The organism is Pseudidiomarina indica (genome assembly GCF_900104245.1).
Lineage (GTDB): Bacteria > Pseudomonadota > Gammaproteobacteria > Enterobacterales > Alteromonadaceae > Pseudidiomarina > Pseudidiomarina indica.
In genome coordinates, this window is sequence record NZ_FMXN01000015.1 from 1 (window position 1) to 47272 (window position 47272).

General features: G+C 49.0%; 53 protein-coding genes, 3 tRNA genes and 3 rRNA genes. 13 read left to right on the forward strand and 46 right to left on the reverse strand.

The genetic code is table 11. From position 1 onward, the window contains the following. The 4 genes from BLP64_RS09810 to BLP64_RS09825 form a co-directional block, all read right to left on the reverse strand. Positions 1-1524, reverse strand: a 23S ribosomal RNA gene (locus BLP64_RS09810); the annotation flags it as partial. Between the two features lie 215 nt (positions 1525-1739). Further along, a tRNA-Ala gene (locus BLP64_RS09815) sits at positions 1740-1815 on the reverse strand. Positions 1816-1820: 5 nt separating this feature from the next. Beyond that, a tRNA-Ile gene (locus BLP64_RS09820) sits at positions 1821-1897 on the reverse strand. A 74-nt stretch (positions 1898-1971) separates the two neighbouring features. Further along, positions 1972-3515, reverse strand: a 16S ribosomal RNA gene (locus tag BLP64_RS09825). Positions 3516-3973: 458 nt separating this feature from the next. Between BLP64_RS09825 and BLP64_RS09830 the strand changes: the two genes are divergently transcribed. Next, complete coding sequence (locus BLP64_RS09830) at positions 3974-4774, forward strand: hypothetical protein (protein ID WP_092593882.1); 801 nt, start codon at positions 3974-3976, stop codon at positions 4772-4774. Positions 4775-4841: 67 nt separating this feature from the next. Here the strand turns inward: BLP64_RS09830 and rplQ are convergent, their stop codons facing one another. From rplQ to rplN, 17 genes are all read right to left on the reverse strand, one after another. Beyond that, a complete protein-coding gene (gene rplQ, locus BLP64_RS09835; protein ID WP_092593883.1) occupies positions 4842-5240 on the reverse strand; it encodes a 50S ribosomal protein L17 in 399 nt (132 codons plus the stop codon). A gap of 38 nt (positions 5241-5278) precedes the next feature. Then, on the reverse strand, positions 5279-6268 hold the full coding sequence (locus BLP64_RS09840; RefSeq protein ID WP_092593884.1) for a DNA-directed RNA polymerase subunit alpha: 990 nt from the start codon (positions 6266-6268) through the stop codon (positions 5279-5281). Positions 6269-6293: 25 nt separating this feature from the next. After that, a complete protein-coding gene (gene rpsD / locus BLP64_RS09845; RefSeq protein ID WP_092593885.1) occupies positions 6294-6914 on the reverse strand; it encodes a 30S ribosomal protein S4 in 621 nt (206 codons plus the stop codon). A 30-nt stretch (positions 6915-6944) separates the two neighbouring features. Beyond that, positions 6945-7334, reverse strand: coding sequence for a 30S ribosomal protein S11 (rpsK, locus tag BLP64_RS09850; protein ID WP_092593886.1), 390 nt, complete (start codon positions 7332-7334; stop codon positions 6945-6947). An 11-nt stretch (positions 7335-7345) separates the two neighbouring features. Further along, positions 7346-7702, reverse strand: coding sequence for a 30S ribosomal protein S13 (gene rpsM / locus BLP64_RS09855; RefSeq protein WP_092593887.1), 357 nt, complete (start codon positions 7700-7702; stop codon positions 7346-7348). Between the two features lie 131 nt (positions 7703-7833). After that, positions 7834-7947: a 50S ribosomal protein L36 gene (rpmJ, locus tag BLP64_RS09860; RefSeq protein ID WP_092593888.1), complete on the reverse strand. Its 114-nt coding sequence runs from the start codon at positions 7945-7947 to the stop codon at positions 7834-7836. A 25-nt stretch (positions 7948-7972) separates the two neighbouring features. Next, positions 7973-9301 carry a preprotein translocase subunit SecY gene (gene secY, locus BLP64_RS09865; protein ID WP_092593889.1) on the reverse strand — a complete coding sequence of 443 codons (1329 nt, stop codon included), beginning with the start codon at positions 9299-9301 and terminating at the stop codon, positions 7973-7975. A 5-nt stretch (positions 9302-9306) separates the two neighbouring features. Next, a complete protein-coding gene (gene rplO / locus BLP64_RS09870; protein WP_092593890.1) occupies positions 9307-9741 on the reverse strand; it encodes a 50S ribosomal protein L15 in 435 nt (144 codons plus the stop codon). A 3-nt stretch (positions 9742-9744) separates the two neighbouring features. Continuing rightward, positions 9745-9927, reverse strand: a complete 183-nt coding sequence (gene rpmD, locus BLP64_RS09875) for a 50S ribosomal protein L30 (RefSeq protein ID WP_092593891.1) — start codon at positions 9925-9927, stop codon at positions 9745-9747. A 6-nt stretch (positions 9928-9933) separates the two neighbouring features. Next, positions 9934-10440 (reverse strand): 30S ribosomal protein S5, encoded by a 507-nt coding sequence (gene rpsE / locus BLP64_RS09880; RefSeq protein ID WP_092593892.1) that lies wholly within the window; start codon positions 10438-10440, stop codon positions 9934-9936. A 9-nt stretch (positions 10441-10449) separates the two neighbouring features. Further along, positions 10450-10803, reverse strand: a complete 354-nt coding sequence (gene rplR / locus BLP64_RS09885) for a 50S ribosomal protein L18 (RefSeq protein ID WP_092593893.1) — start codon at positions 10801-10803, stop codon at positions 10450-10452. A gap of 9 nt (positions 10804-10812) precedes the next feature. After that, the gene (gene rplF / locus BLP64_RS09890) at positions 10813-11346 is read right to left on the reverse strand and encodes a 50S ribosomal protein L6 (protein WP_092593894.1); all 534 of its coding nucleotides are present in this window, start codon (positions 11344-11346) and stop codon (positions 10813-10815) included. 14 nt (positions 11347-11360) lie between these two features. Further along, positions 11361-11753 carry a 30S ribosomal protein S8 gene (rpsH, locus tag BLP64_RS09895; RefSeq protein ID WP_092593895.1) on the reverse strand — a complete coding sequence of 131 codons (393 nt, stop codon included), beginning with the start codon at positions 11751-11753 and terminating at the stop codon, positions 11361-11363. A 26-nt stretch (positions 11754-11779) separates the two neighbouring features. After that, the gene (gene rpsN / locus BLP64_RS09900) at positions 11780-12085 is read right to left on the reverse strand and encodes a 30S ribosomal protein S14 (RefSeq protein WP_092593896.1); all 306 of its coding nucleotides are present in this window, start codon (positions 12083-12085) and stop codon (positions 11780-11782) included. An 11-nt stretch (positions 12086-12096) separates the two neighbouring features. Next, positions 12097-12636 carry a 50S ribosomal protein L5 gene (gene rplE / locus BLP64_RS09905; RefSeq protein ID WP_092593897.1) on the reverse strand — a complete coding sequence of 180 codons (540 nt, stop codon included), beginning with the start codon at positions 12634-12636 and terminating at the stop codon, positions 12097-12099. A gap of 23 nt (positions 12637-12659) precedes the next feature. Beyond that, positions 12660-12974, reverse strand: a complete 315-nt coding sequence (rplX, locus tag BLP64_RS09910; RefSeq protein WP_092593898.1) for a 50S ribosomal protein L24 — start codon at positions 12972-12974, stop codon at positions 12660-12662. A gap of 11 nt (positions 12975-12985) precedes the next feature. Continuing rightward, the gene (gene rplN / locus BLP64_RS09915; protein WP_092593899.1) at positions 12986-13354 is read right to left on the reverse strand and encodes a 50S ribosomal protein L14; all 369 of its coding nucleotides are present in this window, start codon (positions 13352-13354) and stop codon (positions 12986-12988) included. A gap of 409 nt (positions 13355-13763) precedes the next feature. Here rplN and BLP64_RS09920 point away from each other — a divergent pair, with 409 nt between their 5' ends. Genes BLP64_RS09920 through BLP64_RS09945 form a run of 6 tightly spaced genes read left to right on the forward strand, consistent with a single transcriptional unit; the run spans position 13764 to position 19529 of the window. Then, positions 13764-16553, forward strand: coding sequence for a monovalent cation/H+ antiporter subunit A (locus tag BLP64_RS09920; protein WP_092593900.1), 2790 nt, complete (start codon positions 13764-13766; stop codon positions 16551-16553). Further along, positions 16553-16897 (forward strand): Na+/H+ antiporter subunit C, encoded by a 345-nt coding sequence (locus BLP64_RS09925; protein WP_092593901.1) that lies wholly within the window; start codon positions 16553-16555, stop codon positions 16895-16897. Before BLP64_RS09920 ends, BLP64_RS09925 begins: the two co-directional genes overlap by 1 nt. Further along, positions 16897-18414 carry a monovalent cation/H+ antiporter subunit D gene (locus BLP64_RS09930; protein ID WP_092593902.1) on the forward strand — a complete coding sequence of 506 codons (1518 nt, stop codon included), beginning with the start codon at positions 16897-16899 and terminating at the stop codon, positions 18412-18414. The genes BLP64_RS09925 and BLP64_RS09930 overlap by 1 nt, the downstream gene beginning before the upstream one ends. Further along, entirely contained in the window at positions 18407-18895 is a 489-nt protein-coding gene (locus BLP64_RS09935) for a Na+/H+ antiporter subunit E (protein WP_092593903.1), read from the forward strand. The genes BLP64_RS09930 and BLP64_RS09935 overlap by 8 nt, the downstream gene beginning before the upstream one ends. Continuing rightward, the gene (locus BLP64_RS09940) at positions 18889-19158 is read left to right on the forward strand and encodes a K+/H+ antiporter subunit F (RefSeq protein WP_092593904.1); all 270 of its coding nucleotides are present in this window, start codon (positions 18889-18891) and stop codon (positions 19156-19158) included. The genes BLP64_RS09935 and BLP64_RS09940 overlap by 7 nt, the downstream gene beginning before the upstream one ends. 8 nt (positions 19159-19166) lie before the next feature. Next, a complete protein-coding gene (locus tag BLP64_RS09945) occupies positions 19167-19529 on the forward strand; it encodes a Na+/H+ antiporter subunit G (protein WP_092593905.1) in 363 nt (120 codons plus the stop codon). Here the strand turns inward: BLP64_RS09945 and BLP64_RS09950 are convergent. From BLP64_RS09950 to queE, 13 genes are all read right to left on the reverse strand, one after another. Further along, positions 19502-20242, reverse strand: coding sequence for a hypothetical protein (locus BLP64_RS09950; protein ID WP_092593906.1), 741 nt, complete (start codon positions 20240-20242; stop codon positions 19502-19504). The two genes, BLP64_RS09945 and BLP64_RS09950, sit on opposite strands and share 28 nt — an antisense overlap. Further along, a complete protein-coding gene (locus tag BLP64_RS09955) occupies positions 20232-20726 on the reverse strand; it encodes a tetratricopeptide repeat protein (RefSeq protein ID WP_092593907.1) in 495 nt (164 codons plus the stop codon). Before BLP64_RS09955 ends, BLP64_RS09950 begins: the two co-directional genes overlap by 11 nt. Continuing rightward, complete coding sequence (locus BLP64_RS09960; protein ID WP_092593908.1) at positions 20719-21090, reverse strand: DUF192 domain-containing protein; 372 nt, start codon at positions 21088-21090, stop codon at positions 20719-20721. The genes BLP64_RS09955 and BLP64_RS09960 overlap by 8 nt, the downstream gene beginning before the upstream one ends. Next, positions 21084-21884, reverse strand: a complete 801-nt coding sequence (locus BLP64_RS09965; RefSeq protein WP_092593909.1) for a type II secretion system F family protein — start codon at positions 21882-21884, stop codon at positions 21084-21086. The genes BLP64_RS09960 and BLP64_RS09965 overlap by 7 nt, the downstream gene beginning before the upstream one ends. Beyond that, entirely contained in the window at positions 21874-22734 is an 861-nt protein-coding gene (locus tag BLP64_RS09970) for a type II secretion system F family protein (protein WP_092593910.1), read from the reverse strand. The genes BLP64_RS09965 and BLP64_RS09970 overlap by 11 nt, the downstream gene beginning before the upstream one ends. Further along, on the reverse strand, positions 22722-23900 hold the full coding sequence (locus BLP64_RS09975) for a TadA family conjugal transfer-associated ATPase (RefSeq protein WP_233340150.1): 1179 nt from the start codon (positions 23898-23900) through the stop codon (positions 22722-22724). The genes BLP64_RS09970 and BLP64_RS09975 overlap by 13 nt, the downstream gene beginning before the upstream one ends. Further along, positions 23887-25083, reverse strand: coding sequence for a type II and III secretion system protein family protein (locus tag BLP64_RS09980; protein ID WP_176754969.1), 1197 nt, complete (start codon positions 25081-25083; stop codon positions 23887-23889). Before BLP64_RS09980 ends, BLP64_RS09975 begins: the two co-directional genes overlap by 14 nt. Then, positions 25070-25819: a Flp pilus assembly protein CpaB gene (cpaB, locus tag BLP64_RS09985; protein ID WP_092593912.1), complete on the reverse strand. Its 750-nt coding sequence runs from the start codon at positions 25817-25819 to the stop codon at positions 25070-25072. Before cpaB ends, BLP64_RS09980 begins: the two co-directional genes overlap by 14 nt. A 166-nt stretch (positions 25820-25985) precedes the next feature. After that, complete coding sequence (locus BLP64_RS09990) at positions 25986-26498, reverse strand: hypothetical protein (protein ID WP_092593913.1); 513 nt, start codon at positions 26496-26498, stop codon at positions 25986-25988. Beyond that, positions 26486-27034, reverse strand: coding sequence for a hypothetical protein (locus tag BLP64_RS09995; protein ID WP_092593914.1), 549 nt, complete (start codon positions 27032-27034; stop codon positions 26486-26488). The genes BLP64_RS09990 and BLP64_RS09995 overlap by 13 nt, the downstream gene beginning before the upstream one ends. After that, entirely contained in the window at positions 27031-28230 is a 1200-nt protein-coding gene (locus tag BLP64_RS10000) for a hypothetical protein (RefSeq protein ID WP_092593915.1), read from the reverse strand. The genes BLP64_RS09995 and BLP64_RS10000 overlap by 4 nt, the downstream gene beginning before the upstream one ends. Then, complete coding sequence (locus BLP64_RS10005) at positions 28205-28501, reverse strand: Flp family type IVb pilin (protein ID WP_092593916.1); 297 nt, start codon at positions 28499-28501, stop codon at positions 28205-28207. The genes BLP64_RS10000 and BLP64_RS10005 overlap by 26 nt, the downstream gene beginning before the upstream one ends. Positions 28502-28584: 83 nt before the next feature. Further along, complete coding sequence (queE, locus tag BLP64_RS10010) at positions 28585-29277, reverse strand: 7-carboxy-7-deazaguanine synthase QueE (protein ID WP_092593917.1); 693 nt, start codon at positions 29275-29277, stop codon at positions 28585-28587. 66 nt (positions 29278-29343) lie between these two features. On the opposite strand from queE, the gene queC reads away from it, so the two are divergent. Continuing rightward, complete coding sequence (queC, locus tag BLP64_RS10015; protein WP_092593918.1) at positions 29344-30012, forward strand: 7-cyano-7-deazaguanine synthase QueC; 669 nt, start codon at positions 29344-29346, stop codon at positions 30010-30012. On the opposite strand, the gene nagZ is transcribed toward queC, so the two are convergent. Next, complete coding sequence (nagZ, locus tag BLP64_RS10020) at positions 29991-31031, reverse strand: beta-N-acetylhexosaminidase (RefSeq protein WP_092593919.1); 1041 nt, start codon at positions 31029-31031, stop codon at positions 29991-29993. The genes queC and nagZ overlap by 22 nt on opposite strands. Before the next feature lie 137 nt (positions 31032-31168). Between nagZ and BLP64_RS10025 the strand changes: the two genes are divergently transcribed. Further along, positions 31169-32494 (forward strand): S41 family peptidase, encoded by a 1326-nt coding sequence (locus BLP64_RS10025; RefSeq protein ID WP_176754970.1) that lies wholly within the window; start codon positions 31169-31171, stop codon positions 32492-32494. 48 nt (positions 32495-32542) lie between these two features. Here the strand turns inward: BLP64_RS10025 and radA are convergent, their stop codons facing one another. Further along, complete coding sequence (gene radA / locus BLP64_RS10030) at positions 32543-33910, reverse strand: DNA repair protein RadA (protein WP_092593921.1); 1368 nt, start codon at positions 33908-33910, stop codon at positions 32543-32545. A 108-nt stretch (positions 33911-34018) separates the two neighbouring features. On the opposite strand from radA, the gene BLP64_RS10035 reads away from it, so the two are divergent. Beyond that, on the forward strand, positions 34019-34600 hold the full coding sequence (locus tag BLP64_RS10035; protein ID WP_092593922.1) for a hypothetical protein: 582 nt from the start codon (positions 34019-34021) through the stop codon (positions 34598-34600). Here the strand turns inward: BLP64_RS10035 and BLP64_RS10040 are convergent. The 6 genes from BLP64_RS10040 to BLP64_RS10065 form a co-directional block, all read right to left on the reverse strand. Continuing rightward, complete coding sequence (locus BLP64_RS10040) at positions 34580-35356, reverse strand: TatD family hydrolase (protein WP_092593923.1); 777 nt, start codon at positions 35354-35356, stop codon at positions 34580-34582. The two genes, BLP64_RS10035 and BLP64_RS10040, sit on opposite strands and share 21 nt — an antisense overlap. 24 nt (positions 35357-35380) lie before the next feature. After that, positions 35381-36976, reverse strand: coding sequence for a peptide chain release factor 3 (gene prfC / locus BLP64_RS10045; protein ID WP_092593924.1), 1596 nt, complete (start codon positions 36974-36976; stop codon positions 35381-35383). A gap of 128 nt (positions 36977-37104) precedes the next feature. Further along, complete coding sequence (locus tag BLP64_RS10050; protein ID WP_233340151.1) at positions 37105-37746, reverse strand: SCO family protein; 642 nt, start codon at positions 37744-37746, stop codon at positions 37105-37107. A gap of 5 nt (positions 37747-37751) precedes the next feature. Beyond that, positions 37752-38492 (reverse strand): formylglycine-generating enzyme family protein, encoded by a 741-nt coding sequence (locus BLP64_RS10055; protein WP_092593926.1) that lies wholly within the window; start codon positions 38490-38492, stop codon positions 37752-37754. Positions 38493-38507: 15 nt separating this feature from the next. Beyond that, positions 38508-39656, reverse strand: a complete 1149-nt coding sequence (locus BLP64_RS10060; protein WP_092593927.1) for a multicopper oxidase domain-containing protein — start codon at positions 39654-39656, stop codon at positions 38508-38510. 33 nt (positions 39657-39689) lie between these two features. Continuing rightward, positions 39690-40082, reverse strand: a complete 393-nt coding sequence (locus BLP64_RS10065) for a c-type cytochrome (RefSeq protein ID WP_092593928.1) — start codon at positions 40080-40082, stop codon at positions 39690-39692. 195 nt (positions 40083-40277) lie between these two features. Here BLP64_RS10065 and BLP64_RS10070 point away from each other — a divergent pair, with 195 nt between their 5' ends. After that, complete coding sequence (locus BLP64_RS10070) at positions 40278-40601, forward strand: ArsR/SmtB family transcription factor (protein WP_092593929.1); 324 nt, start codon at positions 40278-40280, stop codon at positions 40599-40601. On the opposite strand, the gene rimI is transcribed toward BLP64_RS10070, so the two are convergent. The 3 genes from rimI to BLP64_RS10085 form a co-directional block, all read right to left on the reverse strand. Further along, positions 40593-41057: a ribosomal protein S18-alanine N-acetyltransferase gene (gene rimI / locus BLP64_RS10075; RefSeq protein WP_092593930.1), complete on the reverse strand. Its 465-nt coding sequence runs from the start codon at positions 41055-41057 to the stop codon at positions 40593-40595. The two genes, BLP64_RS10070 and rimI, sit on opposite strands and share 9 nt — an antisense overlap. After that, positions 41038-41427: a hypothetical protein gene (locus BLP64_RS10080; protein WP_092593931.1), complete on the reverse strand. Its 390-nt coding sequence runs from the start codon at positions 41425-41427 to the stop codon at positions 41038-41040. Before BLP64_RS10080 ends, rimI begins: the two co-directional genes overlap by 20 nt. A gap of 58 nt (positions 41428-41485) precedes the next feature. Continuing rightward, positions 41486-41562, reverse strand: a tRNA-Trp gene (locus tag BLP64_RS10085). Positions 41563-41724: 162 nt separating this feature from the next. On the opposite strand from BLP64_RS10085, the gene BLP64_RS10090 reads away from it, so the two are divergent. Beyond that, on the forward strand, positions 41725-43494 hold the full coding sequence (locus BLP64_RS10090) for an autotransporter assembly complex protein TamA (RefSeq protein ID WP_233340152.1): 1770 nt from the start codon (positions 41725-41727) through the stop codon (positions 43492-43494). Then, the gene (locus BLP64_RS10095; RefSeq protein WP_092593932.1) at positions 43491-46904 is read left to right on the forward strand and encodes a translocation/assembly module TamB domain-containing protein; all 3414 of its coding nucleotides are present in this window, start codon (positions 43491-43493) and stop codon (positions 46902-46904) included. Before BLP64_RS10090 ends, BLP64_RS10095 begins: the two co-directional genes overlap by 4 nt. Positions 46905-46989: 85 nt before the next feature. Here the strand turns inward: BLP64_RS10095 and rrf are convergent. Further along, a 5S ribosomal RNA gene (rrf, locus tag BLP64_RS10100) occupies positions 46990-47104 on the reverse strand. Positions 47105-47272: the final 168 nt, after the last annotated feature.

A 47272-nucleotide genomic window follows, 5' to 3' on the forward strand; every position in this document is an offset into this window, starting at 1 on the left:
TTCGCACCCGTGGGTACTCGTCTCGTATCTCAGCCTTAAGGACCCGGATTTGCCTAAGTCCTCAGCCTACTTACTTTCACCGGGATAACCAACACCCGGCTTGCCTAGCCTTCTCCGTCCCCCCATCGCAGTACATGTCGGTTCAGGAATATTAACCTGATTCCCATCGACTACGCCTCTCGGCCTCGCCTTAGGGGCCGACTTACCCTACCCTGATTAGCATGGGATAGGAAACCTTGGTCTTCCGGCGTGGGGGTTTTTCACCCCCATTATCGTTACTCATGTCAGCATTCGCACTTCTGATACCTCCAGCATGCTTCTCAACACACCTTCAACGGCTTACAGAACGCTCCCCTACCCAGCAAATAAATTCGCTGCCGCAGCTTCGGTGAATGGCTTAGCCCCGTTACATCTTCCGCGCAGGCCGACTCGACTAGTGAGCTATTACGCTTTCTTTAAAGGATGGCTGCTTCTAAGCCAACCTCCTAGCTGTCTAAGCCTTCCCACATCGTTTCCCACTTAGCCATTACTTGGGGACCTTAGCTGGCGGTCTGGGTTGTTTCCCTCTTCACGACGGACGTTAGCACCCGCCGTGTGTCTCCCGGATAGTACTCTCTGGTATTCGGAGTTTGCATGGGGTTGGTAAGTCGGGATGACCCCCTAGCCCAAACAGTGCTCTACCCCCAGAGGTATTCGTCCGAGGCTCTACCTAAATAGATTTCGGGGAGAACCAGCTATCTCCGAGCTTGATTAGCCTTTCACTCCGACCCACAAGTCATCTCCATCTTTTTCAACAGATGTGAGTTCGGTCCTCCAGTTGATGTTACTCAACCTTCAACCTGCTCATGGGTAGATCGCTCGGTTTCGGGTCTATACCTTGCAACTTAGCGCCCAGTTAAGACTCGGTTTCCCTACGGCTCCCCTATACGGTTAACCTTGCTACAAAATATAAGTCGCTGACCCATTATACAAAAGGTACGCAGTCACCCCAAAGGGCTCCTACTGCTTGTACGTAGACGGTTTCAGGTTCTATTTCACTCCCCTCGCCGGGGTTCTTTTCGCCTTTCCCTCACGGTACTGGTTCACTATCGGTCAGTTGGGAGTATTTAGCCTTGGAGGATGGTCCCCCCATATTCAGTCAAGATAACACGTGTCCCGACCTACTCGTTTTCACAAACATAGCCTCTTCGTGTACGGGACTATCACCCTCTATCGTTCTGCTTTCCAACAGATTCCACTAAAACTATGATTGCTTAAGGGCTGCTTCCCGTTCGCTCGCCGCTACTAGGGAAATCTCGGTTGATTTCTTTTCCTCCGGGTACTTAGATGTTTCAGTTCCCCGGGTTCGCCTCTTACACCTATGAATTCAGTGCAAGATAGTGTGCAAGCACACTGGGTTTCCCCATTCGGAAATCCATGACTCAAGCGGCTCTTACTGCCTCATCATGGCTTATCGCAAGTTAGTACGTCCTTCATCGCCTCCAACTGCCTAGGCATCCACCGTCTACGCTTAGTCACTTAACCATACAACCCGAAAATGTCTTCAAGTCGCATGGGCTGTGTCGTTTGCTGTACACAAGTTCGATGCGCCTCTACCAATTCGATTCAAGTAGAGTGGCATTTCTTTCTTTATTACAATCAGCTTGTTCATATTGTTAAAGAGCACGTAACACAAAGTTACTGGTAAACCTAAAGGCTTAACACTAACTTCGAAACGGATAGACAACACAACATTGAAGTGGTGGAGCCAAGCGGGATCGAACCGCTGACCTCCTGCGTGCAAGGCAGGCGCTCTCCCAGCTGAGCTATGGCCCCATTAGTGGTGGGTCTGAGTAGACTTGAACTACCGACCTCACCCTTATCAGGGGTGCGCTCTAACCAGCTGAGCTACAGACCCAGTTTCTATCCATTCGTTACTTCTACCAAACCAAACAATCTGTGTGAGCACTTGCCGATATCAGGCAATTTACATAAGGAGGTGATCCAGCCGCAGGTTCCCCTACGGCTACCTTGTTACGACTTCACCCCAGTCATGAACCACACCGTGGTAAACGCCCTCCCGAAGGTTAAGCTATCTACTTCTGGTGCAGCCCACTCCCATGGTGTGACGGGCGGTGTGTACAAGGCCCGGGAACGTATTCACCGCGGCATTCTGATCCGCGATTACTAGCGATTCCGACTTCATGGAGTCGAGTTGCAGACTCCAATCCGGACTACGACGTACTTTATGAGATCCGCATACCCTCGCAGGCTAGCTTCCCGTTGTATACGCCATTGTAGCACGTGTGTAGCCCATCCCGTAAGGGCCATGATGACTTGACGTCGTCCCCACCTTCCTCCGGTTTATCACCGGCAGTCTCCCCAGAGTTCCCACCATTACGTGCTGGCAACTAAGGATAAGGGTTGCGCTCGTTGCGGGACTTAACCCAACATCTCACAACACGAGCTGACGACAGCCATGCAGCACCTGTCTCACAGTTCCCGAAGGCACAGTCCTATCTCTAAGACCTTCTGTGGATGTCAAGGGATGGTAAGGTTCTTCGCGTTGCATCGAATTAAACCACATGCTCCACCGCTTGTGCGGGCCCCCGTCAATTCATTTGAGTTTTAACCTTGCGGCCGTACTCCCCAGGCGGTCAACTTAGTGCGTTAGCTGCGTTACTCACGTCGTTAATGACACGAACAACTAGTTGACATCGTTTACGGCGTGGACTACCAGGGTATCTAATCCTGTTTGCTCCCCACGCTTTCGTACCTCAGCGTCAGTCTCTGACCAGGTGGCCGCCTTCGCCACCGGTATTCCTTCCTATATCTACGCATTTCACCGCTACACAGGAAATTCTACCACCCTCTTCAGAACTCGAGCCTACCAGTTCAAAATGCCATTCCCAGGTTGAGCCCGGGGCTTTCACATCTTGCTTAATAAGCCGCCTACGTACGCTTTACGCCCAGTAATTCCGATTAACGCTCGCACCCTCCGTATTACCGCGGCTGCTGGCACGGAGTTAGCCGGTGCTTCTTCTGTGGCTAACGTCAATCTTGTTAGGTATTCGCTAACAAGCCTTCCTCACCACTGAAAGTGCTTTACAACCCTAGGGCCTTCTTCACACACGCGGCATGGCTGGATCAGGGTTCCCCCCATTGTCCAATATTCCCCACTGCTGCCTCCCGTAGGAGTCTGGGCCGTGTCTCAGTCCCAGTGTGGCTGATCATCCTCTCAGAACAGCTAGAGATCGTCGCCTTGGTGAGCCATTACCCCACCAACTAGCTAATCTCACTTGGGCCTATCTTTGGGCGCGAGGTCCGAAGAGCCCCCGCTTTGGTCCGTAGACATCATGCGGTATTAGCCACCGTTTCCAGCGGTTATCCCCCTCCCAAAGGCAAGTTCCCAAGCATTACTCACCCGTCCGCCGCTCGTCAGCGAAGTAGCAAGCTACTCCCTGTTACCGCTCGACTTGCATGTGTTAGGCCTGCCGCCAGCGTTCAATCTGAGCCATGATCAAACTCTTCAATTTAAAGTGTTTAATCGACCCATTGAATCAATGACTTAATAAAGCTTTGTTTGTTAAGCACCTCTTCAATCAGTCAGGTGGTGTCTAAGACACCTTTTCTCTGCACTGAATTCTCGGAAGTGCCCACACAGTTTGCTTGGCTTGGTAAATTGTTAAAGAACGTTCGCTTCAGGTCTGATGAAGCGGGATGCGTATTATACGCAACCGGTCGTTAAGGTCAAGATCCTTTTGGATCTTTTTTTGCAGCCCCGCTGCACTTAACGGCTGTCACGACTCGGTGACAACGGCGGCGAATTATAAGGATCCCCGCACCTTCTGCAAGATCTTTTTTTGCTTTTTTTATCGTTCGGTCTATTTTTAAACAAATTGAACAAAACTTAACAGTTTGTTGTCTATAAATACGTCTCGTGGTAAAAACGAACGTTCAATAAGAATAAAAATAAAACCTTGGGGTGCGCCAAATGAAAGTATTGCCTGCTTTATTAGCAACCAGCCTGTTCTTCAGTAGTGGTTTATATGCCAATGATTCTGCAGTCATCGAATCACTCGTCAATAAGGATACTGTCCTGACAGAGGATCAACAGCGTTTGGCCGACACCTACAAACGGATGCTAAGGTATTACGAGCAACGGAACTTTTCATCCACGCGCTCGGTGCGAGTATTACTTAGCAATTATCCGCACCATGTTACCCCCATCTTATATGCTGCTTTTGAACGTTATCCTCGACATTATCGCCATATCATCAAAGCCGCCATTGACGCAGAACCGGCCTTTACCCGTGAGATCATTTCCGTCGCATTAAATTTGCAGGTGGCGGATCCGGCCGATATTGTTCGGATCGCCGTGGAAACCGAACCAAGCTATGCAGAAACTGCAGTCTCAGCCGTTGATGAAATTCAACCAAGCCATCTGAACGATGTGATTCGCGTTGCCGTCACCACCGAACCCAATACGGCTGATGGTATCTTGCGTGCTCATCATCAGGCAGACCCTTCGAAATTAGCGACGATTATTCACACAGTATTATCTGCAGCGCCCGCCCTGGGCAATTATCTGACGGATACTCTTAGTGACCTTATTGGCTCAAATGATTCGAAAACGATGACCGAGGCAGAACGAGACGCCCGACGAAAGCGCGCCATTCAATTGCTACGTAGTGCCTACCAAAATGGGGGAATTAATGCTGATCAATTAGAAGCGATCGCAGCGCGACATCAATTAACGGAAACCGACCTTTCTGACATCCGCACTGAATATTGACATTCTTTAAACAATAGAAAATAAAAAAGCCGCTCATTTGAGCGGCCTTTTCTTAGTGACGAATCACTTACTCTTCGACAGCGACTTCTGCAACCGCTGCGTCTACTTCTGGACGGTCAACTAGTTCAACATAGGCCATTGGTGCATTATCACCAGCACGGAAGCCACACTTCAAAATACGAGTGTAACCACCAGCGCGCTCTAAATAACGCGGACCTAATTCATTGAACAACTTACCAACCACTTCTTTATCGCGAGTGCGAGCAAACGCTAAACGGCGATTTGCAACACTATCTTGCTTCGCTAAAGTGATTAGCGGCTCGATAACACGACGCAGTTCTTTCGCTTTAGGCAACGTGGTTTTGATCACTTCGTGACGAACCAGTGAGCTTGCCATATTGCTAAACATCGCTTTGCGATGGCTGCTATTGCGGTTGAGTTGACGACCACTCTTACGATGGCGCATACCTATACCCTTCTCAGTAAATCTATGTAATAGATAACTTAGTCGCGATCAACTAGGCTTGCTGGCGGCCAGTTCTCTAGGCGCATGCCTAGTGATAAACCACGTGACGCAAGCACGTCCTTGATCTCGGTGAGCGATTTTTTACCCAAGTTAGGTGTTTTCAACAACTCCACCTCGGTACGCTGCACTAAGTCACCAATGTACTGAATAGCTTCTGCTTTCAAACAGTTCGCAGAACGCACAGTTAATTCTAAATCGTCTACTGGACGCAACAGAATTGGATCGAACTCCGGCTTCTCTTCTTTCTCTTCTGGCTCGCTCATGTCGCGTAGTTCAACAAAGGCTTCTAACTGTTCAGCTAGAATGGTTGCTGCACGGCGAATGGCTTCTTCTGGATCCAATGTACCATTGGTTTCCATATCGATAACCAGTTTGTCCAAGTCAGTACGTTGCTCAACACGTGCAGAATCGACGTTATAAGCAATGCGCTCTACCGGACTGAAAGATGCGTCTACTAGTAGCACACCGATCGGACGCTCTTCATCGTCAGCTGACTGACGAGCCGAAGCTGGTACATAACCACGACCACGCTCTACCTTGATTGACATATTAATCTCGGTATCACCTGTTAAAGTACAGATCAGGTGGTCTGGGTTAATGATAGTAATATCACCGTCATGGATGATATCGCCAGCCTTGACAGGGCCCGCTCCGGATTTTTTCAAGGTCAGAATCGCTTCATCTTTACCTTCCATGATTACCGCTAAACCTTTCAGGTTTAACAGAATCTCGATGATGTCTTCCTGAACACCCTCTTTGCTGCTGTACTCGTGTTGAACGCCGTCAATTTGCACTTCAGTCACTGCCACACCTGGCATAGATGAAAGCAAAATACGACGCAACGCGTTGCCCAGCGTGTGACCAAAGCCACGCTCAAGAGGCTCCAACGTCACTTTAGCGTGAGTCGGGCTAATTTGTTCGATATCGACTAGCCTTGGCTTTAGGAATTCGGTAACAGAACCCTGCATTGTGTCCTCTCTTTATGCTTAAGCCTTACTTCGAGTAAAGCTCTACGATCAACTGTTCGTTAATTTCAGCAGACAAGTCTGCACGCTCTGGAATGCGTTTGAATTGGCCTTCCATCTTAGTGCTGTCTACTTCCAACCATACTGGCTTCTCGCGCTGATCAGCAAGTTCCAGTGCGGCTGCGATGCGTGCCTGCTTTTTAGCTTTTTCGCGAATAGCAACAACATCTTCCGGACGTACTTTGAACGAAGGAATGTTGACAACTTGACCATTCACTACCACAGCCTTATGGCTCACCAACTGACGTGCTTCAGCACGAGTTGATGCAAAGCCCATGCGATACACCACGTTATCAAGGCGTTGCTCAAGCAATTGCAGCAGGTTTTCACCAGTATTACCCTTAATACGGGCAGCTTCTTTGTAGTAGTTACGGAATTGCTTTTCTAGCACGCCGTAAATACGACGAACTTTTTGCTTTTCACGTAACTGCAAACCGTAATCAGACAGACGTCCACGACGTGCGCCATGCTGACCCGGTGCGCTTTCGAGTTTACATTTCGTGTCGATTGCGCGTACGCCGCTCTTCAGGAACAGGTCTGTTCCTTCGCGACGACTTAGTTTGAGTTTTGGACCCAAATATCTAGCCATGTTCTTTCTCCAACTATCGTTTAGCGCCTATTAAACGCGACGTTTCTTAGGCGGACGACAACCGTTGTGAGGAATAGGAGTCACATCCGTAATATTCGTGATGCGATAACCTACAGCGTTCAGCGCGCGAATCGATGACTCACGACCTGGGCCTGGGCCCTTCACGAACACTTCTAGGTTTTTCAAACCGTATTCCTTTGCCATTTCACCCGCGCGCTCTGCAGCAACCTGTGCAGCAAATGGGGTTGATTTACGTGAACCACGGAAACCAGAACCACCTGCCGTTGCCCATGCTAACGCGTTACCTTGACGGTCAGTGATGGTCACAATGGTATTGTTGAAAGATGCATGGATGTGGGCCATGCCATCGGCAACTTGCTTTCTTACGCGCTTACGAGTACGAGTTGGTTGTTTAGCCATTGATCAACTCCTTACTTCTTGATCGGTTTACGCGGACCTTTACGAGTACGCGCGTTTGTTTTAGTGCGCTGTCCACGTAGAGGTAAGCTGCGACGATGACGAAGACCACGGTAACATCCTAGGTCCATCAAGCGTTTGATATTCATTGAAACTTCACGGCGAAGATCGCCTTCAACAGTATACTTAGATACTGCATCACGAAGCTCATCCAATTTCTCTTCTGACAAAGAGCCGATTTTTGTATCTTCTGGTAGGTTGATCGAAGCTAAAATCGCTTTCGAACGAGTACGACCGATACCGTAAATCGCAGTCAAAGCAATGACTGCATGCTTATTGTCAGGAACGTTAATGCCAGCGATACGGGCCACTAACACGTCTCCTATTGTCTATGGGTGACCGAATTTGAAAAGCCCGTTAGGATACTCAACCGGTCGCCAATTTGCAAACATATCAAAGCCGCAGCCAAAACTATTTTTTGACTGCGGGCTTCTTCTTCGAATTAACCTTGCCGTTGCTTGTGCTTAGGGTCACTGCAAATTACCCGCACAATACCATTGCGCTTAATAATTTTACAGTTACGGCAGATTTTCTTCACGGAAGCACGAACTTTCATTGCTACACTCCGTAATTATCCAATCTTAACGGCCAAAGCCTTTAAGATTAGCTTTTTTCAGGACCGACTCATATTGATGTGACATCAAGTGAGTTTGGACCTGCGCCATAAAGTCCATGATAACAACCACAATAATGAGTAGAGACGTTCCACCAAAATAGAATTGAACGTTCCAAGCAATCATCATGAACTCAGGAACCAAACAGACAAAGGTAATGTACAAGGCGCCAGCAAGCGTCAAGCGGGTCATTACTTTATCAATGTACCGAGAGGTTTGTTCGCCTGGACGAATGCCAGGGATAAACGCACCGGATTTCTTCAGGTTGTCAGCTGTCTCGCGTGGGTTGAATACCAACGCAGTATAGAAGAAACAGAAGAAAATAATTGCTGCGGCATAAAGCATAACATACAAAGGCTGTCCTGGTGACAATGTCATTGACAACTCTTGTAAAAAGTTTGCTACCGCGCCATCACCTTGGCCGAACCAAGTGGCGATAGTGCCCGGGAACAAAATAATGCTCGATGCAAAAATTGGTGGAATTACCCCTGCCATATTCACTTTCAATGGCAGATGGTTTGTCTGAGCAGCAAATACCTTACGGCCTTGTTGACGTTTTGCGTAGTTCACCACAATGCGGCGTTGGCCACGCTCAACGAAAACAACGAAATAAGTTACTGCTACGACAACCACACCAATCAGCAACAACAACAATAAATGTAAATCACCTTGTCGCGCTTGCTCTGCCGTTTGGCCAATGGCCGACGGGAGCCCCGCTACAATACCGGTGAAGATTAGAATAGAGATACCGTTGCCAATCCCCCGCTCGGTAATTTGCTCACCTAACCACATTAAGAACATGGTACCAGTAACCAAACTCACCACCGCGGTGAAGTAAAAGCCGAAACCTGGGTCAACAACTAAGCCAGGCATCAGATTTGGTAAGCCTGTCGCTATACCAACGGATTGGAACGTTGCGAGTATCAATGTACCCCAACGTGTGTATTGGGCGATCTTACGCCGACCACTCTCACCTTCTTTTTTAAGCTCAGCAAGACGTGGATGAACCACGCTTGCTAATTGCATAATAATCGAAGCTGAGATGTACGGCATAATACCAAGAGCAAATACCGATGCACGTTCGAGTGCACCACCGCTGAACATGTTAAACATGGCAACAATGGTGTCTCGTTGTTGATCGAATAGTTGCGCCAATACCGCGGCATCTATACCAGGAATCGGCACAAAGGAGCCCGCACGGAACACAATTAATGCGCCGAGTACAAACAGCAGTCGACGTTTCAGCTCCGACGTGCCACCTTGAGCTCTGTTAGATTCCAATCCTGGTTTAGCCATGTGCCCTATCCTTCGATTTTGCCGCCAGCCGCTTCAATAGCTTCGCGGGCGCCTTTGGTGACCTTAATGCCTTGAACAGTAACCTTGCGGTTGATTTCGCCAGACTTGATCACTTTAACAGTTAATACGTCTTTACGAATCAAACCTGCTTCTTTTAATGAAGCTAAGGTTACGGTATCACCAGCAACTTTTGCAATCTCAGCCAAGTTCACTTCAGCAGCAGTCAATGCCTTACGTGAAGTGAAGCCAAACTTTGGCAAACGGCGTTGGATTGGCATTTGACCACCTTCAAATCCTGGCTTGATAGAACCACCAGAACGTGAAGTTTGGCCTTTATGACCACGTCCACCTGTTTTGCCTAAGCCTGAGCCAATGCCACGGCCTAAGCGCTTTTTGCTAGTTTTAGCACCAGGTGCAGGGGAGATCGTATTCAAGTACATGTTTTAGTCCTCCACCTTTACCATGTAAATTACTTGGTTCACCATGCCGCGGATCGCTGGAGTATCTTCCAGCTCGACCGTGTGACCAATGCGGCGTAGACCAAGACCGCGAAGTGTAGCTTTATGTTTCGGCAAACGACCGATGGAGCTACGCGTCTGGGTTACTTTAATTGTCTTATTCGCCATTGCTCACTACCCCAAAATTTCATCAACGCTCAATCCACGTTTGGCCGCTACTTGCTCAGGCGACTTCATACCGTGAAGTGCCTTGATAGTGGCACGTACAACGTTGATTGGGTTGGTTGAACCATATGCTTTTGACAGCACGTTGTGTACGCCTGCAACTTCGAGTACTGCACGCATCGCACCACCGGCGATGATACCTGTACCTTCATGAGCTGGCTGCATAAATACTTGTGAACCTGAATGACGGCCTTTCACTGGGTGTTGTAAGGTATCACCTTTCAACTGAACGGTTATCATATTGCGGCGTGCTTTTTCCATTGCCTTTTGAATAGCAGCTGGAACTTCACGTGCTTTACCATAACCGAAACCCACGCGACCTTGACCATCACCAACCACAGTCAGTGCAGTGAAGCTAAAGATACGACCACCTTTAACTACTTTTGCTACACGGTTTACTGTGATCAGCTTTTCTTGCAGGTCACTTTGTTGAGCTTCTACATTTGCATTTGCCATGTTCGTCTCCTAGAACTGAAGTCCAGCTTCACGAGCCGCGTCTGCTAAAGCAGCAACGCGTCCGTGATAACGGAAACCACTGCGATCGAATGCAACGTTGCTCACGCCTTTCTCAATCGCCCGTTCAGCGATCAGCTTGCCAACCATCTTAGCCGCTTCGATGTTACCAGTTGTTTTAAGCTGGTCACGAAGTGATTTTTCGACTGTTGAAGCTGAAGCTAATACTTCAGAACCATTCGGTGCAATAAGCTGTGCGTAAATATGCCGTGGTGTACGGTGAACGACCAGGCGGTTAGCACCCAACTCTTGCATTTTCTTACGAGCGCGGGTAGCGCGGCGTAAGCGAGCTGATTTCTTGTCCATCGTCTTACCTTACTTTTTCTTGGCTTCTTTACGGCGCACTTGCTCATCTGCATAACGGACACCTTTGCCTTTGTAAGGCTCTGGCTTACGGTATGCGCGAATATTAGCGGCAACTTGGCCAACTAAATGCTTGTCTACACCTTTTACGACAATTTCAGTTTGTGTTGGGACTTCGATAGTAATTCCTTGTGGAATATCGAACTCTACTGGGTGAGAGAAGCCCAATGCCAGGTTCAATTTAGAACCTGCAGTGTTAGCACGATAACCAACACCTACTAATTGGAGCTTACGCTCAAAACCCTGTGCAACACCAACCACCATATTGTGAATTAACGAACGTGCTGTACCCGCTTGAGCCATTGCATCTGCAAAGCCTTCACGTGCAACAGTACGCAGTACGTTGTCTTCAACAACAACTTCGACTGCATCGTTAACTACACGGCTCAATGAGCCTTTGGCACCTTTGATTGTTACTTCCTGGCCATTTAGCGTAACTTCAACGCCAGCAGGAATGGCAATCGGTGCTTTAGCAACTCGTGACATGTCCTAACTCCTCGTTAAGCTACGTAACCAATAACTTCACCGCCCAAGCCTGCTTTACGCGCAGCACGGTCAGTCATTAGGCCTTTTGAAGTTGAGACTACAGCGACACCCAAACCACCCATTACTTTAGGTAGTTCATTGCGTTTTTTGTAAATACGCAATCCAGGGCGGCTTACGCGCTCAATTGATTCAATAACAGGTTTGCCTTCAAAGTACTTTAATGTGATTTCAAGTTCAGATTTAACTTCTTCAGTAACATTAAAGTCCGCGATGTAGCCTTCTTCTTTCAGAACTTGGGCAATTGCCACTTTCTGTTTTGAAGCCGGCATGCGCACGGATACCTTGTTAGCACCCTGAGCGTTGCGGATGCGAGTGAACATATCCGCAATTGGATCTTGCATGCTCATATTTGCTTTCTCCCGTGACTCGTGGCTTACCAGCTAGCTTTTTTCAAGCCAGGAATTTCACCGCGCATCGCTTTCTCACGCACTTTAATACGGCTCATGCCGAATTTACGTAAGAAACCGTGTGGGCGGCCCGTTACGCGACAGCGGTTACGCTGACGTGATGGGCTCGAATCACGAGGAAGACTTTGCAATTTAAGCACGGCTTCCCAACGCTCTTCGTCCGAAGTATTCGGATCGCTGATCACATTTTTCAGTGCGATGCGTTTTTCTGCGTATTTAGCTGCAAGCTTTTGACGCTTGAGCTCACGCAATTTCATTGACTCTTTTGCCATAACTCTACACCTTACTTCTTGAACGGGAAGTTAAAGGCAGCGAGCAAAGCGCGAGCTTCGTCATCAGTGCCTGCAGTAGTGGTGATAGTGATGTCAAGACCACGAACCTTGTCGACTTTATCAAAGTCGATTTCAGGGAAGATGATCTGCTCACGTACGCCCATACTATAATTTCCCCGACCGTCGAACGATTTCGGGTTCAAACCGCGGAAGTCACGAATACGTGGAATTGCAATCATGATTAAACGTTGCAAAAAGTCCCACATACGCTCGCCACGCAGAGTCACTTTACAGCCAATTGGGTAGCCTTCACGGATTTTGAAGCCAGCGACAGATTTACGAGCTACAGTGCGTACTGGACGCTGACCAGAAATAGCTTCTAGGTCGCTTACTGCGTTGTCGAGAATCTTTTTGTCTGCCAGAGCTTCACCAACCCCCATATTAAGGGTGATTTTTTCAATCCGAGGGACTTGCATGACGCTGTTGTAGCCGAACTGCTTCATCAGCTCAGGAACTACTGATTCTTTGTAAAAATCATGCAGTTTCGCCATCGTAAAACTCCAAATTAAAAAAATTAAATGATTGCGTTAGTTGATTTGAAGAAACGAACTTTTTTGCCGTCTTCAAACCGGAAACCAACACGATCTGCTTTACCAGTCTCTGGGTTGTAAATCGCAACATTAGAAACGTGGAGAGCAGCTTCCTGTTCCACAATACCGCCAGCTACGCCCAATGCTGGGTTTGGCTTTTGGTGCTTCTTAATGATGTTAACGCCTTCTACGAAGACACGATTCGAAGCGGTATCGACTTTCAGCACTTTACCGCGCTTACCTTTGTCTTTACCTGCCAGGACTACTACTTCATCATCACGTTTGATTTTTGCCGCCATGTCTGGACTCCTTATAGTACTTCTGGTGCCAGAGAGATAATTTTCATGAACTGCTCAGAGCGCAATTCACGAGTCACTGGTCCAAAGATACGAGTTCCAATTGGTTGCTTGTTGTTGTTCAACAAAACAGCCGCGTTGCGGTCAAAACGGATGACTGACCCGTCTTGACGACGGACGCCTTTCTTGGTGCGAACGACCACCGCATTCACAACATCGCCTTTCTTCACTTTACCGCGTGGAATTGCTTCCTTCACAGATACTTTGATGATGTCGCCAATGTTTGCGTAACGGCGGTGCGAGCCACCTAGAACCTTAATACATTGTACGCTGCGTGCGCCGCTGTTATCGGCCACTTCCAGTGTAGTTTGCATTTGGATCATTGCAGTGCTCCGCTTTATGTAAAAAACAGACCCTTTTGGGCCGCTACTGCCAAATTAATCTCGCCATTCAGCCCATAAAACTAGGAACTAAAATTTTGAGAATAACAGACTTTCCCTTATAAAAAGGGCGGCGAATTGTAACAGATAAAAAAATGATATGGTAGTGCGAAAGACGAAATAAAATAAATTTATGGGGGTGTCGCATTGAGCTTGGTTTTGGTGACAGGCCCAATAATCGAAATCATACCAAATTTTTTGACGAATTGCCCTACTTATTTATGAGCTCAGATCTCCTTGAATCCACGGTAGACAGTCAATCTAACGGGATCGAAGCAGTTGGCAAGGGTTCTCCTCAAATGCTAAATTCAATCAACGGGGAAGCAAGAAGGTTTAACCAACAAGGAAATTTATGGAGCTCGCACTCATTGTTTTACTACCGTTTATAGGGGCGGTGTTGCCCTATGCGGTCATGACGCGTTCCCATCGGCAGATCACGCTGGTGACCGCTGCGGTCGCAGCCATTGGTTTGCTACTCTTACTCACCTTAGCGCCAGCCACCTTACAAGGGAATTACCCGAACTTTCACCACGAATGGCTGCCTGCACTGGGCTTAAACCTAAGTTTTCGCTTGGATGGACTTTCCTTACTCTTTGCCGGACTCATCCTTGGCATTGGCCTACTCGTTATTATCTACGCACATTTTTATTTAACGAATAACGATAACCGCCCGAAGTTCTTTGCATACTTGCTCCTGTTCATGGGCTCGATGCTCGGTATCGTGACTGCCAACAACCTCATCCTACTTTGGTTTTTCTGGGAGCTCACGAGCATCTCCAGCTTCCTTTTGATTGGGTATTGGTCACATCAAAGCCAAGCTCGGCGTGGTGCTCGCATGGCAGTTGCGATAACCGGTGGTGGAGGCTTAGCACTGCTGGCGGGAGTTTTACTCATTGGCAATATGGCTGGAAGTTATCAACTGGATCAAATCATCCTAGCAGCAGACAGTATCCGCAACCATGCACTGTATTTGCCCGCCTTGCTATTAGTGCTATTAGGTGCCTTTACCAAGTCCGCACAATTTCCGTTCCAGTTCTGGCTCCCTCATGCCATGTCCGCACCAACGCCAGTAAGTGCCTACTTACACTCGGCCACCATGGTGAAAGCAGGAATTTTTCTACTCGCTCGTATGTTCCCAGCGTTAGGCGGAACCCCTGAATGGTTCACTTTGGTCACCTTAACCGGGCTTACCACCATGTTGCTTGGGGCCTATTTCGCCCTGTTTAAGACCGACCTAAAAGGGTTACTTGCCTTTTCAACCATTAGTCACCTCGGGCTCATTACCATGCTGCTCGGGTTGGGTTCCAGTGGCGCGTTACTAGCTGCTTTGTTCCATATTTTGAATCACGCCACCTTTAAAGCCGGTTTATTCATGATTGCCGGAATCATTGATCATGAAGCAGGAAGCCGTGATTTGAGAAAACTCAGTGGCCTCCGGAAATTTATGCCCTATACCATGATACTGGCGTGTATCACCGCCGCCGCCATGGCCGGGGTTCCGCTGTTGAATGGTTTTTTATCAAAAGAAATGTTTTTTGTAGAAACCTATCAGCAACATTTATTCGGGGGGCTTTCATGGATTATTCCGGTGCTTGCCACAGTCGGGGCAATGCTGTCGGTGGCCTATTCCATTCGCTTTGTCCATGGTGTCTTTTTTGACGAAGTTTCGGAGCAATTACCCAAGCAGCCACATGAGCCCCCCCTGATGATGCGGATGCCCGTCATGATCCTTGCTGGTTTGTGTATTGTAGTGGGCATTGCACCAATGATTTTTACCGCAGGTATTTTACAATCAGCCATGACTGCTGTGAGCCCGTGGCCATTCGTTGTGGATATTCAACTGTGGCATGGTTTGAATTATGCCTTGTTGATGAGTGCATTGGCCTTCGCTGGCGGCTTAGGAATCTACCTCAACCGCAATGAGCTGCTTACTTTTAATCGTCAATTTGACTATCAAAATGCCAAAGATGTCTTTGCTAAAATCGTCAAGGCAGCGACCAACTTTTGTGATGCCTTAATCAATCGTATTGAGACCGGCTCCCTCCAGCGATATATGGCTGCACTCCTTATTATTACCATTATCTTTGTGCTGCCAGAAATTTACCAAATCAGTCAGCTGACTGGGGCCCGCGCACAACAACCAATCAACTCAGTTAGTGTGGTGGGAGCTGTCATGATCGCTTTTGCTGCCATCGGAACCGCGGCATTTCATCGGCATCGACTCAAAGCATTAATGATGTTGTCGGTGGTTGGTTTAATGGTGTCGTTAACTTTCATCCATTTTTCAGCCCCAGATCTCGCGCTCACCCAATTAGTCGTTGAAGTGGTCAGTGTTATCTTAATGATTTTGGCACTGTTCTTTATGCCGCAACGCGTACCGAAGGCGTCAAGCGGCGGGCGAGTTGCGCGAGACTTGTTGATTGCTGGATTCATCGGCGGCATTGTAGGTGCCATGAACTTTGCCATTCTCACCCGCCCGTTCCAGTCCATTTCTGATTTTTTCCTTGCCCAAGCGGTGCCAGGCGGGGGTGGCACCAACGTCGTCAACGTGATTCTTGTGGACTTCCGTGGGTTCGATACTTTAGGAGAAATCACAGTTCTCGCCATTGCTGCGGTGGGTATCCACAAACTGTTAAATAACTTAAGACCTTTCATGCCATCGAGTGATGCCGATGGGCGCGCTTGGCACCACGTGAAACATCCGCTAATGGCCAAAGTCGTATCCCAAATGATATTGCCATTGGCATTTATGGTATCGGTTTATGTGCTTCTCCGCGGCCATAATGTTCCCGGCGGAGGCTTTATTGCGGGGCTTATCACCGCTTCAGCGGTCATTTTGCAATACATGACAAACGGCGTGGATTGGGTAAAAGAACGCTTTGATTATAACTATCAAACTATCGCCGCCATTGGTGTCATGATTGCATTATTTACTGGTTTAGGAAGTTGGCTCTTTGGCCATGCCTTCCTAACGTCATGGTTTACGCATGTGGATTGGCCGATTGTCGGGGAGTTTGAATTTGCCACGGCGATGCTGTTCGACATTGGGGTTTACCTCACTGTCATCGGAGCCACATTAATGATCTTAGCGAACTTTGGACAAATGACGACAAAACATCGCCCTCGACAGGAGAATCTGTAATGGAAGCGCTATTTTCCATCACTGTTGGCATTCTCACTGCCTGCAGTATTTATTTAATTTTAAGAGGACGGTCATTCCCTATCGTCATGGGGTTAACCATGTTGTCTTATGCGGTTAACCTGTTCTTATTTTCCACGGGTCGATTGGTACTGAATCAGTTACCCATCATTGGGAATCAAGCGGAATACACCGACCCGTTACCGCAAGCCTTTGTCTTAACCGCTATCGTGATAGGGTTTGCGATGACCGCCTATACCATTATCTTGGCGGTACGCGTGCGCGGTGAACTTGGTACGGACGAAGTGAACGACCCCCAAGCGAAAGATGGGGAGGGCAATCGCTGATGTTGTCGCAACACCTTGTGATTTTACCTATTTTAATCCCACTGCTGGCAGCATTGTTGTTGTTACTTCCTTGGGGAGAGAATCCACAACCTTACCGCCGTGCAATTGGATTAACTTCCTGTGTGGCACTCATACTTGTCGCCTTGGCCTTAGCGCTCAAGGTACAGAATGGCGTGCACGTTTATGCTGTAGGCGGTTGGCAGGCCCCCTTTGGTATTGTTCTTGTGGCAGATAAACTCGCCGTCTTAATGGTGTTACTCACTGCACTGTTAGCACTGCCGGTCCTCTGGTATGCCTGCTATGGGGAAGATAGCATCGGCTCACATTTTCATGCCTTATTTCAGTTCCAAATCATGGGCATTGTGGGCGCATTCCTGACCGGCGACTTATTTAACTTATTTGTATTTTTTGAAGTATTGCTGATTTCCAGTTATGCCCTACTGATGCATGGGGGCGGAAAATCAAAACTGCGCTCTTGCTTGCATTATGTAATGCTCAACCTGCTCGGCTCCTCGTTATTCCTCATTGCTCTCGGAATTATCTATGGCATTACCGGCACCCTCAATATGGCGGATCTTGCCGTCAAGCTAAGTCAACTGTCACAAGATGATGCTGCCATCGCACGGGTGGGTGGCCTGCTCTTACTCATTGTCTTTGCTCTGAAAGCAGCGCTCCTTCCACTTTATTTTTGGCTTCCACAAGCCTACGCCACTACCACCGGAACCGTTGCAGCGTTATTTGCGATTATGACCAAAGTGGGGGTCTACGCTATTTTACGTACCTTCACCCTGATTTTTGGCGAACATGCCGGCGCTTCTGCACTACTAGGTTACGAGTGGTTATGGTGGTTAGGCTTAGGAACCCTAGCTATAGGCGGCATTGGTATTATTGGCAGTCGCGATCTGCGACTGATTATTGCCTATCTAGTGGTGGTCTCAGTGGGGACCATGCTGACCACCTTTAGCATGAATTCAGAAACCTCCATCACGGCAGTACTCTATTATCTCTTACATTCTACGTTCATTACGGCAGCACTGTTTTTGATTGTGGACGTCATCGCCAAACAGCGAGGCAAAACGGCATCACGGATTGTAAAAGGTCGGCGTATGGCACAGCATGGGCTCCTCAGCGGCATGTTTTTTGTGGCCGCCATTGCGGTGATCGGCATGCCGCCCTTTTCCGGCTTCATTGGTAAATTGTTTATCCTGGAGGCGGCGCGAACCGGTGCACAAGTTGCCTTATTGTGGCCATTGGTCCTTGGAACTAGCTTTTTAGTTCTAGTTTCGCTGTCGCGTGCTGGCAGCCGTATCTTCTGGCACAACTTCAATGGTAAAGTCGGTGATGTGCGACATGCAAAAGGCCAACTAACGGCTATTTTTCTGCTCCTCGCAGCGGTGGTGAGTCTCACTATCTTTGCTGATGGCATCAGTCATTACATCGAACATATTGCTGAAGACTTACGTAACCCGACAGCATACATTGAAGCTAGTTTAGGAGGAGTTGCTAACCATGACTAAACTCTTACCCAGTCCTTTACTCAGTTTATTTCTATTACTGTTTTGGCTGTTGTTGCAAAACTCTGTTTCAGCGGGTCACATTGTGCTCGGGACGATTCTTGCAATCATTATTCCATTACTCACAGTGCGAGGATTGGATTTTCGCGCCAAGCTCCACCGTCCATTCCGAATTGTTGAGTATCTCATTTTACTGATGATTGATATTGTTCAATCAAACCTAGATATTGCGATCATTATTTTGCTGCCATCACGCAACATTCAACCGGCATTGATTGAATACCCGTTAGATATTCAGGGTGAAATCCCTATTACCGTTCTGGCCGGCACCATTACATTGACGCCAGGAACTGTCTCTGCTGAGCTTAACCATGATGGTACTAAACTTTTAATTCACGCCCTGAATGTGAAGGATCACGACCAAATGATTCGTGACATCAAACAGCGTTACGAGCTGCGCTTGAAGGAGATTTTCAAATGCTAATTTACGCCCTTCAATATGCCTTCATTGTGTTCAGTGTTGCCTTGCTGCTCAATCTTTGGCGTCTTTATCAAGGCCCTGATTTACCTGATCGTATTTTAGCGCTCGACACCATTTACATTAACTCACTCGCCTTATTAATTATTCTTGGTATTTGGCACGGCACACAGTTCTACTTTGAAGCCGCCTTATTAATTGCCATGTTTGGCTTTATTGGCACCGTGGCAGCGGCTAAATTTCTTTTACGTGGCGATATTATCGAATAGGGTTGCACATGAACTTATACGAACTTCCAAATTGGCTGGAGTGGCTGACCGCGCTATTGATTGTTATTGGCGCCACCTTCGCCTTAATTGGTTCCATCGGGTTGGCTCGTTTCCCTGATTTTTTGACCCGTCTGCATGCACCAACGAAAAGCACCACGCTTGGAGTCGGTAGTGTCCTCATCGCATCAATTATTTATTTTTCAGTAGTGGATAGTTTCAGCTTGCACGAATTGCTAGTTACTATCTTCCTATTTCTAACCGCTCCTATTAGTGCGCATCTGCTGGCAAAGGCGGCGCTTCACCTCGATCTAAAACGGGTTGAGCACACGCAAGATCAACGCCATCAAGTGCAAGAATCACAAGATGAGTGACGATAGGGAGAAGGTTGACCAGGCTCAGGCTTCATATGTTCTAATAACTTCTCTCGCAAGGCGTCAATTTGACTTTTTAAGCTGAGGAGCTCGTCCAATAGCATGGGGGCTGAGTGAAAGCTTGTAACGGTCAACACCCGATGGTACTGAACCCGCTGAATTTGCGCTTCATCCACAGTTACTTGAGCCATTTTAGCGCTGTCAGTCACGTTCACTAATTCCGCATTCAAATGGTTGACCCGCAACTGATGCCCAGCCAACGATAAGGCCGTAAGCATCGTTGCTTCCCCGCTTCTAGGCAGGTAGCTCATGGTCACTTCGGCGCCACTTTCACCCGGCTTGTTACGGACAATATGGCCATCGATATTCACCACAGCGGTCGTATCAAGTTCTTGCAATAATTCCAAATCACTCGCTGATAACCCGATCCATTCAAGATCAAACCTATCGTCATGCAAAATACCCACAATAAACTGGGGAACCTCGCCAAGTTGGAAGTGCTGCGCCACTTCAGTCAGGCTCGCTGGCCAAGTTCCAGTATCACGGTGCAGCGTTGCCACAGCTTGTTGCCAAAACCACCAGGTTTCATGCTGATAGCGTAAGCGTTGCAACTGTCCGATGGATGCATCTTGATGAGGGAGCGCCAACATCGCGAGCATGGCTGCAAACAACACCACCATAGGGGCAAACATTCCACGCTGCTTAGTGGGCATGCTCAGTCACCTCCGTTGGTTCCAGAGTCAACCCATGCAAATACTTCAACTCATTCAAAAGTAATTGATAGTTTTGCTTGAAGTGAGGGACTAAAGGAGCAGTCTCCTGGGTCAAATAGGGCAACCCTGTCATGAGCAGCTCTGTTGCTTGCCGCAGCCTCAGCGCAGCTAGATTATGCCAAATTAGCGGCTGTTGAGGATGAATGCGCAAACACCTTTCATAGGCTTGCTGCGCTGCCTCGTAACGATTTAAGCGAAATCCAATATGCCCTAATAAACACCAACTGGGAGCATGATTCGGTTCGGCCTCGGTAACCCGATGTAAATAACCTTCAGCCACATGCAAATCCCCTTGTTGATAAGCTTTATGCGCGATTTGATAATGCGTGTCCATGTGCTCATGGTTAGCCATTGAAGTGGGGGTCAGTTGACACCCACTCAGCACTATCCCACTAACAATTAGCAACCCTAGTTTTTTATTCATTCACTTGTTCACTCCAACGAAATTGCAATTGCTGCCCAACCCGCAACGGGCAATCGAGGACGATGCTTGCACAGCATTCAATCATGGAATCAGCGCCAGCAATTCGCACCACTTGCCCCGATGGTACCTGAGGGTGCACTGCGAGGACTCGATATTCGCTATCCAGCCCAATCACTTGGATAGGAAAGCGCATTCCCCAAGTATGAATAGTGCGGCAACGTGGAAACCAAAAGGCAACGTCAGCTGGTGGCAGTTTATGGTAGAGCATGCCCACCAAGCGTTGCGGAAAGTAATCCATTACGCGTACTTCTCGCCACAGTAAGTGGCCACTTTGCTCATCATAGAAACGTCCTTGTTTCACCATTCTCCTCCTGTCGCAAAGCGAATTAGAATCGGTCCCAAAATCAACAGCATGGTGACTGGGAAAAAACAAAAAATCAGCGGCAACATGAGCTTTACTGCCACTTCTTGTGCTCGCTTTTCAGCCGCTAATAGCTGTTGTTGGCGGCACTGTTCTGCTTGGCTTCGTAACGTTTGAGCCAAGGCGCCGCCAGTATGCTGTGCTTGCAGAACCGCGCCAGCAAACAGGCTAATCCACGCATGCGGAATTCGTTGCGTCAGCACCTGCAGTGCCTCCGTTAAGGTCGCGCCACTTTGCTGCAACCGATGTAAATGTCCCAATTCGGCCATGCTCGCTAAATGATTCGAGGTGCCATGCAAGGCGTGCAATGCTGCTGGTAACGATAGCCCCGCTTGAATCAACATCGATAACATATCTAAGGTGCTCGGCCACTGGCTTAGCACACGTTGGAGGTATCGGCGTTGTCGCTGTTTGGCGCTCAGCCAACGCAGTAACAAGATCAGCACTAGGGCCAGCTTGTATAACAACGGCAGCGGCAACAGCACAAACGGGGCAATAAAGAGAGCTAAAAATACTCGTTGTTGCAGCCAACCTGCGGCGGTTTGGTCGATCGCTTGATGCTGAGCGAACTGCACGAGCCGTTGCTGCAATGTGGGTGGCAAGCCAGCCACCCCACGCTGAAACAACCCACGCATTTGCGGCCATTGATATCCATACCAAAGCACCATGCCCCAGCCACTGATAACAATAAAACTGGTCACTCCTAAGGTGCTGATCAGAATCCAGTCAGCGGGCATAGGCACGCCCTAATATCTGTCGAACAAGCAATTGGCCTATTCCGATCAACACGAAACAAAGGCCAATTAAGTAATTACCGGGAGTCGTGTGCAACAAGATTTCAGTGTTTTCCGGATGAATAAAATGCAAACTAAAAAAGAGCCCTAACGGCAGTAAAACCATCACTTTGCCTTGCATGCGCGCCTGCGCCGATAAACTTTTTACGCGCTCCACGGCATAATGTTGTTGCCGCAGATTCAATGCCAAGCGTTGCAATACTTCAACTTGTTGCGCCCCATGCTGCAAACCAAGCTGAATCGTGAGCAATAACTGCAACACGGCTTCGGTTTGGATCCGTTGATAAAATTGTTGCAACACGGCATGCATCGACTCACCAATTCGCAATTGCCGAATCATCAGTGCCCACTCATGGCGTAATGGTGCTGGCAGTTGCGGAGTACTGCGCTCCAACGCCGCTGAAAAACTAAGACCCGCCTGCATGGCCGTTACTAATAAATCGATTGCATCAGGTAATTGGTTGGTGATTAATCGATAGCGCCGTAGTAACAAAGAGCGCTTTAATAAGAAAATCGAGACGCCCACAACGAGCGCCGCCCCCACACTGGTCCACAATGAAAATAGGAAGGTTAATAGAAACAAAATAGGCAACAGCAATCCCAGTAAACGTTGCCAAAATACTTCTGCGGGTACATAAATGAGAAACGCATCCAATGAGCTTTCCGTGCTTTCGGTTAGCCAATATTGAGCCGGCTTACGCCATCGACGAATCCCTAATGAAAAGGCATAAAGACCACTAAAAATGACCGTGGTGCCTGTGAGCACGATAAAAAAGCGGGTCATGATGTCCATGCCGACAGCACTCCTGTTGCAAGGCACTGCTCGCCTTCACGATAGAACATGCGATTCATTTGAATCACATTGGCATCAAACCCCGTGACTTCACAAATTTCATGGATCACCCGCTGACCAGAAGAGGTTCGTTTGATATGAACCACCACATCGACGGAGGCCACCACTTGCTGCCGAATTGCCATCAGCGGAATATCAAAGCCAGCCATCAACACCATCACTTCCAAGCGCTGTAACGCCTCTCGAGCACTATTGGCATGCAAGGTGGTCAAGGAGCCTTCGTGTCCGGTGTTCATCGCTTGCAACATATCCAGTGCTTCCGCACCACGACATTCGCCAACAATAATTCGATCGGGCCGCATGCGCAGTGCGTTAATCAGCAATTCTCGGATGGTAATTTGCCCCTGACCTTCGGCATTTGCTGGGCGCGCTTCCAACGCAATCAGGTTCTCATGCGCCAGCTTAAGCTCAGCCGCATCTTCAATAGTGACCAACCGTTGGTCGGCTGGTATTAAACTTGCCAAGGTATTCAGCAAGGTGGTTTTTCCAGTTCCTGTGCCGCCAGCAATCACCAGGTTACGGCGCGTGAGCATGCACTGCTGTAAATAGTCAGCCGCAGCTGCTGATAGTGCTCCTTGTGTCACTAACTCGGTCAGTTCGAGCTGTTTGGCAAGAAACTTCCGGATAGTTAAACAACTTCCTTTTAAGGCTAATGGCCCCAACACAGCATTGATCCGAGAGCCATCGGGTAACCGCGCATCGACCATAGGTTGTGAACTATCTAAGCGCCGTCCCAGTGGGGTAATAATTCGCTCAATCACTCGCAGCAATTCAGCTTCACTGGCAAAGGCAACCTCACTCGCCACCAGCTGTCCCTGCCGCTCAATGAATATTGTCTGGTAGTCATTGACCATAATTTCACTGATGCTGGGGTCTTGTAACAACTGTGTTAATGGACCTAACCCAATGCAGTCATTGACGATTTCCTTCATGATCGGGAGCAGTTGACTGGCTTGTTCCGATGGCAACGTCAAACGATAGCCATCAAGTAAGGTCAATGCGTGTTGATGAAGTTCTGACGGCGTCATGGCCTCAATATTTTGCTGACTCCGCTGCAACGTGCGACGAAGGTATTGCCCTGCGGCTTCTCGGTTAGTTTTCGTCATAAAGCCCCACACATTGAATTGCCTGACGAAACGCTTCGATATCTTGTTGCGCCTGTTGATGGGCTTGTTGTTGCTGTTTTTTATGCGTCATCAACGTGGGGGTCACGACCACCACAAACTCAGTTTGCGCGGAGCGGAACTCGCGTGAGGTGAAAAGCTCGCCAAGAATCGGAAGTTGATTTAAGCCGGGAAACAAATCAGCGTGCTGGGACTGCTCCTGACTGAATAATCCAGATAACACGATGGCCTCACCACTTTCAGCGGTAAGTAAACTACTGACTCGGCGGGTTAACATTCCCGGGATCCCTTGTACTGCCGTAGCCGGATCGATGGTACTGATTTCCGCCTGGATCAAGGTGGACACCTGCCCCTGCCCTAAATCGGTCGGTGACATCGAAAGCGAAATGCCATAATCGCGAAATTCCAAATCAGGAACCCCTTGCGCGCTCAGCTGCGGAATTGGAATTTCGCCACCCACCAAGAATTCTGCTTGGCCACCACTGGCAGCCATCAGCCGCGGCTCTGCTAACACACGAGCATGACCACTTTGCACTAACAAATTCACGGTGGAGTTCAATAGAATGGGGAAATCCAACCACGGCGAGGTGTCATCACTAATGGTAGGGCCAGCCACCGAACTTGGCCATTTCACGCCAAAACTTTCCGCACGCTGCCGTTTCACCTCCAAAATTCGGACATGTAATTCAATCATGGCCTGCATGGGCACCGGAACTTCTTGTAACAGAAGTAACCAGTGGGGGTATTTTTCGCCGACCTGTTGCACCTGTTGATAGGCATTGGAAGGCAATTGCCCGCTAATTTCTACCAAGCCTTCGTGATGCTGAATCGTCAATTGCGGAAAGGACTTGTGCAACCACGCTAGCTGCGCTGTTTCACTCACATTGGGACGCGCACTAATATGGATCGCAAGGGTCGTAAACTCCCCCGAGTCATGACGTAAAATAAGCTCTGTTTGTCCTGCTTGGACCGCTTTTAATACCAAATCATGAGGCTCAATGAGCTCAACTTGTAGCAGTGTTTCGTCACCCACCACCACATGGCTCACGTGTTCCAATTGCAAGAGTTGCGTTGCTCCCACCTGCAGCCGGACTGTTTCGCTCGCAACCACTGTGGAGCTGATGCTCATGGCCAGAAGCCAACCCAATAAATTAAAATAGTTCATGCTGTGTCGCCCTATCCGTGGCAAACCAATGAATCTTAATCGGCCGCACCTGAACGCTTGGTTGATAAGCATTGTCATGTTGCAACCATAGCGCGAAATCTTGCTGCCGAATCTGCTCAAACTGCTGTGCCTGCTCAGCCGTCATTTCAAAGGTAATCGTGGTCGGTAAGTACCCACCCACTTGCATATCGATATGCTGAGTCGTCTCAAATTGGTCAAAAGCAATCACGGGGATATTGACCAATTCAACGGGCGCTTGCTCGGATAAATAATTGCGCCCCCGCAAGGTGACCCAATCCCCTACCTGTAATAGCCCATGGTGAAGCTGCTGCAACGAAACTTGAGCGGTCACCGCATAACGACCGGCGCTGAGTCGTCCTGCGAGCCCAAGTTGCCGCCCGACCGCAATGGCTTCAGCAGTAAAAGGCTCGCCTCGTTCCACAAAACGGCTGGTTGTTAACCCGATAATCGCGACTGCATCACTTGGTCGCAGCCAGGTTTCTTGCACCAAACGTTGGGGGTAATTCCGCACCACCAAATACTCTTCTTGAATGGTTTCCCCGGCCATTAAATCACGTTGGCTCACCAGCACAGCAGCTTCCACTTCTTGCTGTTGCAAAACTTGGCGTTGCGTGTTTTCGTCAATGTATTGCTGGATCAAGTGATAGCAAGCCAGGCTTAACAATAGGCTTCCGCCCACCAGCAACCACAGTTTATAGCGCCCAAAATTCAGCATTCGCCATCACCCAACCAACGGGTTTAATAGAAAATAATTCCAAATCCAATCGACCCGTTGCGCAATGACGCCAACAACTCGCTTCCCGTAACTAAGAATGGTTACCTGTTGTCCAGCCCAAGGTGCTTGCCAAACGACCAGCAACAAGCTCACCAAAATCAATAGCTCAACGGCGCTTTGCCCCCGTTGTGATAAGCACGCTGTAGTTACTTTTTGCTGCTGGGATGAAGAGCAAGGATGCTTCAGGATTTGCCAACTGGGCATGATACCGTCCATGGGTGACCTCCGTTAATGACCGCATTCGTTGTGCTAAACGTAATTTCGCTGCCTGTTTTAAGGATGAGGTTGGGTGACTAGACTGATAAATTTCTAACCGATAGTGATCGAACCATTGTTCAATCACCAACTCACCCAACCATGACGTGCGCGCTACAGGAGCAGCTTCTGCCACTGTAAAAGAATGGGCATAGGCTTGCCCCGCCACTTCATGCACATGCCAAATTTCGTTGGGCTGGGTGTGGCATAAGTATTGATGCGGCAAGTCAGCAATTGACGTGCAAGCGAAAAGACTCACCAGCTGCGCGAGTAGCTGAGGCTCATGTAATTGCCACAACACTCCTGTTGCAGCTTCCGCAAGCTGTTGTGCATGCTGTTGCAACCATGCAGTTATTGTCGACATAGATCATTCCAACAGCGCAGTTCAAATGGCGTCACATCTGGTGCTATCTTGCCAAATTGCAGCTGACCAGCAGCCAACTCTTTGGCCATTGGCAAGTGCCCGATAAAGTTAAGCAAGGGGCCAATGCCTAACTGCTCCAAGTAATGACTCAAGGTTAAGCTTTGCGGCATGCTGATTAAGTCATTTGCCCGTTGTGCCTGCCAGCCATCTACCAAGCGAGCCAATTGATAATGGGGATGATCGCCCGCCACGCTGTACAAATTATCCAGAGCCACATTCAACTGCGTATAACGCTGCAACGGCTGGATGATTGGTGCCACTTGCCGAGTAAAAGGGTCCTTGGCATGCCGTTGCCACGTGGGTTGTGGCACTGGCTGCAAAATACTTGCCTTGAGGGTATCCAACTGCTCATGCTGTTCGGTCAACGCCTGATTCAATTGAGTGACGCTGAACGTCAGTGTGAGTCCTAACAGACTGGTTAAGATGAGTAGCTCCACGAAACCTTGGCCTCGTTGTTGTTTGCTTCCTTGCCTCATATAAAACGCTCCAAAATTAGTTTTTCGCTCGCCTGCAGCGGTTGTAATTCCGGCTCCCATAACGGATTGAATAAATTTGCGCGTTCTTGCCGACCATCCTTTCGTGGGATCGGCTCAGGACGGGAAAACTGCAGTCCTGCTTTTGCAACCACCCCATCAAACTGCAGGATGACACTGGGCCATTGGCTTGGCGCTAAGGCCGTTTGATTGAAGTAATGCGGCGCCTGAATCACCCCATAATTTTTTTGCCGGCTCAACGCCATGGATGAAGTACGGCGATTGATAGCGCGGCTTCGTCCAAAGCCATCATGGGTTAAGCGGGTGATTGCATTGGTTTGATAGGCCGCACCATAGCCCCAGGGGATCTCCTGACGGGTAAACAGTAAATTAATATGCACTGCGACCGTATCCAGCGCCTGCCAGCTCCAGCGCCCATACTGCTCCACCTGCAAATCACTGCCGCCTGTTTTTTCGACTTTCACTAGGCCAGCATCAAACCATCGATAACTGCGATTCTGTGAGAATGGATCTTGGCTGGCGGTCACCATATCGGCAAATAAATGCTCATCATTGGTCGCCGATGTTGGTGTCACCGCCCGCCACCAAAGCCACGGAAACTCCACCACTCCAGGGCTATGAAGCAGAACCCAAGGTTGATGGGTGAGTTGTTGTTGCCGCGCAATTTCAGCAAGTGTTTGCGGGATCAACATGGCGAAGGAAGAACGAATCAACCACTGCGACGTTTGTAATACGGTTTCCACCACCTGCTGCATGCTTAATGCAGCTTGAATCATCATCTGTAGTGGCTGTTCAAGCCGTTGCATCATGGTCGCTAAATAGCGAGTAATCACATTCACGTAGGGAATGACACTGCTGACCGTCGCGAGCCGCAATGCGGCCGTTGCCAGATGACTGTACCAGCTGCTCAACCCCAGCAGTTGCCCATGCGTCACTTGATTGGCAATGAGCGCGCGATTCACAATGGCTAAAAGATTAAACTCACGGGCCATGATAGTGGCAGCACTCAACACCATGGTGTCGGCAGCACTTTGCAGATACCATTGCCGCTGAATCCGGTGTTGCTGGGTGGCACTGCCCAGCAGCAACAGCAACACGGCAGCAATGACAGGGAGCGTGAGAATGCTCACATACCCCGCCGCTGAAGTGAACTTAGTTGCCCGACTCGGTAACTTCATCATAATTACCTAAGTTCACATCTTGTCGGCTTAAGGTGTTCGCTCGACGCGCCGCACTGCGTGCTGTATTCAACTGGCTATTAGCACTTTGTCCTGTCACTTCACTGGCAATCCCTGCCACTTGGCCACGGACCGCTTTCCCGAGTAACGAGTAAACCCCAATTGCAGCAACCGCAACCAAGGCAACAATAATGATATATTCGGTCATGCCTTGTCCTCGTACCCGCCAACTTGTATGCGGGGGAGGACAACTATTAGCTTCCTGCCACATGCTGAGCTTCCTTCCAATTTAAACGGTTGAGAAGCTCAGTGTAGTCGTGAATATAGGTAGGTCAGAAGAAAGTAAGCAATCGCTTACTCTATGTGAAGGTACTTATGAAGTTGAACTGACAGCCGCCAATTCCGTTCAATGCAGGTTTGAATTGCCAATTCGGTTGCTCGCGGACGCTGGCTAATTGGCTGCAAGGCAATGGTTACCCCAGCGCGTGGCGGACACACTTTTAAGAGATTATCCAGCTCGTCAATATGCTTTTCCATCGCCACCGGATATTTGATCTCGTCGGCACGATTCATACAATCCGCACGCACTAACAACCCACCTGGCATATCAACTTTGGGCGATAGCGTCACCCAAGTTTGCGGACTGACCCGCAATGGAAAAGTACCACTGGTTTCAATTTGCAGACGGTAACCGGCGCTTTCCAACACCTCACATAATTCCAGCAAGTCATACATTGCAGGTTCGCCACCGGTTAAGACAACATGCTTGGCGGTGTATTTTTTGTCTTGTAGCAAGGCCACAATTTCTGTTGCCGTCGCCTGCGCCCACGTTGAACTTGCTGCAGGCTTTTCGACTATCGCCGTAAGCGGCACTTGGTCCTCGGCCCGCTGCTCCCACGTATGCTGCGTATCACACCACGGGCAGCCGACTGGGCAACCTTGTAAACGAATAAAGATAGCCGGGACACCAGTGTAAGTGCCTTCTCCTTGGATGGTCTGAAACACTTCGTTCAGTGGATAGAGCGTATTAATAGGATTCTCCAACATCAAATCTCAGAATTACGATACAATAACGGACAAATTCTAACGTAGATTGCAGCAAATTAGGATCCAATCATGGCAAAAGTTGTCGTTATTTATTCCGGTGGCATGGATTCGTTCACCGTACTTCATCATGCATTGCAGCAAGGACATGAAATTTTCGCTATTAGCTTCAATTATGGGCAACGCCATGTACGCGAGCTCGATGCCGCAGCTCAGGTTTGCCAGCAACTCAATATTCCACATAAAGTGGTTGATATCACGGCCATTAATAGCTTGCTGGCAGGCAGTTCATTAACCTCGGATATCGCAATTCCTGAAGGCGAATATGCCGAAGACAACATGCGTTCAACGGTGGTGCCGAATCGCAATATGATTTTACTCTCACTCGCTATTGGCTATGCCGTGAGTATTGAAGCTGAAGCGGTCTATTATGGCGCCCATTCAGGAGACCACGATATTTATCCTGATTGCCGGCCGGAATTTGTGGAAAAGATGAATGCGGTCAGCTTAATCGCAAACTATGAGCCGATCCGCATTGAAGTGCCTTACCTGCACTCTGACAAGGCAGAGATTCTTGCGGCTGGGCTCGCGATGGATTTGGATTACAGCCAAACTTGGACCTGTTATAACGGGCGCGAAAAAGCCTGTGGCAAATGCTCGGCCTGTAGCGAACGATTAGCGGCGTTTGCCGCTAATCAGGTGGTTGATCCTCTTGCTTATGAAGAGGAAAGTGCCTGACGGGCCGCACTCATTTCAGCCAAAATAGCCTGCGCGCTGTGCCAACGTGGATGATTCACCAAAATTTGCATGGCCATTCCCGCAGGCTTACTTAAGCGCTGATAACAACGAGTGGCAGCAGCGAGATTCTGGGCCACTCGGTCCGCCACAGCATCAATGACCGTGATCGCGCCAGCACGGTCATTACAGACCAAGACCATGTCACAACCAGCATCCAGTGCCGCATGAGCGCGTTCAGCCATCGTCCCTGCTACTGCAGCGCCAGCCATGCCTAAATCATCGCTAAAAATAACCCCGTCGAACTGCAATTGGGAACGCAGAATATCTTGTAACCAAAGACTGGAGAATCCGGCGGGTTTATCATCCACTGCTGGGTAAATGACATGGGCCGGCATCATGCCATCCAAACAATGAATTAACTCCACAAACGGAGGTAAATCGGTATGACGAATCTCTTCCCAGCTACGGTTATCAATCGGTATTTCAAAATGTGAGTCAGCACGTACTGAGCCATGACCGGGGAAATGCTTGCCCGTCGCCTTCATCCCAGCTTGCCGCATGCCTCGAATAAAAGCGCGAGCAATTGGAATAAGCTGCTCCGCTGTGGTCGCAAAGGCCCGGTCACCAATCACTTCACTCACTCCATTAACATCAAGAACCGGAGCAAAACTAATATCAATATCCATCGCCATGACTTCACTGGCCATCAACCAGCCCAACTCTTGGGCCCAATGGAGTGCTTGTTCAGGGGACGAAGCGTCGCGGCCGATGGCTGCCATCGGCGGCAGTTGACTGAATCCTTCGCGGAACCGCTGCACTCGGCCACCTTCGTGGTCAACGGCTAAAATGAGTGGATTCCTTGCCGTAGCACGGGTCTGACGCACCAAGTCAGCCAACTGGTGTTGATTTTCATAGTTTCGAGTAAAGAAAATCACCCCACCCACCGCTGGATGAGCCAACAGTTCCCGCTCTTCTGCGGTAAGTTCTGTCCCTTCAAGGTCAATCATTACTGCTGTCATATACGACTCTCACTTCTTGCAACAGGGTGGCAGTGTGCCAAAATTAATTTCATCCGTCACGTATCAAAATTTGGAGATTTGGTTAAAAATCTGTCATCTTGATAGCGAATCCAACGACGACGTTAGAGATGGGACTTATGAATACACCAACTAAACTTATCTTATCAAGTATTATCAGTAGCATCCTCTTGGCAGGTTGTGGTGGCAGTGACAGTGATACCAGCGTCCCAGTGCCACCCGTTGCTGACCAGTGCAGCCTGAGCAATGAACTCAATGGTTTCTACAACTACATGCAGGCTAATTATCTCTGGAATGACGACATGCCAACCAACGTCAATCCGCAAAATTACAATAGCGTCTATGCATTGCTGGATGCCTTAGTGATTCCTGAAGACCGCTACAGTTTCATTTTAACTGAGCAAGAATATCAGGATCGTTTTGTTTCCGCGGAGTACGTTGGTTTTGGGTTCGCCTCACGCATTACCCCCGACAATCGCGTATTTGTCAATTATGTCTATGCCAACTCGCCAGCAGCAACCGCGGGGATGAAACGGTCCGATGAATTAACCCATATCGGTGGTGAATCCGTGCAAACCCTACTCGCTGAGAATCGTTATGAGCAAGCGCTAGGTGAAGCCGAGGCAGGTGTCAGTGTTGAATTAACGTGGCAGGACCTTGAAGGGGCCAGTGCTTCGGCTGTATTAACCAAAGTCACGGTAGAAACCAATACGGTTCTGGCCGCATCTCGGTTAACTGTTGAAGAGAAAGAAGTCGGCTACTTTGTGCTGAATAGCTTTATCAATCGTACGGGTGAAGATCTCAACTTTGCTTACAATCAGTTGCAAGGAGTGGATGAACTGATCATTGATGTGCGTTATAACGGTGGTGGCTTAACCCGCTATGCTAACCAAGCAGCAACGCAAGCTGCGGGCGATCACGTTATCGGGGAAGTGTTCGCTAAATATCTTTTCAATGCCAACAATGCGAGTGCTAACTTTGTTGAGAAGTTCCAGCTGTATGATGGTATTCGCCAACTCGATCTAGACCGTGTCTATGTGTTAACCACGGCAGCAAGTTGCTCTTCATCGGAGCTCATCATCAACGCCCTGGAACCTCATATTGAGGTGGTTGTGATTGGCCAACCCACTTGCGGGAAACCCGTGGGACAAATTCCTGATCGCTTATGTGATAAACGCACCTTTGTCGTCAACTTTGAAACCGTCAACGCGAACAATGAGGGGCGTTACTTTGACGGGTTAACACCGAATTGTTATGCCGATGATGTGTTGGTAGGGGACTGGGGAGCGGCCAATGACCCGATGTTGTTGACCGCCGCACACCATATGAGCCACGCAAGCTGCCCGGCAACCATGGTGGAGTTCGATAGTGTATCAACCCGCAGCCAACAGATGGCTCCGGCGCCAGCTCTCAAACTGCCTGATTTATGGCGTCAAGAGCATTAACGCTGACACCAGTGAATTATTTGCCAGCAGACTGATTTCCTAGTGGCATCAGTCTGCGCAAGCATCCAGCGCTTCTTCAAGGGTCCGAACACCGACCACTGCCATGCCCGCAATCGGTTCTTTCGGGCAGTTCGCAAGGGGCACAATTGCTTTACGAAATCCGTGTTTCGCGGCTTCTTGCAAACGCGCCTGCCCATTCGGGACTGGCCTAATTTCCCCGGATAACCCCACTTCACCAAACACGATTAAATCGCGCGGCAGCGTTTGTTCTCTGAAACTTGAAACAATGGCAAGCAACAACGCTAAGTCAGCCCCCGTTTCCATCACCCGAACGCCGCCCACGACGTTCACAAACACATCCTGATCGGCCATCAGCAGCCCACCATGACGATGCAAGACGGCCAATAGCATGGCTAAGCGGGTGGTTTCCATTCCCACCGCAACCCGCCGTGGATTCGCCAATTGGCTGGTATCCACCAAGGCCTGGAGTTCAACTAACAAAGGCCGTGTTCCTTCCCACACCACAATCACCACCGAACCGCTGCCATGCTGTTCGCCGCGTTGCAAAAATATTGCGGACGGGTTCGTCACTTCTTTCAAGCCTTGTCCCGTCATCGCAAATACACCAATTTCATTGGCTGGCCCAAAACGGTTTTTATGCCCTCGCAAGGTGCGAAATCTTGAGTCCGTATCCCCTTCTAATAAAATGGAACAGTCCACGCAGTGCTCAAGCACTTTCGGCCCTGCCAAAGAACCTTCTTTCGTGACGTGTCCCACCATCACAATGGCCACGCCTTTTTGCTTTGCATAACGAGTCAAATACGCCGCACTTTCACGTACTTGAGAGACACTCCCCGGGGCAGATTGAATATCCGCTAAATGCATTACCTGAATGGAGTCAATCACCATCACTTTAGGCTGCTCTTGATCCGCCAAATCACAGATAATCTCCACCGACGTTTCAGCCAACAGCCGGAGATTATTGGTCGGCAAGCCAAGCCGTTGAGCACGCAAGGCAACCTGTTGCAGGGACTCTTCCCCGGTCACGTACAATACCTTCATCTGTTCCGCCAGACGGCACATGGTCTGTAGCAATAACGTACTTTTCCCAGCTCCAGGTGAGCCGCCAATTAAAATGGCGGAGCCCGGCACAATGCCACCCCCTAACACTCGGTCGAACTCTGCAAAACTGCTACTAAATCGAGGCAACTCCTGAAGATCCACCTCACTCAGGGTTTGCACTTTAGCGAGCGTAGAGCCGGCATATCCTTGGCGGTTTCTGCTACCGCTTGGTTGGCTGCCCAAGCGAACTTCTGTAATTGTGTTCCACGCCTTACATTCCGTACACTGCCCTAACCAGCGAACGTAATCGGCCCCACAGTCATTGCACACATAGGCTGTTTTTGTTTTTGCCATGATGAAACCCTGAAATTTAAATGATGCCCCACTCTACCACATCTGAGTGCCATGCTTTTCATACAAAGTTGGTTGCCTTCACGGGGCCATTCAGCGTATATTTGCCCCATGCTAAAAGTTCCTGATCATGTCACCAACATCTTCAAACTTATCTATCGGAGTGGCCGTCGCCTGGCGCTCGCGATCATCCTCATTGTGCTCATCGAACAGTTTTGGGGTTCCATGCAGAGCACGAGCTTGCGTGAGTTACAATCCTATAGCCATCAACTCATGAGTTTGACAGCGCAGCAAGCGGCGGCTGAAGCGCGCCACTGGATTCACGACAATGACGCGACCAATCTCGAGAGTTTAATTGAGCAGTTGCACCAGCAACCCTTTATTGTTGGTGCTCAAATTCATGACCGCTACGGGCAACTGATCGTTTCCACAGCCCCCCATCAAGCAGAACTCCATTCTCCTTCAACCTTAGTCCTGGTGGAAGAAATTCAAGCTGGGGCGCGACACGATGGCTACCTCACGCTATTTATTGATGAGCAGGCGCTACTGGAACAACCGGTTCGTATTCATCAGTACTTAGCGTTCTACGGACAATTTTTATTAGGGTTTGCGCTCATCGCCGGTATTTTTATCGCCTTTACCTATCATCGGTGGCGTTACCGACAACCAACCTCAATCAGCCAGCCCGAATAGGCGCTGGGCATTGCGCCATAGGCATTCTGCTAACTCCAAGCGCGGCATCTGCCGCAACTGACTCAATTCATCCAGCACCCGCACCACCTGAGCTGGCTCATTCCGCTGCCCTTGAAATCCCGATAATGGCATGTCAGGTGCATCGGTTTCTAGCAGTAAAAATTCCAGCGGGACCTGCGCCAACGCGCGCCGAGTTTTTTGTGCTCGAGGATAAGTGATTGTTCCCCCGACACCTAGCATGAAACCTAATTTTACCCAGGCCATCGCTTGTTCATAACTGCCACTGAAGGCATGCAGAATGCCTGGGTTAGGAGGGAGTTGAGCGGCAACAGGTTGAATCAACCGGAGGAGTTCTGCCTGACTTTGGCGATGATGCAAAATCAACGGCCGTTGCCATTGAATGGCCATTTCCAACTGAGCGACGAATAACTCATGCTGCTTTTCAACTTGCGGCACCACCCCATCAAGCCCCACTTCGCCCACCAAGGCCATGGCATTCTGTTGGAGCTGTGTCGCCACCCACTCAAGGTCACTCGGCTGATGCTCGTTAATAAAATAAGGGTGAAGCCCTACTCCCTGAATTAGGCGTAGGTTTTGACAATCATGAAGCCACTCGGTACGTGAACTTTGTTGGCGACTCACCCCTGGCACCACCAGCGCTTTGATTCCCACATCGAGCGCGCGCTGGACCACCTGTTGGCGGTCACCCTCGAAGGCATCAAAATTAATATGGCAATGACTGTCTATTAATTTCATGATGCCGTCGAATCCTCAAGCCGGTTAATGTTCTCGTGTCTGGTGGAAGGTAATATCTGGGTAGCGTTCCATGGCTAAGTTCAGATTGACCATGGTTGGTGCGATATAGGTTAGGTTATCCCCCCCATCCAACGCCAAATTCATCTCCGCCTTACGACGGAACTCATCCAGCTTCTTCGCATCGTTGCTTTCCACCCAGCGGGCGGTTGCCACGTTCACGTTCTCGTAAATTGCTTCCACGTTGTATTCCGTTTTTAAACGGTGCACCACCACATCAAACTGCAGCACACCCACCGCGCCTACCAATAAATCGTTATTGGTTAACGGACGGAATACCTGCACCGCACCTTCTTCGGCAAGCTGCACCAAGCCTTTCAACAGTTGCTTCTGCTTTAACGGGTCTTTCAAACGAATCCGGCGGAACAGCTCTGGCGCAAAGTTTGGAATCCCCGCGAACTTAAACTGGCTGCCTTCAGTGAAGGTATCCCCAATTTGAATGGTGCCATGGTTGTGCAAACCGATAATATCGCCAGGATACGCCTCTTCGACTTGCTCACGGTCCCCAGCTAAAAACGTTAACGCATCACTAATACGGACATCTTTCCCAGTGCGCACTTGGTGTAACTTCATGCCTTTTTGATACTGACCGGATACCACCCGTAAGAATGCGACGCGGTCACGGTGTTTGGGGTCCATATTGGCTTGGATTTTAAACACAAAGCCAGAAAACTCCGGTTCCGTGGCGGTAATTTCAGTCTCACTGTCGGTCATTCGAGCTAATGGCTGTGGTGCCCATTCCACCAGCCCATCGAGCATGTGGTCAACGCCGAAGTTACCGAGCGCAGTCCCAAAGAATACAGGGGTTAACTCACCGGCCAAAAAGAGTTCATGGTCAAAAGTATTCGAAGCACCTTTCACCAGCTCAATTTGCATCCGCAGCTCGTCAGCTAATGGGCCTAGACGGGCATCAAGATCTGGGTTATCAAGCCCTTGCAGAACATCGACTTCTTGAATGCGATGCCCTTGCCCACTTTTATAGAAAATCACTTCATCGTTCAGTAAGTGGTACACCCCTTTAAAACTTTTGCCTGAGCCAATTGGCCAAGTAATGGGGGCGCACATGATATTTAGAACACTTTCTACTTCATCTAACAGCTCAAGAGGATCCCGAATATCACGGTCCAACTTGTTCATAAAGGTAAGAATAGGCGTGTCACGTAAGCGGGTGACTTCCATCAGCTTAATGGTTCGTTCCTCAACCCCTTTCCCGCTGTCAATCACCATTAAACAGGAGTCAACTGCTGTTAAGGTGCGATAAGTATCTTCAGAGAAATCTTCGTGGCCTGGGGTATCCAATAAGTTGACTAGGGCATCCCCATAAGGAAACTGCATCACCGAGGTGGTCACCGAGATGCCCCGCTCTTTTTCCATTTCCATCCAGTCTGATTTGGCATGTTGGCCCGACTTTTTGCCTTTCACTGTCCCGGCTTTTTGCAGCTTATGACCGTGCAACAAAACTTTCTCTGTAATGGTGGTTTTACCCGCATCCGGGTGCGAGATGATTGCGAAGGTTCGACGTTTCGCAACTTCTTTAGCAATAGTTTTGGCCCGATCTGACATAAAATATCCGAATTCCTTAACGCTTTGAGGGAAAATTTTAATCACAAACAAATAAAAAGTGCCGCAAATTCTACCTGAATTCGCGGCACTTTTGTATGCTTACACGTTGCTCACGTGCAGATCATTTTTTAGTGGGCGTGGGCGTGACCCGCATCAATCATTTTTTTCAGCACAGCCACAGTTGGCTCAACGGGGCGGTTGAGGCCTTCAATTCGTTCCACAATACGGCCATGTTTATCCAACACAGTAATCAAATTGCTGTGGTCAAAGTTACCATCATCACGCAATCGGTAACGAATGCCCAACACCGTCGCTAAGGTACGGATATCGGTGTCATTCCCGTGCAAGAACGTCCACGCTGACTCATTTAATTGATACCGTTCCACATAGTCTGCCAACGCTGCTGGCGTATCGCGATCATTGTCAAAGCTTACCATGACCAGTTTCACATGCTGCTGGTACTCGGGCGGCAATGCGCTGTAAATCCGTCGGGCATCGTTCACTAACACCGGACAAGCCGTCGCGCAGTTGCCGTAAATCATTGAAATGACAACCGGCGAGCCTTGTAACTGACTTAATTCAATGGTCTCACCACGGTGCGTCTGCCAGAGGCCATCTAAGTGATAGATGGAATCACTCTGATTCACACTGGCTGCCTCCATGGTCACATGATGGCTATGGTCGTGATGATGTTGAGGGGCTTGTTGAGCACTTGCTGAAACCCAGCCTAGACTCAACATTAATAAAGCTGCCATGGTACTTTTATTCATGAGCATTACTCCATGTCATAAGCGCAACGGAATCCTAAGGTTCCTGTGGTGCTTTGCGGACGATAATTGCTACGTGACTGATAGCGGAAAAAAGTGGCATAACTTGCTTCACCTGTGTCCGTTAAGAAACGTGCTGAATCCCCACAAGAGCCCGATAGAATATCGGTTTCATCACCAGCCGTGATTAACAACTGAAAATCATCGACCCATTCATTCACGCGGTCATGCATGTAGGCTAACTGGGAATGATTGAGTTCCATATCTTGCAGACTGTATGCCGTGGGGTTGCTATGCCAACCAAACAAGCGCTGGGCATAGGCTTGATCACTGAGCCCTTGCTGTTGACGGTAAACTAGCGATGCATATTCCCATTCATTCAGCGTTGGCAAGCGGCCCCCTTGGGCTGCACAATAGGCCCGTGCAGCAAACCAAGACACTTGTGTGACCGCTTTCTTCTCATAGCCTTCAGGAATGGTCAGAGCGGCAGGCCAGTTTGCTAAATAATGGCCATCGTGAAAAATGGCAGCAATTTTATCCTTTCTCCATTTTTCGTGTTTCGTCACAAAATCCAAGTACTGAGCAAAAGTGACTGGGGTTGCATCCAACTTAAAGGCAGGCATTGCTAACTCTGCTACGGTCTCATCCAGTACAACAATCGGCTGATAAGGACCTGCCGGGATGGTAACCGGCTCGGCGGCTGCTTGTGCAGCCACCACCCATGCCATAACACCTAGCCACTTTTTCATCAGTGTTTCCTCTTGCTACTTCTTCCGTGGACCTGCGATAAGCAATCCACCTGCCCCACGTTCTGCGTCAGCGAACTCGTGGTCAACCAAGGTGTAGCGACCTTCTTCAGGAACAATAAACTCGATGGTTGCGCTACTGCTGGCACCTAACAAGACAGTCTGCATGCCGTACCAAGTATTACGTGGGTCACCTTCTGCCCAAACCCGGTCAAAAATCGCACCAATTACGTGGAAGCTCGAAGTTCCAGATGGGCCCGCATTCAGGAAGTGAATCCGTACTCGATCACCTTCGTTTGCCCGCAATGGGTTTTCGCTGAGCGCTGCCACATGGCCGTTAAAGACAACATGGCTTGGATCCCGTGCTAATGCAGCAGAATGGTCGTAGATATAGTCGTCACCCATTTGTGATAGGTACATTTCAGACTGCACAATCACATATTCATGATCGACATCTTTATCTGTTGGGTACCCCTCTTTCGGTGATACCACCACGGCACCGTATTGCCCCATTGCAGTGTGCATCAAGACACTTGAAGTCCCACAGTGGTACATATAAGTGCCTGGGTAGTTCGCAATCCACTCAAACTCAATGGTCTCGCCTGGGGCAATCGTTGCCCACTTGTCATCAGCCGCAACAGTCCCACTATGGAAGTCCATGGAGTGCGGCATCGGTGCAATCACTGGCTCATGCTTCTGTAATGGTGTATTTGCCACTTGTTGATAGAATGGCGCCGCACCTTTAAACGGCTTAGTGATCACCACCTCTTCGGTAGAACGGTTCTTCATTTTGAAGACAATGCGATCACCTTCACGCACGTGCAATACTGGGCCAGGGACGGTGCCACCGAAGGTCCAAGCGTTATAGCTAACACCCGGTGCAACTTCGACTTTCTGCGAGAATACGTCCATCCGTACTTCATGCTCTTTATTACCAACGTAATCGAGCTCAGCAAGATGAGGCACCATGGTGACGTAGTCCCCCACCACGGCTGGGCCATTGTACTCTTCGCGATAGATCTTCGCTTTTGGCATGCCATAAATTTTGCCGTCGATGACGTACTCAGTGTCGTGTTTCAATGGGACATGAGCGTCAACACTGACTGGGATTCCTGCAATCGACACAAGTAAGGCACTGGCTACTGCACTTTTAAAGAAGGTTTTCATAGGTTGTCTCCATGACAATGGATGTAAAAATAGTTACCGAATCGCTTTGACGTTTTCTGCTGAAATTTCTTTCGAGCCACCTGCGAACTTTTTATTCACATAATTCACAACCGCTGCAATATCGGCGTCAGTCATGTATGCCATGGGGGGCATCATGCCGTTATAAGTTGCCCCATTGATAGTAATCGCGCCGGACTTGCCTTTGACGACAGTTTCAGCAATATACTCTGGGTTATCTTTGATATTCGGGTTGTCGACAAGCGGTGGAAAGACCGCTGCCATCCCTTGCCCATTTGCTTGGTGGCAAGCCATACAGTTTTTCTTGTATACTGCTTCCCCAGCATCTGCGTAGGCAGCGCCAGAAATGATTGCCAAGACCGAAGAAACTGCAAGAATGCATGATTTAAATTGGTTAATATTCGCCATATCAACACCCCTTTTATGATGTGTTTTTTGATAGTTATAGAATACAGCATGGGGGGCTGAGTGCGAGTGAAATGAAGGAGTAAACCGGGGCTACCACTTTCAGGTTAGTGGAGGTATTCCCTTCAGTACGGTGTTACCAAGGCTTGGTTCAACTCATGTGATAGTGAATGACTTAGACAACGAAAGAGAATGACGATGATTCAAGATATACCGCTCGATTTGCCAGCACATGAAGCAAAAAATGCCGCTGCATTTCTCCGCTCTCTTGCCAATGAACACCGGCTACAAATTTTGTGTCGATTAGCCCATGGGGAAAGAAGTGTGGGTGAGTTGAATCAATATGTACCGCTCAGCGCTTCGGCATTTTCCCAACATTTAGCGGTGCTGCGGGAACAAGGATTAGTGCAGTTTCGAAAACAAGCACAAACGATTTTTTATTCGATTCGTGACCCGGATACACTAGCCTTTATTCAATTACTACAAGCCAAGTTTTGTGCCAGCTATACCCCTTCATCGTGACCCATGAGTCGGTTCCCAGCACATTAATACCGCCGCTTCTCGCTGGCCTGTGGCAGTGGGGTAGTAATCGTTGCGAGAGCCGCGATACATAAACCCAAGCCTTTGATAAAGCCGAATAGCGACTTGGTTTGATTCCCTCACTTCTAACCAAATGCACGCCCCTTGCTGCTGCGCTAATTGGCAAACATAGTCAACCAACCGCGTACCAATCCCCTGCCGCTGAAATTCTGGCGCCACCACGATATTCATTATGGTCCATTCATCAGCAAGTGGCTGATGCAAGATCAAGTAACCGATGAGTTGTGGCTGAGATTCGCGATACAGTCCGAATACCCGATAAGAAGGACTAAAACACGAGGCAAGATTGGCTTGCGACCACGGCAGTTCAACGGCCGCAGTTTCAATCTCGGCAATGGTTTCATCCCACTCGTGGAGCTCATGAATGTTGAATTGCATCGGCGCTTAATACACGTTGGAGATGCTGCCACAGCTGGCGCTTCAGGAGAAGGTCAGGAGCATTCATTGCAGCGGCTGACAAATCAAGGACTCGCGTCACTTCCCATTGCTCTTGAAAGGTTGGAGCCACTTGGGTCAAAGTAGTGCCATCAACGCCTAACACAGTGAATAGATCGAGTAGCCATTGAGAACGTTGTACAGGAATTGGCGTTGGCATCACCAACAACCAGTCGGCGACACGATACGTATGGGTTGCAGCAGGCGCCACGTCACCATTGGGTGAAGGATCAGGTTGACGCACTTGCCAAGCTCGCACACCTAGTGCAGCCAGTGCCTGTTTTTGAGAGGTTGTGAATAATTCTGCAGTCATGGGCTTTAGCCTAACCCAATTGCGTGGCTGAAAGAAGTGTTATCTTTCGTTATGAGACTGGCAGGGGTGGAGGGATTCGAACCCCCAACCGTCGGTTTTGGAGACCGCTGTTCTACCAATTGGAACTACACCCCTGCAACATGGGTCTGAATTATACTGTTCAAATAGAGAGTGGCAAGCAATTTGTGCTTAAGACACAATTGATTGCGTTATTTTTCACCACTTCACGCAATTCACAGTGGTATACTGCCAATCATTGAATCGTGAGCAAGAGAAGGTCAAGCCAAGGATATGGGAATGCGTTACATCCAGCAATGGGTTATTTTCCTAATGATGGTTATTGTTGTGCCAGCCCACGCGCAAACTCGCTGGCAAACTTCCGAGGCAATTTTAAAGGTAGAAATTACCGGCATTGAGGATGAACTGTTACGTAATGCGCAGCTTTTTTTGAGCTTAAAAGAGCTTGAAAACAAGCAAGTGCCTTCATTGTTTCGCGTGCGTTATCTTGCTCGTCAGGGCGAGCAAGAGATTTTATCAGCCTTGGAGCCATTTGGATTCTATAACGCTAGCGTGCAGCATCAGATCAACCAAACCGCTGACGTTTGGCTGATTCAATATCAGGTAGAGCTAGGTAACGTCACTACCTACAATCAGGTAACGGTAGATATTCGTGGCGCTGCTGAAGATGACGCCGCGTTCAAGAAACTCGTCACTGCGCTCAAACCCCAAACCGGGCAAGTCTTCGAGCATCAATCTTATGAACGCCTCAAAACGAGCTTGCGTAGTCTTGCGGCAGAACGAGGGTATTACGATGCTGAACTCCTCAAACACGAGGTCCACGTTGAAACGACAACTCAAACGGCAGACGCTACCTTGCTCTTTGATTCCGGTGAACGCTACCAGTTTGGGCCAACCTCTTTCTGCTGTTCATTTTTAGAAGACGAGCTGTTGCATCGCTTTGTCCAATATGAATCAGGCCAGCCATTCACCACCCGAAGCCTCCTTGAGCTACAAATTGATCTTGCTGGCAGTGGCTACTTTAGTAGTGTTGAAGTCTCCCCACAATGGCAACAAGCTGACAATCAAGAGGTGCCTATTGAAGTCTCCCTCAGTCCCAATAATCGCAACCGTTACCAGCTTGGGGTGGGGTATGGTACTGACACTGGGGCGCGTGTCACCCTTGGCTTTGATCGGCGCTGGGTCAACAGCCGTGGGCATCGGCTCAGCAGTGTGTTGCGCTTGTCAGAAGTACAAAATACGGGCTTTGTGAGCTATGTCATTCCTGGCAGAAATCCGGCACGCGATTCGTATAGCTATACGGGGGAGGTCACTGATCGCTCGTTTGAGCAGCAGCAATCCACCTTATATCGCACCGCCTTCAATGATATTCGCCACTATGATAAATGGCATCGAACGTATCAACTCAGCTATCAACGAGAAAACTTTGCGTTTGGTAGCGAGCCCACCACCTCTTCAAATTTCCTGATTCCAGCTATCGAATGGAGTCTTATTGATAGTGCCACGGTGCAGGACAACCGTAATATGATTGATGATGGTTATCGCCTTACTCTTTCATTGCAAGGAGGGCATGATAGTTTCCTGTCTGATACCAATTTTATTTCCGCCAAGGTCGGCGCAAAATGGATTCAGCGCCTCAACGACGATTGGCGTATGCTGCTGCGCGGTGAGGTAGGAGCGCTTACCGTCGATGACTTTGATCTCTTGGGTCCCACCTTACGATTTTTTGCCGGCGGCGATCATAGTGTTCGTGGCTACGCCTACCAGCAACTAGGTCCTAAAAATGCCGAAGGGGTGGTCATTGGGGGGCGTTATTTGGTCGCAACTTCGGTGGAATTTGATTATGCCTTCAAACCTAATTGGCGGTTGGCAGTCTTTAGTGACTTCGGCAACAGTATGATGGACTGGGATGAAAGCTTAAAACAAAGTGTGGGGGTTGGAGTTCGCTGGATCTCCCCTATTGGCCCCATTCGGCTTGATTTAGCAGCCGCTATCGATGAACCGGGCTCACCCTGGCGTTTGCATCTCACTTTAGGGCCAGATTTATGAGAATCGTTAAGTACTTAGCATGGCTTGTGGTCATCACCTTTGTGGTCATCCCTACACTGGTGATGTCAGTACTTATGACGACCAGCGGCACTCGCTGGGTGCTCGAGCAAACTGCTAAAATTGCAGAGATCGAGTTACAATTTGAGCAGCTTGAAGGAAACTTACTCGGTGAGCTTCACTTACGCGGAGTGGTGGTCGGTCAACCCCAATGGCAGTTAACGTTCGATTCTTTGCTCCTTGATTGGAGCCCGTCGGAGTTGCTGGATGGTCGCTTGGTGTTTAACACCATCGTCACTGAGCGCCTAAACGTGACATTAAGCTCAGCAGAGGACGCTGCTTCGGAACCCCAATCATCAATCGAATTGCCAACGCTCAAGCTCCCGCTTACGTTAGAGCTGGTCTCTTTCACTGCTCGGAATAATCGTCTTACTATCGATGGGCAAGACCATGACCTCCCCAGCATTGATTTAACCCTGACATGGCAGGAATCCAACGTCCATATTGAACATCTCGACGTTATCTATTCTCCTTTGTTCGCCAAGCTCTCTGGGCAACTAGAAACTACCGCGGATTACCCGCTCGATCTAAACCTCGATTGGCAGTTAACTCAACCCGTCCAACAAATCGAGATTCAGCAGATTAGCGGTCAGTCCCGCTTGCAAGGGTCGGTGGATGAGTTCCAACTGGCCAACCTCTTTTATGTTGCTGAGAGCACGCAGCAACATCAAGCACTGGTGCGAGTACGCAACCTGTTATCTGGCAGCCCAGACTGGCTAGCACAGGTAGAAATCGTCCAGTTTCCGCTGGCACCATTAATTCCGATAATCAACTTAGACACACCGGCGTGGTCAGAATGGCTCAAGACAACCCAGTTGACGGTTAACGCTCAAGTGGATCCGCAACAAGCCGTGTTAACCCAGCTGGTGGTCGAGCATATCGGTCAACAAGACGGTGTTATTACAGGGCACGGCGTACTTAGCAATTACTTGGAAGCTGTTGAGCAGCCAGAAGCAGTCACCTTCCAGGGGGAGCTCCAAGCAACGGCCATCGCGTTGCCAGAACCTGCAATGGAGCAACCCGTGTTGATTAAGGAAGTGACCGCTCAAGTGAATGGCAGCATAGCCCACTATGAACATGACCTCACTGCCAACGTGAATTGGCTGGGCGAGCAACCTTTGCAACTACACCTGACCGGTCAGGGGACTCAAACGACCCTCAACACTGAGCTTTTATTAACTTCTGATGTACTATCCGCCCAGATGACGGCCGACTTATCTTGGCAAGATGACTTGAGGTTACAGGCCGCGATTCACCAATTACAAGCACCTATCGGTCAATTTACCGGGCAGCAACTTGACCAACTCCATGCTCAAGGAATGCTTGGTTTTGAAAAAAATCGTTTGACGGCTAGTCACTTAACTATCGGCGCCGATGACAACCAACTGCGACTCAATGGCGCGATGACTGACGCTGAACCGTTACTCCTTGAATTGCAATTGCCCGAATTGGCTCTGCTACATCAACATGATTATGTTGCCGGGCAAGCGTCGGCGAGCCTCGCGATTACAGGGGATATTTTTGAACAACTGATCATTAATATTCATTCGTTTGAACTGGACCACCCCGACTTTGGCCGTTGGCAGCAAGCGAAAACCGGCAGTATTCAATTACCGATTGCACAGCCATTAGCAACATCGATGCATGATGTCTGTTTTAAGCAACAGGACGTGCGAATCCCCGCTGAATTATGTTTAATGACCGAGGCGACTCAAGCCCAGCAGCATACACAATTGCTTGGTAATAATCTGCCATTAGCGCTGCTTAACCGCTTCCGTGACTCCAATGTGGCGGAACGCATCTGGGGCTTAGCCACCCTGAATAGCTCCTTCATCTATAACACTTCCACGTGGGAAATTGAAAAACTCGAAGGTGAATTACGCAGCGATAACACGGTGTTATTTGCGTTGGATGAAGAAATTTCAACGCGTTTTGATTATTGGCAAGTGAACTGGAATGGCGATTTAAACCATATTGAAGCGAGTCTCACTGCTGAGTTAGAACAAAGCAAAGGAATGATCATTGGTGATATTGCCTTACAGCCTTTCGATGAAATGGGTGAGCTTGACGGCGAAATTCTCATGAACTTGAAAGATTTGACGGTGCTCCAGTGGGTCTTGCCAGATTTACGCTATGAAGACGCTCATGCCCTGGCTGAAATTAATATTTCGGGGACCAATCAGCAGCCAATGATTGAAGGTTCGGTGGAACTGGCGGCACGAGAAATCGGTTTTTCCCAAAGTGGTCTGTTGCTGAGCGATGTACGGATTGCGGCCTTTGATACCCCAGATAACGAAAACAGTATCACGTTGGATGGTCAAGCGCTGTCAGGGGACGGTTGGATTAGTATTAAAGGTTTAATCGAACCACTCAAACCCGAATTACTGATTCGTATCGAAGGAGATAAATTCCGTGCCATTCAGGTACCAACGGTCACCGTCGATATTAGTCCTAAATTAACGATTAGTTTGAAAAACTCTCGTATCGATGTCCAAGGTGAGGTCACAGTGCCATTAGCGCATATCGATCAACCAGAGATTTCGGAATCAGGTGTATCAGCGTCCAATGACGTGGTGGTATTAAAGAATGGGGAACCCTTTCGAGAGCAACGAAGCTTATCCCACTACCCGGTTTATGCGGATGTCCGCGTTAACTTAGGGCAAGATATCTCGGTGTCAGGTTACGGTTTTGAAGGTGGGCTAAAGGGCAGCTTGAGGCTCATTGAAACACCCACCCGCTCCTTAACTGCGTCAGGAAACGTATCCGTCCACAATGGCCACTATGAAATCTACGGTCAACGTCTTGAAATTGTACGAGGTTCGTTAATCTACAATGGCGGCCCCGTGGATAACCCGGGCTTGGATTTACGAGTTGAGCGGGCATCAGAAAATATTCTATCGACAGAAGATGTTCAAGTCGGCGCGCAAGTGAGTGGTACCCTCCACGAACCGAGCTTTCGCTTATATTCCATGCCTGCCATGCCAGACAGTGAGGTGTTGTCCTACCTTATCTTAGGAAGAGGTTCCGGCGCGCAGTTTGGCAGTGGCGATAACTTACAACTGCAGGCCCTGATATTGTTAGGCTCGAAAGGAACAGAGTACCTCGGACAATCACTACAAAGTACGTTTGGGTTTGATGAGTTCGGAATTGATTCAACGATGAACCCTAATGATACATCCTTTTATATCGGTAAGTACTTATCACCTAAACTGTACGTGAAATATGGTGTGGGACTTTTTGAGGATACCAACACCTTCCTCATCCGTTACCTGCTCTCTGATCGCTTGATCATTGAAAGCACCACCAGTACTGAAGCACAAGGTGGCGATATCTTTTATACCATTGAGAAATAAGGTCAAATAATCGAGAACGGTAGCAGATGATGAATCGCAGGCACAAAAAAACCCCGAGCGGTGAAGCTCGGGGTTCGCATTTGAAGCCTGGCAGTGTCCTACTCTCGCATGGGGAGGCCCCACACTACCATCGGCGCTGAAGCGTTTCACTACTGAGTTCGGAAAGGATCAGGTGGTTCCACTTCGCTATGGCCGCCAGGCAAAAACTGGTAACAATATCAACGCACTGATTGTAAAAACATGCCACTCTCACCATCACGTCGGTAAAAGCTCGAACTTATGTTGCAGTCACACAACCAAAACACTTTCGGTGTTGTATGGTTAAGCCTCACGGGCAATTAGTACGGGTTAGCTCAACGCATTACTAC

Coding starts and splice junctions, on each gene's coding strand:
- BLP64_RS10005 (WP_092593916.1), bottom strand. CDS start 28,501: ATGTGGCAGGAAGCTAATAGTTGTCCTCCCCCGCATACAAGTTGGCGG.
- BLP64_RS10065 (WP_092593928.1), bottom strand. CDS start 40,082: ATGGCGAATATTAACCAATTTAAATCATGCATTCTTGCAGTTTCTTCG.
- rplX (WP_092593898.1), bottom strand. CDS start 12,974: ATGGCGGCAAAAATCAAACGTGATGATGAAGTAGTAGTCCTGGCAGGT.
- rplN (WP_092593899.1), bottom strand. CDS start 13,354: ATGATCCAAATGCAAACTACACTGGAAGTGGCCGATAACAGCGGCGCA.
- BLP64_RS09950 (WP_092593906.1), bottom strand. CDS start 20,242: ATGCCCACTAAGCAGCGTGGAATGTTTGCCCCTATGGTGGTGTTGTTT.
- BLP64_RS10000 (WP_092593915.1), bottom strand. CDS start 28,230: ATGAAGTTACCGAGTCGGGCAACTAAGTTCACTTCAGCGGCGGGGTAT.
- prfC (WP_092593924.1), bottom strand. CDS start 36,976: ATGTCAGATCGGGCCAAAACTATTGCTAAAGAAGTTGCGAAACGTCGA.
- BLP64_RS09830 (WP_092593882.1), top strand. CDS start 3,974: ATGAAAGTATTGCCTGCTTTATTAGCAACCAGCCTGTTCTTCAGTAGT.
- rimI (WP_092593930.1), bottom strand. CDS start 41,057: ATGCAATTCAACATTCATGAGCTCCACGAGTGGGATGAAACCATTGCC.
- BLP64_RS09990 (WP_092593913.1), bottom strand. CDS start 26,498: ATGTCGACAATAACTGCATGGTTGCAACAGCATGCACAACAGCTTGCG.
- BLP64_RS10080 (WP_092593931.1), bottom strand. CDS start 41,427: ATGACTGCAGAATTATTCACAACCTCTCAAAAACAGGCACTGGCTGCA.
- BLP64_RS09940 (WP_092593904.1), top strand. CDS start 18,889: ATGCTAATTTACGCCCTTCAATATGCCTTCATTGTGTTCAGTGTTGCC.
- BLP64_RS10090 (WP_233340152.1), top strand. CDS start 41,725: ATGCGTTACATCCAGCAATGGGTTATTTTCCTAATGATGGTTATTGTT.
- BLP64_RS10035 (WP_092593922.1), top strand. CDS start 34,019: ATGCTAAAAGTTCCTGATCATGTCACCAACATCTTCAAACTTATCTAT.
- rpsD (WP_092593885.1), bottom strand. CDS start 6,914: ATGGCTAGATATTTGGGTCCAAAACTCAAACTAAGTCGTCGCGAAGGA.
- BLP64_RS09975 (WP_233340150.1), bottom strand. CDS start 23,900: ATGACGAAAACTAACCGAGAAGCCGCAGGGCAATACCTTCGTCGCACG.
- queE (WP_092593917.1), bottom strand. CDS start 29,277: ATGTTGGAGAATCCTATTAATACGCTCTATCCACTGAACGAAGTGTTT.
- BLP64_RS09970 (WP_092593910.1), bottom strand. CDS start 22,734: ATGGACATCATGACCCGCTTTTTTATCGTGCTCACAGGCACCACGGTC.
- rplF (WP_092593894.1), bottom strand. CDS start 11,346: ATGTCACGAGTTGCTAAAGCACCGATTGCCATTCCTGCTGGCGTTGAA.
- BLP64_RS10060 (WP_092593927.1), bottom strand. CDS start 39,656: ATGAAAACCTTCTTTAAAAGTGCAGTAGCCAGTGCCTTACTTGTGTCG.
- radA (WP_092593921.1), bottom strand. CDS start 33,910: ATGGCAAAAACAAAAACAGCCTATGTGTGCAATGACTGTGGGGCCGAT.
- BLP64_RS09925 (WP_092593901.1), top strand. CDS start 16,553: ATGGAAGCGCTATTTTCCATCACTGTTGGCATTCTCACTGCCTGCAGT.
- rpsE (WP_092593892.1), bottom strand. CDS start 10,440: ATGGCAAATGCAAATGTAGAAGCTCAACAAAGTGACCTGCAAGAAAAG.
- nagZ (WP_092593919.1), bottom strand. CDS start 31,031: ATGACAGCAGTAATGATTGACCTTGAAGGGACAGAACTTACCGCAGAA.
- BLP64_RS09980 (WP_176754969.1), bottom strand. CDS start 25,083: ATGAACTATTTTAATTTATTGGGTTGGCTTCTGGCCATGAGCATCAGC.
- rpsH (WP_092593895.1), bottom strand. CDS start 11,753: ATGAGCATGCAAGATCCAATTGCGGATATGTTCACTCGCATCCGCAAC.
- BLP64_RS09930 (WP_092593902.1), top strand. CDS start 16,897: ATGTTGTCGCAACACCTTGTGATTTTACCTATTTTAATCCCACTGCTG.
- BLP64_RS10040 (WP_092593923.1), bottom strand. CDS start 35,356: ATGAAATTAATAGACAGTCATTGCCATATTAATTTTGATGCCTTCGAG.
- secY (WP_092593889.1), bottom strand. CDS start 9,301: ATGGCTAAACCAGGATTGGAATCTAACAGAGCTCAAGGTGGCACGTCG.
- BLP64_RS09955 (WP_092593907.1), bottom strand. CDS start 20,726: ATGAATAAAAAACTAGGGTTGCTAATTGTTAGTGGGATAGTGCTGAGT.
- BLP64_RS09920 (WP_092593900.1), top strand. CDS start 13,764: ATGGAGCTCGCACTCATTGTTTTACTACCGTTTATAGGGGCGGTGTTG.
- BLP64_RS10050 (WP_233340151.1), bottom strand. CDS start 37,746: ATGAATAAAAGTACCATGGCAGCTTTATTAATGTTGAGTCTAGGCTGG.
- BLP64_RS10095 (WP_092593932.1), top strand. CDS start 43,491: ATGAGAATCGTTAAGTACTTAGCATGGCTTGTGGTCATCACCTTTGTG.
- BLP64_RS09960 (WP_092593908.1), bottom strand. CDS start 21,090: ATGGTGAAACAAGGACGTTTCTATGATGAGCAAAGTGGCCACTTACTG.
- BLP64_RS10025 (WP_176754970.1), top strand. CDS start 31,169: ATGAATACACCAACTAAACTTATCTTATCAAGTATTATCAGTAGCATC.
- rplQ (WP_092593883.1), bottom strand. CDS start 5,240: ATGCGCCATCGTAAGAGTGGTCGTCAACTCAACCGCAATAGCAGCCAT.
- BLP64_RS09945 (WP_092593905.1), top strand. CDS start 19,167: ATGAACTTATACGAACTTCCAAATTGGCTGGAGTGGCTGACCGCGCTA.
- cpaB (WP_092593912.1), bottom strand. CDS start 25,819: ATGCTGAATTTTGGGCGCTATAAACTGTGGTTGCTGGTGGGCGGAAGC.
- BLP64_RS09995 (WP_092593914.1), bottom strand. CDS start 27,034: ATGAGGCAAGGAAGCAAACAACAACGAGGCCAAGGTTTCGTGGAGCTA.
- BLP64_RS09840 (WP_092593884.1), bottom strand. CDS start 6,268: ATGCAGGGTTCTGTTACCGAATTCCTAAAGCCAAGGCTAGTCGATATC.
- rpmD (WP_092593891.1), bottom strand. CDS start 9,927: ATGGCGAATAAGACAATTAAAGTAACCCAGACGCGTAGCTCCATCGGT.
- BLP64_RS09965 (WP_092593909.1), bottom strand. CDS start 21,884: ATGCCCGCTGACTGGATTCTGATCAGCACCTTAGGAGTGACCAGTTTT.
- rplO (WP_092593890.1), bottom strand. CDS start 9,741: ATGTACTTGAATACGATCTCCCCTGCACCTGGTGCTAAAACTAGCAAA.
- rpmJ (WP_092593888.1), bottom strand. CDS start 7,947: ATGAAAGTTCGTGCTTCCGTGAAGAAAATCTGCCGTAACTGTAAAATT.
- rplE (WP_092593897.1), bottom strand. CDS start 12,636: ATGGCGAAACTGCATGATTTTTACAAAGAATCAGTAGTTCCTGAGCTG.
- BLP64_RS10070 (WP_092593929.1), top strand. CDS start 40,278: ATGATTCAAGATATACCGCTCGATTTGCCAGCACATGAAGCAAAAAAT.
- BLP64_RS09935 (WP_092593903.1), top strand. CDS start 18,407: ATGACTAAACTCTTACCCAGTCCTTTACTCAGTTTATTTCTATTACTG.
- rplR (WP_092593893.1), bottom strand. CDS start 10,803: ATGGACAAGAAATCAGCTCGCTTACGCCGCGCTACCCGCGCTCGTAAG.
- rpsN (WP_092593896.1), bottom strand. CDS start 12,085: ATGGCAAAAGAGTCAATGAAATTGCGTGAGCTCAAGCGTCAAAAGCTT.
- BLP64_RS10055 (WP_092593926.1), bottom strand. CDS start 38,492: ATGAAAAAGTGGCTAGGTGTTATGGCATGGGTGGTGGCTGCACAAGCA.
- rpsK (WP_092593886.1), bottom strand. CDS start 7,334: ATGGCTAAACAACCAACTCGTACTCGTAAGCGCGTAAGAAAGCAAGTT.